The 55,415-nt window shown below is 67.7% G+C and carries 59 protein-coding genes, 2 pseudogenes and 1 riboswitch (1 of these 62 running past the window's edge); of the genes and pseudogenes, 33 read left to right on the top strand and 28 right to left on the bottom strand.

Translation table 11 applies throughout. The annotated features are described in order from the left end of the window. Positions 1-203 carry the 5' portion of a helix-turn-helix domain-containing protein gene (locus ACWEWT_RS23870; protein ID WP_452562088.1) on the bottom strand. Its footprint begins 139 nt before the window's first position, so 203 of the gene's 342 nt are visible here — the first part of the coding sequence; it begins with the start codon at positions 201-203; its stop codon lies off the left edge, out of view. Beyond that, positions 200-514: pseudogene (locus ACWEWT_RS23865) on the bottom strand (type II toxin-antitoxin system RelE/ParE family toxin); the annotation flags it as partial. The pseudogene ACWEWT_RS23865 and the gene ACWEWT_RS23870, both read right to left, overlap by 4 nt. 208 nt (positions 515-722) lie before the next feature. On the opposite strand from ACWEWT_RS23865, the gene ACWEWT_RS23860 reads away from it, so the two are divergent. Next, complete coding sequence (locus ACWEWT_RS23860) at positions 723-1,328, top strand: DUF6069 family protein (protein WP_452562087.1); 606 nt, start codon at positions 723-725, stop codon at positions 1,326-1,328. Positions 1,329-1,403: 75 nt separating this feature from the next. On the opposite strand, the gene ACWEWT_RS23855 is transcribed toward ACWEWT_RS23860, so the two are convergent. Further along, positions 1,404-2,432 carry an NADP-dependent oxidoreductase gene (locus ACWEWT_RS23855; protein WP_452562086.1) on the bottom strand — a complete coding sequence of 343 codons (1,029 nt, stop codon included), beginning with the start codon at positions 2,430-2,432 and terminating at the stop codon, positions 1,404-1,406. 183 nt (positions 2,433-2,615) lie between these two features. On the opposite strand from ACWEWT_RS23855, the gene ACWEWT_RS23850 reads away from it, so the two are divergent. Further along, positions 2,616-3,608, top strand: a complete 993-nt coding sequence (locus ACWEWT_RS23850; RefSeq protein WP_452562085.1) for a sulfite exporter TauE/SafE family protein — start codon at positions 2,616-2,618, stop codon at positions 3,606-3,608. 129 nt (positions 3,609-3,737) lie between these two features. On the opposite strand, the gene ACWEWT_RS23845 is transcribed toward ACWEWT_RS23850, so the two are convergent. Beyond that, the gene (locus tag ACWEWT_RS23845; protein ID WP_452562083.1) at positions 3,738-4,103 is read right to left on the bottom strand and encodes a VOC family protein; all 366 of its coding nucleotides are present in this window, start codon (positions 4,101-4,103) and stop codon (positions 3,738-3,740) included. Between the two features lie 459 nt (positions 4,104-4,562). On the opposite strand from ACWEWT_RS23845, the gene ACWEWT_RS23840 reads away from it, so the two are divergent. Then, positions 4,563-5,300, top strand: a complete 738-nt coding sequence (locus ACWEWT_RS23840; protein WP_452562081.1) for a hydrogenase assembly protein HupF — start codon at positions 4,563-4,565, stop codon at positions 5,298-5,300. Then, complete coding sequence (locus tag ACWEWT_RS23835; RefSeq protein WP_452562079.1) at positions 5,297-5,908, top strand: D-sedoheptulose-7-phosphate isomerase; 612 nt, start codon at positions 5,297-5,299, stop codon at positions 5,906-5,908. Before ACWEWT_RS23840 ends, ACWEWT_RS23835 begins: the two co-directional genes overlap by 4 nt. On the opposite strand, the gene ACWEWT_RS23830 is transcribed toward ACWEWT_RS23835, so the two are convergent. After that, on the bottom strand, positions 5,873-7,423 hold the full coding sequence (locus tag ACWEWT_RS23830; protein ID WP_452562077.1) for an MFS transporter: 1,551 nt from the start codon (positions 7,421-7,423) through the stop codon (positions 5,873-5,875). The two genes, ACWEWT_RS23835 and ACWEWT_RS23830, sit on opposite strands and share 36 nt — an antisense overlap. A 207-nt stretch (positions 7,424-7,630) precedes the next feature. Here ACWEWT_RS23830 and ACWEWT_RS23825 point away from each other — a divergent pair, with 207 nt between their 5' ends. Further along, positions 7,631-8,887, top strand: coding sequence for a serine hydrolase (locus tag ACWEWT_RS23825; RefSeq protein ID WP_452562075.1), 1,257 nt, complete (start codon positions 7,631-7,633; stop codon positions 8,885-8,887). Positions 8,888-8,921: 34 nt separating this feature from the next. Here the strand turns inward: ACWEWT_RS23825 and ACWEWT_RS23820 are convergent, their stop codons facing one another. Continuing rightward, positions 8,922-9,485 (bottom strand): hypothetical protein, encoded by a 564-nt coding sequence (locus ACWEWT_RS23820; RefSeq protein ID WP_452562073.1) that lies wholly within the window; start codon positions 9,483-9,485, stop codon positions 8,922-8,924. A 29-nt stretch (positions 9,486-9,514) separates the two neighbouring features. Continuing rightward, entirely contained in the window at positions 9,515-10,525 is a 1,011-nt protein-coding gene (locus tag ACWEWT_RS23815; protein ID WP_452562072.1) for an SDR family NAD(P)-dependent oxidoreductase, read from the bottom strand. Between the two features lie 135 nt (positions 10,526-10,660). Between ACWEWT_RS23815 and ACWEWT_RS23810 the strand changes: the two genes are divergently transcribed. The 4 genes from ACWEWT_RS23810 to ACWEWT_RS23795 all read left to right on the top strand — a co-directional run bounded on the left by ACWEWT_RS23810 (position 10,661) and on the right by ACWEWT_RS23795 (position 15,919). Next, positions 10,661-11,113 carry a hypothetical protein gene (locus ACWEWT_RS23810; RefSeq protein ID WP_452562070.1) on the top strand — a complete coding sequence of 151 codons (453 nt, stop codon included), beginning with the start codon at positions 10,661-10,663 and terminating at the stop codon, positions 11,111-11,113. Positions 11,114-11,121: 8 nt separating this feature from the next. Beyond that, the gene (locus tag ACWEWT_RS23805) at positions 11,122-14,436 is read left to right on the top strand and encodes an error-prone DNA polymerase (protein WP_452562069.1); all 3,315 of its coding nucleotides are present in this window, start codon (positions 11,122-11,124) and stop codon (positions 14,434-14,436) included. A 73-nt stretch (positions 14,437-14,509) separates the two neighbouring features. Further along, positions 14,510-15,685, top strand: a complete 1,176-nt coding sequence (locus tag ACWEWT_RS23800) for a DUF4349 domain-containing protein (RefSeq protein WP_452562067.1) — start codon at positions 14,510-14,512, stop codon at positions 15,683-15,685. 3 nt (positions 15,686-15,688) lie between these two features. Then, positions 15,689-15,919 (top strand): DUF167 domain-containing protein, encoded by a 231-nt coding sequence (locus tag ACWEWT_RS23795; RefSeq protein WP_452562065.1) that lies wholly within the window; start codon positions 15,689-15,691, stop codon positions 15,917-15,919. Between the two features lie 12 nt (positions 15,920-15,931). Here ACWEWT_RS23795 and ACWEWT_RS23790 read toward each other — a convergent pair whose 3' ends face one another. From ACWEWT_RS23790 to ACWEWT_RS23780, 3 genes are read right to left on the bottom strand one after another with little or no spacing between them, the layout of a single operon-like run. Continuing rightward, positions 15,932-16,396: a tRNA (cytidine(34)-2'-O)-methyltransferase gene (locus ACWEWT_RS23790; protein WP_452562064.1), complete on the bottom strand. Its 465-nt coding sequence runs from the start codon at positions 16,394-16,396 to the stop codon at positions 15,932-15,934. 43 nt (positions 16,397-16,439) lie between these two features. Next, on the bottom strand, positions 16,440-16,853 hold the full coding sequence (locus ACWEWT_RS23785; protein WP_452562063.1) for a type II toxin-antitoxin system VapC family toxin: 414 nt from the start codon (positions 16,851-16,853) through the stop codon (positions 16,440-16,442). Then, positions 16,850-17,089 (bottom strand): hypothetical protein, encoded by a 240-nt coding sequence (locus ACWEWT_RS23780; RefSeq protein ID WP_452562061.1) that lies wholly within the window; start codon positions 17,087-17,089, stop codon positions 16,850-16,852. Before ACWEWT_RS23780 ends, ACWEWT_RS23785 begins: the two co-directional genes overlap by 4 nt. A 367-nt stretch (positions 17,090-17,456) precedes the next feature. Between ACWEWT_RS23780 and cycA the strand changes: the two genes are divergently transcribed. After that, on the top strand, positions 17,457-18,938 hold the full coding sequence (cycA, locus tag ACWEWT_RS23775; RefSeq protein WP_452562060.1) for a D-serine/D-alanine/glycine transporter: 1,482 nt from the start codon (positions 17,457-17,459) through the stop codon (positions 18,936-18,938). Between the two features lie 28 nt (positions 18,939-18,966). Here the strand turns inward: cycA and ACWEWT_RS23770 are convergent, their stop codons facing one another. The 6 genes from ACWEWT_RS23770 to ACWEWT_RS23745 all read right to left on the bottom strand — a co-directional run bounded on the left by ACWEWT_RS23770 (position 18,967) and on the right by ACWEWT_RS23745 (position 25,231). Further along, on the bottom strand, positions 18,967-19,863 hold the full coding sequence (locus tag ACWEWT_RS23770) for an STM4011 family radical SAM protein (protein WP_452562059.1): 897 nt from the start codon (positions 19,861-19,863) through the stop codon (positions 18,967-18,969). Between the two features lie 6 nt (positions 19,864-19,869). After that, positions 19,870-21,210 carry an STM4012 family radical SAM protein gene (locus ACWEWT_RS23765; RefSeq protein ID WP_452562058.1) on the bottom strand — a complete coding sequence of 447 codons (1,341 nt, stop codon included), beginning with the start codon at positions 21,208-21,210 and terminating at the stop codon, positions 19,870-19,872. Next, positions 21,207-22,049 (bottom strand): STM4013/SEN3800 family hydrolase, encoded by an 843-nt coding sequence (locus tag ACWEWT_RS23760; protein WP_452562057.1) that lies wholly within the window; start codon positions 22,047-22,049, stop codon positions 21,207-21,209. Before ACWEWT_RS23760 ends, ACWEWT_RS23765 begins: the two co-directional genes overlap by 4 nt. A 1-nt stretch (position 22,050) precedes the next feature. Continuing rightward, on the bottom strand, positions 22,051-23,196 hold the full coding sequence (locus tag ACWEWT_RS23755; protein ID WP_452562056.1) for an STM4014 family protein: 1,146 nt from the start codon (positions 23,194-23,196) through the stop codon (positions 22,051-22,053). Beyond that, positions 23,193-24,176, bottom strand: a complete 984-nt coding sequence (locus ACWEWT_RS23750; RefSeq protein WP_452562054.1) for an STM4015 family protein — start codon at positions 24,174-24,176, stop codon at positions 23,193-23,195. Before ACWEWT_RS23750 ends, ACWEWT_RS23755 begins: the two co-directional genes overlap by 4 nt. An 86-nt stretch (positions 24,177-24,262) precedes the next feature. Next, positions 24,263-25,231 carry an STM4015 family protein gene (locus tag ACWEWT_RS23745; RefSeq protein ID WP_452562053.1) on the bottom strand — a complete coding sequence of 323 codons (969 nt, stop codon included), beginning with the start codon at positions 25,229-25,231 and terminating at the stop codon, positions 24,263-24,265. 165 nt (positions 25,232-25,396) lie between these two features. Between ACWEWT_RS23745 and ACWEWT_RS23740 the strand changes: the two genes are divergently transcribed. From ACWEWT_RS23740 to ACWEWT_RS23730, 3 genes are all read left to right on the top strand, one after another. Further along, the gene (locus ACWEWT_RS23740; RefSeq protein ID WP_452562051.1) at positions 25,397-25,723 is read left to right on the top strand and encodes a hypothetical protein; all 327 of its coding nucleotides are present in this window, start codon (positions 25,397-25,399) and stop codon (positions 25,721-25,723) included. 44 nt (positions 25,724-25,767) lie between these two features. Continuing rightward, on the top strand, positions 25,768-26,823 hold the full coding sequence (locus tag ACWEWT_RS23735; protein WP_452562050.1) for a DUF6745 domain-containing protein: 1,056 nt from the start codon (positions 25,768-25,770) through the stop codon (positions 26,821-26,823). Between the two features lie 108 nt (positions 26,824-26,931). Next, positions 26,932-27,177, top strand: coding sequence for a DUF3017 domain-containing protein (locus tag ACWEWT_RS23730; protein WP_452562141.1), 246 nt, complete (start codon positions 26,932-26,934; stop codon positions 27,175-27,177). A gap of 36 nt (positions 27,178-27,213) precedes the next feature. Here ACWEWT_RS23730 and metX read toward each other — a convergent pair whose 3' ends face one another. Further along, a complete protein-coding gene (metX, locus tag ACWEWT_RS23725) occupies positions 27,214-28,359 on the bottom strand; it encodes a homoserine O-acetyltransferase MetX (protein ID WP_452562049.1) in 1,146 nt (381 codons plus the stop codon). A 251-nt stretch (positions 28,360-28,610) separates the two neighbouring features. Further along, a riboswitch (SAM riboswitch) is annotated at positions 28,611-28,721 on the bottom strand. Positions 28,722-28,996: 275 nt separating this feature from the next. Here metX and ACWEWT_RS23720 point away from each other — a divergent pair. The 5 genes from ACWEWT_RS23720 (at position 28,997) to ACWEWT_RS23700 (ending at position 34,615) form a co-directional block, all read left to right on the top strand. Beyond that, positions 28,997-30,214: an NADP-dependent isocitrate dehydrogenase gene (locus ACWEWT_RS23720; RefSeq protein ID WP_452562048.1), complete on the top strand. Its 1,218-nt coding sequence runs from the start codon at positions 28,997-28,999 to the stop codon at positions 30,212-30,214. Positions 30,215-30,408: 194 nt separating this feature from the next. Beyond that, positions 30,409-31,656, top strand: a complete 1,248-nt coding sequence (locus tag ACWEWT_RS23715; protein ID WP_452562046.1) for an acyl-CoA dehydrogenase family protein — start codon at positions 30,409-30,411, stop codon at positions 31,654-31,656. A 397-nt stretch (positions 31,657-32,053) separates the two neighbouring features. After that, entirely contained in the window at positions 32,054-32,566 is a 513-nt protein-coding gene (locus tag ACWEWT_RS23710) for a PH domain-containing protein (RefSeq protein WP_452562044.1), read from the top strand. 59 nt (positions 32,567-32,625) lie between these two features. Further along, on the top strand, positions 32,626-33,303 hold the full coding sequence (locus ACWEWT_RS23705; RefSeq protein ID WP_397111202.1) for a response regulator transcription factor: 678 nt from the start codon (positions 32,626-32,628) through the stop codon (positions 33,301-33,303). 1 nt (position 33,304) lies between these two features. Next, positions 33,305-34,615 (top strand): sensor histidine kinase, encoded by a 1,311-nt coding sequence (locus ACWEWT_RS23700; RefSeq protein ID WP_452562042.1) that lies wholly within the window; start codon positions 33,305-33,307, stop codon positions 34,613-34,615. A 10-nt stretch (positions 34,616-34,625) separates the two neighbouring features. On the opposite strand, the gene ACWEWT_RS23695 is transcribed toward ACWEWT_RS23700, so the two are convergent. Then, a complete protein-coding gene (locus ACWEWT_RS23695) occupies positions 34,626-35,177 on the bottom strand; it encodes a GtrA family protein (protein WP_452562040.1) in 552 nt (183 codons plus the stop codon). Between the two features lie 87 nt (positions 35,178-35,264). On the opposite strand from ACWEWT_RS23695, the gene ACWEWT_RS23690 reads away from it, so the two are divergent. The 7 genes from ACWEWT_RS23690 to ACWEWT_RS23660 all read left to right on the top strand — a co-directional run bounded on the left by ACWEWT_RS23690 (position 35,265) and on the right by ACWEWT_RS23660 (position 41,374). Further along, positions 35,265-36,437, top strand: coding sequence for a 5-(carboxyamino)imidazole ribonucleotide synthase (locus tag ACWEWT_RS23690; protein ID WP_452562140.1), 1,173 nt, complete (start codon positions 35,265-35,267; stop codon positions 36,435-36,437). After that, positions 36,430-36,957 (top strand): 5-(carboxyamino)imidazole ribonucleotide mutase, encoded by a 528-nt coding sequence (gene purE, locus ACWEWT_RS23685; protein ID WP_452562039.1) that lies wholly within the window; start codon positions 36,430-36,432, stop codon positions 36,955-36,957. Before ACWEWT_RS23690 ends, purE begins: the two co-directional genes overlap by 8 nt. A 75-nt stretch (positions 36,958-37,032) precedes the next feature. Next, positions 37,033-38,313 carry a hypothetical protein gene (locus ACWEWT_RS23680; protein WP_452562037.1) on the top strand — a complete coding sequence of 427 codons (1,281 nt, stop codon included), beginning with the start codon at positions 37,033-37,035 and terminating at the stop codon, positions 38,311-38,313. Between the two features lie 33 nt (positions 38,314-38,346). After that, positions 38,347-39,054 (top strand): TetR family transcriptional regulator, encoded by a 708-nt coding sequence (locus ACWEWT_RS23675; protein WP_452562035.1) that lies wholly within the window; start codon positions 38,347-38,349, stop codon positions 39,052-39,054. A gap of 114 nt (positions 39,055-39,168) precedes the next feature. Then, positions 39,169-40,329 carry an acyl-CoA dehydrogenase gene (locus ACWEWT_RS23670; protein ID WP_452562034.1) on the top strand — a complete coding sequence of 387 codons (1,161 nt, stop codon included), beginning with the start codon at positions 39,169-39,171 and terminating at the stop codon, positions 40,327-40,329. A gap of 141 nt (positions 40,330-40,470) precedes the next feature. After that, a complete protein-coding gene (locus tag ACWEWT_RS23665) occupies positions 40,471-40,785 on the top strand; it encodes a hypothetical protein (RefSeq protein ID WP_452562032.1) in 315 nt (104 codons plus the stop codon). A 286-nt stretch (positions 40,786-41,071) separates the two neighbouring features. Next, entirely contained in the window at positions 41,072-41,374 is a 303-nt protein-coding gene (locus ACWEWT_RS23660) for a hypothetical protein (RefSeq protein WP_452562030.1), read from the top strand. 667 nt (positions 41,375-42,041) lie between these two features. Here ACWEWT_RS23660 and ACWEWT_RS23655 read toward each other — a convergent pair. After that, on the bottom strand, positions 42,042-42,314 hold the full coding sequence (locus tag ACWEWT_RS23655; RefSeq protein ID WP_452562029.1) for a hypothetical protein: 273 nt from the start codon (positions 42,312-42,314) through the stop codon (positions 42,042-42,044). A gap of 247 nt (positions 42,315-42,561) precedes the next feature. Here ACWEWT_RS23655 and ACWEWT_RS23650 point away from each other — a divergent pair, with 247 nt between their 5' ends. From ACWEWT_RS23650 to ACWEWT_RS23640, 3 genes are all read left to right on the top strand, one after another. Further along, positions 42,562-43,926, top strand: coding sequence for a hypothetical protein (locus tag ACWEWT_RS23650; protein ID WP_452562027.1), 1,365 nt, complete (start codon positions 42,562-42,564; stop codon positions 43,924-43,926). A 146-nt stretch (positions 43,927-44,072) separates the two neighbouring features. Beyond that, positions 44,073-44,777: a helix-turn-helix domain-containing protein gene (locus ACWEWT_RS23645; protein ID WP_452562025.1), complete on the top strand. Its 705-nt coding sequence runs from the start codon at positions 44,073-44,075 to the stop codon at positions 44,775-44,777. Then, positions 44,774-45,196, top strand: a complete 423-nt coding sequence (locus ACWEWT_RS23640; protein WP_452562023.1) for a DNA-binding protein — start codon at positions 44,774-44,776, stop codon at positions 45,194-45,196. The genes ACWEWT_RS23645 and ACWEWT_RS23640 overlap by 4 nt, the downstream gene beginning before the upstream one ends. A gap of 230 nt (positions 45,197-45,426) precedes the next feature. On the opposite strand, the gene ACWEWT_RS23635 is transcribed toward ACWEWT_RS23640, so the two are convergent. Next, positions 45,427-45,717, bottom strand: a complete 291-nt coding sequence (locus ACWEWT_RS23635; protein WP_452562022.1) for a hypothetical protein — start codon at positions 45,715-45,717, stop codon at positions 45,427-45,429. 253 nt (positions 45,718-45,970) lie between these two features. On the opposite strand from ACWEWT_RS23635, the gene ACWEWT_RS23630 reads away from it, so the two are divergent. Beyond that, on the top strand, positions 45,971-47,545 hold the full coding sequence (locus ACWEWT_RS23630) for an alpha/beta hydrolase (protein WP_452562020.1): 1,575 nt from the start codon (positions 45,971-45,973) through the stop codon (positions 47,543-47,545). Between the two features lie 78 nt (positions 47,546-47,623). Here the strand turns inward: ACWEWT_RS23630 and ACWEWT_RS23625 are convergent, their stop codons facing one another. Beyond that, a complete protein-coding gene (locus ACWEWT_RS23625; protein WP_452562018.1) occupies positions 47,624-48,451 on the bottom strand; it encodes an SDR family NAD(P)-dependent oxidoreductase in 828 nt (275 codons plus the stop codon). Between the two features lie 71 nt (positions 48,452-48,522). Here ACWEWT_RS23625 and ACWEWT_RS23620 point away from each other — a divergent pair, with 71 nt between their 5' ends. Both ACWEWT_RS23620 and ACWEWT_RS23615 read left to right on the top strand, forming a co-directional pair. After that, on the top strand, positions 48,523-49,005 hold the full coding sequence (locus ACWEWT_RS23620) for a winged helix-turn-helix transcriptional regulator (protein WP_452562016.1): 483 nt from the start codon (positions 48,523-48,525) through the stop codon (positions 49,003-49,005). 251 nt (positions 49,006-49,256) lie between these two features. Then, positions 49,257-50,132 (top strand): hypothetical protein, encoded by an 876-nt coding sequence (locus ACWEWT_RS23615; RefSeq protein WP_452562014.1) that lies wholly within the window; start codon positions 49,257-49,259, stop codon positions 50,130-50,132. Positions 50,133-50,141: 9 nt separating this feature from the next. Here ACWEWT_RS23615 and ACWEWT_RS23610 read toward each other — a convergent pair whose 3' ends face one another. Both ACWEWT_RS23610 and ACWEWT_RS23605 read right to left on the bottom strand, forming a co-directional pair. Further along, complete coding sequence (locus ACWEWT_RS23610; RefSeq protein WP_452562012.1) at positions 50,142-50,618, bottom strand: hypothetical protein; 477 nt, start codon at positions 50,616-50,618, stop codon at positions 50,142-50,144. Positions 50,619-50,786: 168 nt separating this feature from the next. Further along, complete coding sequence (locus tag ACWEWT_RS23605) at positions 50,787-51,386, bottom strand: TetR/AcrR family transcriptional regulator (protein WP_452562011.1); 600 nt, start codon at positions 51,384-51,386, stop codon at positions 50,787-50,789. Positions 51,387-51,473: 87 nt separating this feature from the next. On the opposite strand from ACWEWT_RS23605, the gene ACWEWT_RS23600 reads away from it, so the two are divergent. Next, positions 51,474-51,905, top strand: coding sequence for a VOC family protein (locus ACWEWT_RS23600; protein ID WP_452562009.1), 432 nt, complete (start codon positions 51,474-51,476; stop codon positions 51,903-51,905). A gap of 3 nt (positions 51,906-51,908) precedes the next feature. Here ACWEWT_RS23600 and ACWEWT_RS23595 read toward each other — a convergent pair whose 3' ends face one another. Both ACWEWT_RS23595 and ACWEWT_RS23590 read right to left on the bottom strand, forming a co-directional pair. After that, positions 51,909-52,340 carry a hypothetical protein gene (locus tag ACWEWT_RS23595; RefSeq protein ID WP_452562008.1) on the bottom strand — a complete coding sequence of 144 codons (432 nt, stop codon included), beginning with the start codon at positions 52,338-52,340 and terminating at the stop codon, positions 51,909-51,911. Positions 52,341-52,490: 150 nt separating this feature from the next. Next, positions 52,491-53,057 carry a Uma2 family endonuclease gene (locus ACWEWT_RS23590; protein WP_452562006.1) on the bottom strand — a complete coding sequence of 189 codons (567 nt, stop codon included), beginning with the start codon at positions 53,055-53,057 and terminating at the stop codon, positions 52,491-52,493. Between the two features lie 163 nt (positions 53,058-53,220). Here ACWEWT_RS23590 and cutA point away from each other — a divergent pair, with 163 nt between their 5' ends. After that, positions 53,221-53,547 carry a divalent-cation tolerance protein CutA gene (gene cutA / locus ACWEWT_RS23585; RefSeq protein WP_452562004.1) on the top strand — a complete coding sequence of 109 codons (327 nt, stop codon included), beginning with the start codon at positions 53,221-53,223 and terminating at the stop codon, positions 53,545-53,547. Between the two features lie 64 nt (positions 53,548-53,611). Here cutA and ACWEWT_RS23580 read toward each other — a convergent pair whose 3' ends face one another. The 3 genes and pseudogenes from ACWEWT_RS23580 to ACWEWT_RS23570 form a co-directional block, all read right to left on the bottom strand. After that, positions 53,612-53,899 (bottom strand): GNAT family N-acetyltransferase, encoded by a 288-nt coding sequence (locus ACWEWT_RS23580; protein WP_452562003.1) that lies wholly within the window; start codon positions 53,897-53,899, stop codon positions 53,612-53,614. Between the two features lie 40 nt (positions 53,900-53,939). Continuing rightward, positions 53,940-55,298 carry an FAD-binding oxidoreductase gene (locus tag ACWEWT_RS23575; RefSeq protein WP_452562002.1) on the bottom strand — a complete coding sequence of 453 codons (1,359 nt, stop codon included), beginning with the start codon at positions 55,296-55,298 and terminating at the stop codon, positions 53,940-53,942. Positions 55,299-55,326: 28 nt separating this feature from the next. Continuing rightward, a pseudogene (locus ACWEWT_RS23570) lies at positions 55,327-55,415 on the bottom strand (carboxymuconolactone decarboxylase family protein); the annotation flags it as partial.

Below are 55,415 nucleotides of genomic sequence, written 5' to 3'. Positions count from 1 at the left end.
CGGGAGATCTTGGCCTGGGTGAGCCCGGATTGCTCCGCGAGTTCGGCTTGCGTGAGTCCGAGTTCGGTGCGACGAACATAGACAGCTTCGGCCAGCGCCATGGAGAGCCGGATCTCGCGGCGGACCTCGGAAACATCGTCGGGCTCGGTGTAGCCCTCGCTGAGTTTACGTTCCTGGAGGGTTTTCCAGTGGGCATGGTTCATCGGTCCAGTTCTCCTTTCTCGATTGTGCGAATGAATTCCTCATGCGCCGGTTCGTGCTGCGCCTGACAAAACTGTTGGGCCAGCTTCGCTCGTTTGACTTCGCTGTCTTCTCGCATCCGGGTCTTGCGGAAGACGGTCAGCAGGATGGCGCGCCGACCAGGTGCGAGCCAATAGGTGATGCGGATATCGGCACCATCCAGCGTCGGGCGTAGTTCGCGCACTCCGTCGCCCAGGTACCGTGCGTACGGCTCACCGAGAGTTTCGGCGCGGTCGGCGAGAAGGCCGACGTATTCGTCGATTTTCAGGAAGTGCCTGGCAGGGAGCGCCTAGAGCCAGTCCCGCACTTCTGGCTCGATCTCGATGGTGAAGAGTTCTCCCACGCCAGGCAGTATATGTCGTTGGCGACATATGGCAAGGGTGCGGATCAGAGCTGCGGCGGATGAACCCGGCCCGTGCCTCGACCGACATGCGCGTCCGATTCGGGTGGGTCACGGAGCTCATGCGGGGTACTTTCCCCCTATGACGGAACCGCCGCACAACTACGGGCGCCAGGACCCTCGCCGCCAGGGTTACCCTCGGACGCAGGCCTATCAGCAGCAGGGCTATCCCCAGCAGGATTATTCGCAGCAGCCGGAATACGGCCACCAGGTCGAATACGGGTACGAATCGGATCAGCCCGAGCGGTCGAACGAGCCGAAGATCAATCTCGGGCGGCTGTGGGCGGGCGGGGTCGGTACCGCGATCGTCGTCGCCCTGGTGATCGTCGTACTGATCATGCTTGTGCGCGGCATCCTCAATATCTCGGTCCTCTCGCCGGAGGGCGCGGGCGCTTACGGAACCGTGTCGACCACGTCGTACGCGGTGGCCGGAGGTGCGGCCGCGATCGCGGCGACCGGGCTGCTCAATCTGCTGCTGGCCCTGATGCCGAGTCCGATGCAGTTCTTCTACTGGATCACCGGGCTGGTCACCGCGCTGGCGACGCTGGTGCCGTTCACACTGGTCGCCGGTGTGGACGCGAAGATCGCGACGGCCGTGATCAACTTGATCGCCGGTCTGTGCATCATATCGCTGCTCGGTGGGGTCGGATCCGGGGCGATCATCCGGCGCCCGCAGTCGCAGTACTGAGACCGCCGGAGCGCGCCCGCCGGGTGACGGGCGGTTCCGGGGGCTCGCGTGCCGAGGCGCGGTGCGTCCGATGGATCAGCCCTCGTCCGGGTGCACCCGGACGAGCTGCTTCCCGAGGTTGTGTCCGTCGAACAGCCGCTGCAGAGCGGACGGAGCCGCGGTGAGACCATCGGCGATATCCTCTGCCCAGCGCAGCTCACCCGCGGCGACCCAGCCCGCGAGCCGGGTCAGTGCGGCGGGGAATTCGGCATGATGGTCGTAGAAGACGAAGCCCTCCATCCGGGCGCGGCGGAAGGCCAGCTGCATGTAATTGGCCGGTCCGCTGCCGTAACCGGCGGCCGTGTACCCGGAGGAGATGGAACCGCAGAGCGCGATCCGGGCGTGCGGGGCCAGGTGATCGAGCGCGTTCTCCAACAGGGCGCCGCCGATATTGTCGAAGACCGCGGTCAGGCCGTCGGGGGCGAACGCGCGTAACGCGGCCGGGATATCGCCGTCGCGGTAGTTCACACAGATATCGAAGCGGGCGGTATCGCGTACCCAGGCCACCTTCTCCGCCGACCCCGCTGTGCCGAGTACGCGGGCGCCGAGCAGGCGCGCGATCTGGCCGGCCAGCGAACCGACGCTGCCGGCGGCACCGGTGACCAGCACCGCGTCCGATTCCGCGACCTCCAGTACCCGAGTGATACCGATATAGGCGGTCAGACCGCTCACCCCGAACACGGTGAGCGTATGGCGAGGATCGATACCCGGGGGCACCGGATTCACACCGAACAGACCGGTGCCGCGGGCCACGGCGTACTCCTGCCAGCCGAGCTCGCCGTAGACCCACCGGCCCTCCGGCAGGTCCGGATTCCGGGAGGCGACCACCCGCCCGACCCCGCTGCCGCGCATCACCTCACCCACGCCGACCGGAGTCGTATAGGTCGTCGCGGGGTTCAGCCAGGTCCGCTGGGTGGCGTCGATACCGAGCCACTCGACCCGTACCAGTGCCTCGCCGCTTTCCAATATCGGGAAGGGACTACGCTTTTCGGCAAAGGTGCCGGTGGTGATCCCGGCGGCCGGTCGTTCGCTCAGAACGATGCGGCGGAAGGTCCGGTCGGTCATAGCGGCCAGTCTTCAGCAGGGACCCGGCCGGTGTCGCGTCCATTTCCGCGCCTCCCGGCGCCGTACCGGCTGCCCTTCGGGGTAGGCCGGCAGTATTGCGTTCACGGTGATCGCAACCCGTGTCAACCGGTGGATCGCGTCATACCCTCGGATCTCCGGTCCAGGTTCGGGGAGCACACCGTCATGATCAAGTTACTGGTTTTCACCCTTGTGGGTCTCGGCGCGCAGATCGTCGACGGCACGCTCGGGATGGCCTTCGGCGTCACCGCTACGACGCTGCTCGTCCTCAGCGGTACGGGTGCAGCGCATGCGAGCGCGGCGGTCCACTTCGCCGAGGTCGCCACCACCCTGGCCTCCGGCGCATCGCACTGGCGGTTCGGCAATATCGACTGGAAGGTCGTGCTACGGCTCGGCGTGCCCGGCGGTGTCGGCGCCTTCCTCGGCGCGACCGTCCTCTCCCGGATCTCCACCGAATCCGCGGCGCCCATCACCGCCGGGATCCTGCTCGCGATCGGTGTCTTCCTGGTCGTCCGGTTCTCGTCGCGGCCACCGGTGGAATTCGCCACCTCGGAGAAGACCGCTCATTCCGCGAAATTCCTGACCCCGCTGGGCCTGTTCGGCGGTTTCATCGACGCCAGCGGTGGCGGCGGCTGGGGCCCGGTCACCACCAGCACCCTGCTCACCACCGGACGCAGCGCCCCGCGTACGGTCATCGGCTCGGTGAGTGCCTCGGAGTTCATCGTCTCCGCGTCGGCCAGCGTCGGCTTCCTGCTGGGGCTCGGCTCGGACTTCTTCGACAATCTGCTGATCATCGCGGGTCTGGCCCTCGGCGGCGTGATCGCCGCGCCGATCGCCGCGTGGCTGGTCAGCCGGATCACCCCCGGCGTGCTCGGGACCGGAGTCGGCGGGTTGCTGGTGCTCACCAATGCGCGCTCGCTGTTCAAGTACTTCGATATCGAAGGCGCGCCCCGCACGATCGGCTACGTACTGATCGTTGTGGTCGCGGTCGGTCTCACCGTCCTCGCGTGGCGGAAGTCCCGGGCGGCCACGGCTGCCGCCGCCTCCGCGGAACCCGCAGGGACCACGGCACCGGATGCTGCCGGTACCGAGTCCGCGGGCGCTGCCGAATCCGCCGGCGAAGGCTCCGCGGACGCGGCGCAGGTACCGGTCGGATAGCCGGCGATCACCCGGTTCTGCCCCGGTGGGCGGTGTAACCGGGGTGAGGGAACAGCGCCCGGTCGCCCGGACCTCGTGTCCGGCCGGCCGGGCGCCCTCGTTCGTACCGCCCGCACGCCCCGATACGGCTCAGTCGATGGGGGCGACCCGGATCAGATTGCCGTCCGGATCCTCGACCACGAACGTGCGTCCGAACACCGCGTCGTGCGGTTCCTGGACCACCTTCACGCCCCGGCCCAGCCACTGCTCGAACTGCTGGTCGATCGCGGCCGGGCCGCCCGGCAGGTTGAGGCACAGCTCGGCGGTGCGAGCACCGGCGAGTTCCAGTTGGCCGGCGTGCCCGCTCCACAGCGCGAGGTCCACACCCGCGCTCAGTTCGAAGGTGACGAAGCGCGGGGATTCGAACTTCGGTGCCGTATCGAACAGGTCGGAGTAGAAACGGGCCGAAGCGGGCGCGTCGGCGACGTACACGATGAACATGTTCGGGGTCGGCATATCGGTTGGCCTTTCGCGTCGGTGCGGACAGGTCGAGAATGCCGCAGCGGTCCCGCGCAGGGGCAGAGGCCGGGTCCGGGTGTCGCCGGACAGCGCAGGTGCGGGCCGCTACGGCGGTATCCGCCGGGCCGGGTAGCGTGACGAGGCCGCGTTACGCACTGCGGCAGTTCTTTCCGCGGGGATGCCAGTAGGCGGGGATGCCAGTAGTCCGGTGGATGCCGTGACGCGATCCGCGGCCGTCGATTCGTATTTCCGTAACAGCTGGGTAGTACCGCACCGATAGGGCTGAACAACGACTGATGGCCGGAAACAGCGGCACGCCATCGTAATTCGGCAATCGCTTCTGTTCGTCGGAGGAGGATTGATGTGGTGGGGCATTCCGGGCCGGATCAGCGGGAGCTCCGGCGACGCCGGCGGGGCCCCGGTCCGGCCGGTGGGTGCGGGCGAACGGGCGGGCTCGTGACGAGCACTCCCGTGGCGGCCACACCTTTCCGGGCCGAACTGGCCGACGATCTGGCGGCGGCGGCGCTGGCGCTGGCCCGCCGATTCAACGCGGGCGCGACTCTGTGGTGCGTGGCCCCGTCCTGGGAACCGCACGCCCAGCACCTCGCTCTCGAATTCGTACATCCGGTGGACGCCGGCGCGCGCGCACTCCCCGCTGCCGCCCTGACCGGGCCGTATCCGGTCGATACCGCGCGAGTTTCGGCGCGCTCCGGCGATATGGTGGTCGCGGTCGCCGCCGCGCACGAAGCCGAGGTGCGATCGCTGTTCGCGCGCAGCCCGGCCTGGGGCGTGCACACCATCTGGATAGGTTCGGGACCGCGGCCGCGGGCGCGGATCGCCGACCACCTGCTCTGGCTGGACGGTCCCGATTCGCGTATGTCGGCCACCGGTGACCTCGTACTGCTCTACCACCTGCTGGGGGAACTCACCCAGCGGTGCTTCGAGCACCCCGGGCTGCTGGTGCCGGAGCGCCGGGCGGGGTTTCGGACAGGATGCCGCGACGAGGCCCGGCTCGGTGAGGTGGTGACGCCGCTCGGGGACGGGACGGCCCGGATCCGGACACCGCTCGGAACCGAAACCGTCACCACGACATTCGTCGAGCCGGTGCGCGCCGGGGACCTGGTACTGGTGCACGCGGGTATCGCGGTGAGCACGGCCGGTGTGGAGGAGGCCGACGTGGGGGAGGATCTGTGACCGCCTACGAAACCGGTGAGCTGCTGGGGGAACTCGCCGCGTGTGCGCGGGCGCGGGCCGCGGAGAGCGCCGGTCTACGGAAACGGACACTCGCGGACAACGCGGAGCAGGTGGCAGCGGCGGCGCGCGAGACGGCGCGCCGGTTCGGTACCGGAGGAAGGCTTTTCACCTTCGGTAACGGTGGTAGCGCGACCGATGCCGCCACGCTGGCGGCCCTGTTCGCGCGGCCGCCCGACGGTATCGCGCTGCCGGCGTGGTCGCTGTCGGCCGACGAGGCGGTACTCACCGCGGTCGGTAACGATATCGGTTTCGAATCGGTGTTCGCCCGCCAACTGGCGGCGCGCGGCCGCGCCGGTGATATCGCGGTCGCGATGTCGACGAGCGGTAGTTCGCCCGATCTGCTGGCGGGTCTGGCGGAGGCGCGCCGTCGCGGGATGTACACGATCGGTTTCGCCGGTTGCGATGGCGGTGCCTTCGCGCGCGGCGGCACGGTGGACCGCTGCCTGGTGGTCGGTTCGCGCAGTGCGCCGCGGATCCAGGAGGCGCAGGCGCTGCTCGGGTACGCGCTGTGGTTATCGGTTCATCAGCACGGGATCTTCGGCGGCTGAGGTGGGAGCGGTGGTCGTCTTGCGCCCGGGTGCCCACGCGCCGAGTACGAAAGCCATCACCACGGTGAGGATGCCCAGCGCGAGGGCGGCCTGTTGCGCGCCGTCTACGAAGGCCTCCTTGGCGAACGCCGCCAAGGGGTCCGCCGCCGGACCCGCCTGCTCGGCGACCTCCAGTGCGGCGGCCAGCGAATCACCGACCGGCCCGCGGGCCGCTTCGGGGAGGCTGGGCAGTGCCGGAGCGATCCGGTCGGCGTAGCCGACGGCGAGGATGCTGCCGGAGATCGCGATACCGATGGCCGCACCCACTTCGCGGGAGGCATCGTTGACCGCGGAGGCCACGCCGTGCTTCTCCGGCGGCGTGCCGTTGATGATGGCGGCGGTCGCGGGGGCGGTGCACAGGCCGAGGCCGGTGCTGAGGATCAGCAGTGGCCAGAGTACGTCGAGGTAGGTGCTGTCCACGGTGGTCCGGGAGACGAGGATGAGCGCGCTGCCGACACACAGCAGACCGATGAAGGTGGGCAGGCGCAGCCCGAACCGTTCGGCCAGCCGCGGCGCGAAAACCGAGATACCGATCAGCGGTGCGATCATCGGTGCCATCGCGACGGCGGACATGAGCGGTGAGTATCCGAAGATCAGCTGCATGTACTGCACGAACAGCAGGAAGTAACCGAAGGCGACCAGGAACTGGACCCCGACGCTCACCGCGCCGCTGCCGAAACCGCGGTCGGCGAACAGCCGTACGTCCAGCAGCGGGTTGGGCACCCGCAGTTCGACGGTCGCGAACCCGACCCCGGCGAGGACTCCCGCACCGAACAGGCCCAGCACCAGCGGATCGGTCCAGCCGCGCACCGGCGCCTCGATGGCGCCGACCACGACGGCGCCGACGGCCACCGAAGCCGTGATACCACCCCAGAAGTCCAGCGGCGGCCGGGTTTCGTCCACGGATTCGGGAACCGTGCAGCCGGCGATCGCGAGTACCGTGCCGGCCACCGTCATCGCGAGGAAGATCGCCTGCCAGGACCAGATCTGCAGCAGCAGTCCGGAGCCGAGAATGCCCAGTACGGCACCGCCGCTGACCACGCCGGCCCACAGTCCCACGGCCACACCGCGTCGCTCCGGCGGGAATCCGCCGGTGAGCAGCGACAGAGTGGACGGCATCACCAGCGCGGCGCCCACCCCGGCGGCGGCCCGGGAGGCGATGATCCAGTGCGGTTCGTCCAGCGCCAGCGGTACCGCCGAGGCGAGCGCGAACACCACCAGACCGAGCACCATCATGATGCGGCGGCCGAACCGGTCGCCCAGCGCGCCGGAGAACAGGACGAGGCAGGCCAGCGCGAGGGTGTACCCGTCGACCACCCAGGTGAGCTGCTGCTGGGTGGCGCCGGTATCGGCGGCGATCTCGGGGAGTGCGGTGTAGAGGGCGGCCATGGCCGCGATGACCAGTGCCACTGCCATCGACGACAGAGTGAGCAGCCAGATATGCGCCCGGGAAAGGCGCGTGTTCACCGATGTCATGGCCACCTCCCGGCAGATGGAAACAAGCGGTTGCTTCCATTGATCAGAGCACAATTCAGCCGGACGGCTGTCCGTGATCTCCGTCACGCTCGCTGCGGGTTGGCGGACAGCCTGGTCACGGGTGGTGTGCGGTGGGCACCCCGGGTATCGGGCCGGCGGTTCGCCGGCGCCCGTCACCACCTCGCCGGCGTGGCTACCCTGGGGCGTGTGAAGGCAGATACCGCGCTCCTGGTCCCGGTCGCCGCCCAACTGGACGACATCACCACTGTCGGCCCGGAGGAGGACGCCGGGGACGGTGGGCCGGCCCGAGCGGAGATCGAAGCGATCTGGGAGTCGGTGCGGGCGTGGTACCGGATGGGCAGCACCCCGGCGATCCAGGTCTGCCTGCGCCGAAACGGCCGGATCGTCCTCAACCGGGCCATCGGCCACGGCTGGGGGAACGCACCGGGGGACGGTCCCGACGCCGAGCGGATCCTGGTGACCACCGAATCCCCCTTCTGCGGATTCTCCACTGCGAAGGGCGTTTCCGCCGCGGTGATGTTCATGCTGATCGAACAGGGCGTGTTCGGCTTCGACGACCCGGTCAGCGACTACATCCCCGAATTCGCCGCCCACGGCAAAGGCGCGATCACCATCGGTCATGTGCTCACCCATACGGCCGGGGTGCCGTTCGTGACCCGCCCCTACCGTGGGCACGAGATGGTGTTCGACGAGGAACTGTGCCTGCGCGGACTGATCGATCTGAAACCCAGCTACCCGGCGGGCCGGTTCCGGGTGTACCACGCGCTGACCAGCGGGCTGATCCAGCGATTGCTGGTCCAGCGGGCCACCGGGAAGCGGCTCCGGGACCATCTCGCCGAGCGGGTGCTGGAACCGCTGGGCTTCCGCTGGACGAACCTGGGTGTCGCGCCCGCGGACGTGGACGCGGTCGTACCGAGCGTGAAGACCGGCCCACCGCCTTCGAAGCTCGCCTCGTTCGTGGCCGGCCGGGCGCTGGGCGGGGGATTCGCCCCCGACGCGGTGAACCGGGATTCGAACCGGTCCTTCCTCACCGCCGAACTGCCGTCCGGCAACCTCGTGACGACCGCCACCGAACTCTCCCGGTTCTACGAGATCCTGGCGCGCGGTGGCGAACTCGACGGTGTCCGGATCATGCGTGCCGAAACTCTGCGCGATGCGATTCGACCCGCGCCCCGGGTCCCCGGAGTGGCGGGACGGGTGAGCCGCGCGGGATACGAATTGGGCGGGCAACGTTCGAAATTCGGGCACGACACCACTGCGCATTTCGGCCGCAGCGGGTTCACCACGCAGTACGGCTGGGCCGATCCGGACCGCGGACTCAGCGGGGCGATCCTGACGAACGGGAAATGCTCGCTGGACGGCGAACGGCCGTGGCAGCTGGTCGCGCAGATCTCGGAGGCGTTCCGGCCGCTACCCCCCGCGCAGCGGATCTTCGAACTCTGAGGATCATCTCGGATCGCCGGGCCGAGCCCGCCGGTCAGGGCACGAGGGAGGCGATGTGGTGGCGCAGCACCAGATCCGCCGTACCGTCACCGGCGCCGTGCGGGTAGGCGAGTTCGAAGGCCAGGCCGCTGATCAGCGCGACCAGCCGCTCCGTTTCGAGTTCGATATCGGCGACCCCGGCCCGGGTGAGCGCGGTGGCCACGATGGTCCGGGTACTGGTCCCCATCCAGCCGGTTTCCGCCTCCATCCCGTTCACCAGCCGGGCATTCGCGACGATCTCGTTGCGTAGCAGCAGGCGCCGCCGGTCGGCCGGATCGAGCAGGAGTGCGCGGGTGACCGCCTCGAGATAGGCCCGCCGGTCGGCCGGTGAATCGCTGTGCGGTCCGGGCCCGACCGCCGCGAGACGGCGATCGCGGTCGAGTTCGAGTTCTTTGGCGGCGCTCATCAGCAATCCGTACTGATCGCCGTATTTGCGGCGCAACGTTTTCCCGTCCACACCGCAGTGATCGGCCACGCGGCGCAGCGTCGTCTCGGCCACGCCGCGGGAGGTCACCAGATCGAGTACGGCGTCGAGTACCGCGTGGTGCTCATCTGTCACGGTCGCCGATCCTTCCGCAGCCGGAGCTGTCACCAGTGTGTGCCCGGAACCCAGCGGGCGGCGCGCCGCAGGACGGTCCCGGTGCCCCGGGCGACCCGTGCTCCCGCGCGGGGGAGCGGGGCGCGCGATCGCGGGGTGGGGCGGTGGGCGGGGGTGGCCCGCCCGGCGGCCGGTCCGGCCGGAAGGGCGGTGACCGCCGGGTCCGCGGACGACTCGTTCTGTTCACCCCGGGCGGCCGGGGAGTCCGGGATCATCCGGTAGTACCGGTGCAGGACCAGATCGCGCAGGCGTGGTGCGAACATCGCGCTGTACTCGCCGAGGGTGCCGATCGGCACGTCGATACGGCGGGGTCGGTCGGTGAGTGCGCGCACAATGGTCGCGGCCGCCCATTCCGGAGATTCGGCACGGCCCTGATCTCCGGACGGAGCGATCATCGGGGTCTGGACCAGCGGCAGGTGGATGGTGGTGAAGGTGACGCCGTCCGACATGGTCTCCACCGCCGCGACCTCGGTGAACTTGTCCAGCGCGGCCTTGCTCGCCAGATACGCGGAGTATCGCGGAGTGGCCACCTGGACGCCCGCGCTGCTGATGTTGACGATATGGCCGAATCGGCGCTCCCGCATCTGTGGGAGCAGTGCCAAGGTGAGCCGGAGCGCGCCGAAGTAGTTGACGGCCATCGTGCGTTCGTAATCGTGCAGCCGGTCGGTGGAGCGGTGGATGGCCCGGCGGATGGACCGGCCGGCATTGTTGACCAGCATATCGACCCGGTCGTGCTCGCCGAGCAACTCGTCCAGGGTCGCCTCGACCGAGGCGGTATCGGTGATATCGCAGGGGTAGCCGTAGGCTCGGCCGCCGGCCGCTCGGATCTCCGCCACGACGGCGGCGAGCTCGTCCTCGCGGCGGGCGAGCAGGAACACTACGGCGTCCTTCTTCGCGACCGCGAGTGCCGCGGCCCGCCCGATTCCCGACGAGGCGCCGGTAATGAGGACATGCCGCCCGGCAAGTGCGTGTTCGGCCTGGTCGGCCCCGGATCCGCTCATGACAGCCCCTTTGCGCAGGTCTTCCGGGGCCGAACTTACTCCAAAGTAAGAAAGTCCGCCAGGGTTGATCCGGCGTTCGAAAACAGGTTCGATTTCATCCGACTCTATTCGAACATATGTGCGATAATTGGGAGTATGACGGACGATCGGATGGCGGATATCTATGCCGCGGTGCGGCTCGGCGGCGTGAATCGGGAGGCGGCACGCCGGACGCTACAACTGCTGTGGGACCAGCTCGAACCGGCCGGGGAACCCCTGTCCCGGAGTGTGGTGGCCCATCATCTGGCGGATGTCCAGGACACGGCCGAGGATGCGCTGCTCTGGGACACCCGGGCGCTCGACTCGGCCTTCGTACCCGGCGTTCCGCTCGGCGAAGGGTTACTGGGATTCCTGCCGTCGCTGTATCTGAGTCTGGCCGACAGTCACCGGCTGGTAGGCGATTTCGATGCGGCGCGAATGCAACTGGCATTGGCGCGCGGACATGCGAACGTCCTCGCCGACGATGCCTACGGGCAGGTGATCCGGGCGGGCGTGGAACATGTGGCGATACTGCTGGAAGCCCAGTCCACCGAACGGGTCGCCTGCTGACACGCGGCATGGGATGGAGTAACGGCCCGCCGAGTTGGGCCGAGATGGAACGGGTACTGTCCGGCCGGCCGAACCCCGGACAGCTACCCGACGGCGGCGACGCCCCGGCCTGGAGCCACAGCCGCGGGGCGTACCTGCCCGAACCGGTGGACCCGCCGACCGGCCCGCTGGTGCCCTACGCGGAACTGCACACGCATTCGGCGTTCAGTTTCCTGGACGGGGCCTCGCAGCCGGAGGAGATGGTCGCCGAAGCCGCGCGACTGGGTCTCTCGGCGATCGCGCTGACCGATCACAACGGCTACTACGGAGTGGTCCGGTTCGCTGAGGCCGCGGCCGAACACGGAATCGCCGCGGTGTACGGAGCCGAACTCACCCTCGTGGAATCCGGTTCCCCGCAGACGGATTCGGCGCCCCGCACCGGCGAACCCGACCCGGACGGTGAACATCTGCTGGTACTGGCGCGTGGGGAGGAGGGGTACCGGCGGTTGTCCCGGCAGCTCGCGGCCGCGCATATGGCCGCCGGGGAGAAGGGGATCCTGCGTTACGACCTCGATACCCTCGCCGCCGCGGCCGGTGGCCACTGGCAGATCCTCACCGGCTGTCGCAAGGGCCGGGTCCGCCGGGCGCTGGACCGGGATCTGCACGCGGGTGGCCGGCCGCTGCGCGCCGAGGCGGCACTGCGGGAACTGTGCGAACGGTTCGGCCCCGACCGGGTGACCGTGGAACTCACCCGGCACGGTCTGCCCGTCGACGACGAATGCAATACCGCGCTGGCCGCCGTCGCCGCAAGGGTCGGGGTGCCGGTGATCGCCACCACCTCAGCACATTTCGCGACCCCCGACCGCAGCCGCCGGGCCGCGGCCCTGGCCGCCATCCGGGCCCGGCGCAGCCTCGACGATATCGCCGGCTGGCTCGCCCCGGCCGGCGGTGGATACCTGCGTTCGGGCGCGGAGATGGCCCGGCTGTTCGCGGAATTCCCGGCCGCCGTACCGAATTCGGTGCGACTGGCTCGTGAATGCGCCTTCGATCTGCGCTTGATCGCACCGAGCCTGCCACCGTTCGACGTCCCGGCCGGGTACGACGAGAACTCCTGGTTGCGTGAACTCACCCGCCGCGGCGCCGCAGACCGCTACGGACCGCCCGCCGCGAACCCGGCCGCCTACCGGCAGCTCGAACACGAACTGGCGATCGTCGCCCGGCTCGGCTTCCCGGGATATTTCCTGGTGGTGCACGATATCGTGCGGTTCTGTCACGAGCACGACATTCTGTGTCAGGGCCGGGGTTCGGCCGCCAATTCCGCGGTCTGCTACGCCATCGGCATCACCAATGTCGACCCTGTCGCGAACAAATTGCTGTTCGAGCGGTTCCTCTCCCCGGAACGCGACGGACCTCCCGATATCGATATCGATATCGAATCCGATCGCCGTGAGGAAGCGATCCAGTACGTCTACCGCCGCTACGGGCGGGAGAACGCGGCGCAGGTGGCGAATGTGATCACCTATCGCGGGAAATCCGCGGTCCGGGACGCGGCGCGCGCGCTCGGTTTCGCCCCCGGCCAGCAGGATGCCTGGAGCAAACAGGTGAGCCGGTGGACCGGTGTCGGATCGGAAACCGGAACCGATATCCCCGAACCGGTACTGGCGCTGGCCGCCGATATCGAAGGGCTGCCCCGGCATCTGGGTATCCACTCCGGTGGCATGGTGATCTGCGATCGGCCCATCGCCGATGTATGCCCGGTGGAATGGGCACGGATGCCCGGTCGCAGCGTGCTGCAATGGGACAAGGACGATTGCGCCGCGGCGGGTCTGGTGAAATTCGATCTGCTGGGCCTGGGCATGCTCTCCGCCCTGCACTACATGATCGACCTGGTTCGTGAACACGTCGGTGTGCGGGTCGAACTGCACGCCCTGGACCTCACCGAACCCGCGGTGTACGAGATGCTGTGCCGCGCCGACTCGGTGGGCGTCTTCCAGGTGGAATCCCGGGCGCAGATGGCGACCCTGCCGCGACTGAAACCGCGCGAATTCTTCGACCTGGTGGTCGAGGTGGCGCTGATCCGCCCCGGCCCGATCCAAGGTGGCTCGGTCCATCCCTATATCCGGCGGAAGAACAAGCTGGAAAAGGTCACCTTCGATCACGAGGCCCTGCGGAATTCACTCGAACGCACCCTCGGGGTCCCGCTCTTCCAGGAACAACTCATGCAGATGGCGGTGGACGTCGCGGGATTCACCGCCGCCGAAGCGGATCAACTGCGGCGTGCCATGGGCTCGAAACGTTCTCCCGAGAAGATGGAACGGTTACGGGGCCGGCTGTATCAGGGCATGCGCGATCTGCACGGGATAACCGGCGAACTGGCCGACCGCATCTACGAGAAACTTCGCGCCTTCGCGAATTTCGGTTTCCCGGAGAGCCATTCGCAGAGTTTCGCCGCCCTGGTGTTCTATTCCGCCTGGTTCAAACTGCACTATCCGGCCGCCTTCTGCGCCGGACTGCTGCGCGCCCAGCCGATGGGTTTCTATTCGCCGCAGTCGCTGGTCGCCGATGCCCGCCGGCACGGGGTCGCGGTGCACGGCCCCGATATCAATGCCAGCGACGCCGAGGCCACGCTGGAGCAGCAGGGGACCGAGGTGCGGCTGGGTCTGGCGGCGGTACGGTCCATCGGCTCGGACCTCGCGGACCGGATAGTCGCGGCCCGGACCGGAAGCGGGCCCTACACCTCCTTCCTCGATCTCACCGGGCGCGTGGAAATGACCGTCCCGCAAGCAGAATCCCTGGCGACCGCGGGGGCGCTCGGTTGCCTGGGGTACTCCCGGCGCGAGGCGCTGTGGGCGGCCGGTGCGGCGGCCGGTGAACGAGCCGGTCGCCTACCCGGGACCGGTGCCTCCACCGCCACACCCGTACTGCCCGGGATGAGCGAGCTCGAGCACGCCGCCGCCGATGTCTGGGCGACCGGTGTCTCGCCGAACAGCTATCCCACCCAGTTCCTGCGCCCCCGCCTCGACGCGCTCGGTGTGATCCCGGCCGCCGGTCTGCTCGCTGTCCCCGACGGCACCCGGGTACTGGTCGGCGGGGCGGTGACCCACCGGCAGCGTCCCGCCACCGCCGGCGGGGTCACCTTCCTGAACCTGGAAGACGAAACCGGCATGGTGAATGTGGTGTGCTCGCCCGGACTGTGGACCCGGTACCGCCGCATCGCGCAAGGTTCCCCGGCGCTGCTGATCCGCGGGCGGATACAGAACGCGGAAGGCGCGGTCAGTATCTACGCCGAACAGCTGAGCCGCCTGGATATGCGCATAAGCTCTCGCTCCAGGGATTTCAGATAGCCCGGCGGCGCCGGAGCGCGCGGGCCTCCAGATCTGGGTATCTGATCCCGGACCCGCCCACTACGCTGCCAGCATGCGAAAGCTCGGGGTGCTGTTGATGGTTGTGTGCGGGTCGGTTCTGCTCGCCGGGTGCGGTGGGGACGACTCCCACTCCGGCGCAGCGGATCACACGATGTCCTTCGAGGGTGGTGTGCCCGCGCCCGCCGGGGCGCCGGGGATCCGGGTGCAGAAGGCACCTGCTCGGGAGCAGGCGCCCGCTCCCACTGCGCCGGATACCGGCGAACTCGCCGCCGACCGCAAAGAGGTCGTCACCGGTACGGTGGATCTCACCGCCGACGACCCCATTGCGACCGCGCAGACCCTCGTGGACCGGGTGGCCGAACTCGACGGGCGGGTCGACCAGCGCACCGAGAATCCGGGTACCGCCGATTCCGATCCGCACGCGAATCTGATCGTCCGGATTCCGGCCACCGATACCGACGCGTTCATCAACGGTCTGCGCGAACTGGGTCAGATCACCGAGGTCAGCACCAATCGCGACGATGTCACGCTGCAGTGGCAGGATCTCGACGCCCGTATCACCGCACTGCGCGCCTCGGTCGATCGGCTGCGCGATCTCATGGCTCGCGCCGCCGACACCGCCGACCTGATCGCCGCGGAGGGGGCGCTCGCCGACCGGCAGGGCGAACTCGACAGCCTCACCGGGCAACGACGCTATCTCGACGATCAGATCTCGCTGTCCACGCTCACCGTGGATATCCGGAGTACGGAAGCGAAGACGGTGGCGGACGGGCCCGCGAATTTCTGGGACGGGATCGTGGACGGCTGGAACTCGCTGCTCGACTGGCTGAAGGGTGCGGTGGTCTTCGTCGGCCAGGTACTGCCGTGGGTGGTCTTCCTCGCGCTGCTCGGTGCGATCGTCGGTGCGATAGCCGGACTGGCCCGCCGGCTGCGCGCACCACGCGGAGCCGGTTCGCCGTCCGGGAACAAGTCGGCGCACGCCGACTCTCCGAAGACCGACTCTCCGAAGGCCGAGCCTGCGAAGACCGAGGCCCCGAAGACCGAGGTCGAATCCGCGAAGACCACGGCCGAATCCGCGAAGACCACGGCCGAACCCGCGAAGACCACGGCCGAACCCGCGAAGACCGCGGATACCCCGGCGAAGCCCACGGGTGAGTCCGCGCCGGCGGACGACGACAGTGCGGGCCCCGTGGCCGGATCGGACAGCCCCGCCGCCGACCGGGACTGACCGGTGCCGACCACGGTCCGCGCCGTGATCACCCCGAACAGCCGGAAGGGCCCGCTGGTCGAAACCCTGACCGACGGCACCCTCCGGCTGTGGGTGCGGGCGCCCGCTGTGGAAGGCAGGGCGAACCGGGCCGCGGCCGAACTACTGGCCGACCATCTCGGTGTCCCGAAGAGCGCGGTCCGGCTCACCGGCGGAGCGACCTCCCGGTACAAGCGGTTCGAAGTCGACGACTGACCGGCCGCCGGATCAGACCGCGCCCGGGAACCCGTGCTGCCGCCACGCCTCGTACACCGCGACCGCGGCCGCATTGGCCAGGTTCATCGACCGCCGGCCGGGCAGCATCGGGATCCGCAATTCGGTGCTGATGTGGTCGTCGGCGAGCACCTGCGGCGGCAGCCCCGAGGGTTCGGCCCCGAAGAGCAGTACATCGCCGGACCGGTAGGTGATCTCGGTGTGCGGGGTGGTGGCACGGGTGGTGAACGCGAACACCCGCTCGGGCCGCAGCCGTTCCCATGCCGTCGCCAGGTCCGGGTGCACCGTCACCGAGGCGAGGTCGTGGTAGTCCAGCCCGGCCCGGCGCAGTTTCGCCTCCGACATATCGAAACCCAGCGGTTCGATCAGATGCAGCTCACTGCCCGTCCCGGCCGCCAGCCGGATGGCGTTGCCGGTATTACCCGGTATGCGAGGTTCGTGGAACATCAATCGGAACACAGCGGACCAGTCAATCAGGTGGGCGGTGCCGGTAGCGAGTCAGTTAGTCCGGTAGAAGTCGAAGCGGCGTCGAGTGTCGAGTACGGACGGCGCGGAAGTGGCGCAGATCCAGGGTTGCGACTTCGGGGACTTCGAGTCGCTCCGCTACAGCTAGGACAGCGCCGTCAACGGCTCCTAGGGGGAAGTCGGCGTACTTCCGCACCAGTTCGGCAGTTCGTCGCAAATCGCTGCTGGTCAGCTCCACGAGCTCGATTTCCCGGTCGGCGACGGATTCCAGAAACGTGGCCTCGGCTTCCGGCCCTACGCGAGTCTCCAAGAAATAGCAGACCTCCGCGAGTACTGGGCTTGGGACGAGAACGGGGCCTGGATGGGTCTCCAACAGGTCGAGGCACCGCCGATGATCCACGTCGTTCTTGTTGAGGACGGCAACGAGCGGGCCTGTGTCACAGACGATCACCCGGCTTGTCTACCACGTTCCTCGCGAAGCAGATCCTCCGATCGCCCTGCGAGGTCGGATTCGGCATCCATTACGCCCGCGAACGAGAAATGCCGTCGCCGCTCGGGGCTCGGCTCCGCTTCGGGTGCCTCGGTGACCACCAGTTGAAGCGCGACTGCACGCAACGCCCACGCCTGGTTCGGCGTAAGCCGGTCGACCAAACGATGGAGGTCTTCATAGTTGTGCGCTGCGGTCATACCGATGAGTTTAGTGGCTTGCCACCTCCAATGCCCGAGGACGGTTCGATGTGTGCTGATACTGCGCGAAGGTCGATTCACGATTCGTGGAACATCAATCGGAACACAGCGGACCAGTCGATCAGGTGGTGGCGCCGGGCGGTCATCGAGCCGGACGATCGAGTGTTGGCCACAACGGTGCCGGACCGATCGCCGGCGCGGCTGTACGGCTGCGATAACGCCCTGAACTGAGTGAATGCGATCACCGACGGGGTGTGGGTACCGCGCACGGCACGGGTTGCGGCAGCGTAGCGTGGTGCCGCCCACTCTGCACGAATCCGTTACCGGTGGTCGAATGGGCTGTCCGATAGGTTCCGGAGGGAGAATTATGGCCGTGCTGCAGGGCCACGGAGGTTCAGGAGACGACGCGAGCGGGGTGAGTGATCCGGGTGGCGGCCCGGAGAAGCTCAGCCGCCAGCTGGCGAATCGACATATCCAGCTGATCGCCATCGGTGGTGCCATCGGTACGGGCCTTTTCATGGGGTCCGGTAAGACCATCTCGCTGGCCGGCCCCTCGGTGATCCTCGTCTACATGGTCATCGGCTTCTTCCTCTTCTTCGTCATGCGGGCGATGGGGGAACTGCTGCTGTCGAACTCCGGCTACAAATCGTTCAGCGATTTCGCCGGTGATCTGCTCGGCCCGTGGGCGGGCTTCTTCACCGGCTGGACCTACTGGTTCTGCTGGGTGGTCACCGGTATCGCCGATGTGGTGGCGATCGCCGGGTACGTCTCGTACTGGTGGGCGGATCTGCCGCTGTGGATACCCGCGCTGGTCTGTATCGCTGTCCTGCTGGTGCTGAACCTGCCGACCGTGCGCGCGTTCGGTGAGACCGAGTTCTGGTTCGCGCTGATCAAGGTGATCGCCATCGGCGCGCTGATCGTGACCGGCCTGGTCATGGTGATCACCGGCTTCACCGGTGACAGCGGCAGTACGGCATCGCTGGCCAACCTGTGGAACGACGGCGGTTTCTTCCCGACCGGCCCCATGGGCTTCGTGGCCGGATTCCAGATCGCGGTATTCGCCTTCGTCGGGATCGAACTGGTGGGCACTACCGCGGCCGAGGCCAAGGATCCCGAACGTACGCTGCCCCGCGCGATCAATTCGATTCCGGTCCGGGTGCTGCTGTTCTACGTCGGCGCGCTGATCGTGATCTGCGCGGTGACCCCGTGGCGGCAGGTCTCGGCCGACGAGAGCCCGTTCGTGGCGATGTTCTCCCTGGCCGGGCTGGGGATCGCGGCCAGTGTGGTGAACTTCGTGGTCCTCACCAGCGCCACCTCCAGTGCGAACTCGGGTATCTACTCGACATCGCGGATGGTGTACGGGCTGGCCGGCGACGGCGACGCCCCGGCGCTCTTCGGCCGGCTGTCCCGGCGCAAGGTCCCGGCCAACGCGCTGCGTTTCTCGTGCGCGTTCCTGCTGATCGGCGTGGTCCTGCTCTACGCCGGCCAGTCCATCGTGGAGGCGTTCACGGTGGTCACCACCATCTCGTCGCTGTGCTTCATGTTCGTCTGGACGATGATCCTGGCCAGCTACCTGGTGTACCGGAAGCGGCGGCCACAGTTGCACGAGGCATCGACGTTCAAGATGCCGGGCGGGGTACCGATGGTGTACGCGGTGCTCGCGTTCTTCGTCTTCATGCTCTGGGCGCTCACCCAGGAGAGCGACACTCTGCAGGCCATGCTGGTGACCCCGATCTGGTTCGTGGTGCTGGCTGTGGCCTACCTGGTGGTGCGCCGCAGTCCGCACCATGCCGCGCTGCGTGAACAGCATCGGGCGAAGGTGCTCGCCGAAACGGAGGCGCTGCGCTGATCCATCTCCCGGACGATGCGGCAGCTGGTTACGCACCGTCCGGGAGCAGCGCCATCGGTGTCGGCAGATCCACCACGCCGGGGCCGGCGGCGGGAATGCGTTCCAGGACTCCGCCCGCGAACACGTCGTAGAGCGGCAGCGATTCCAGATGGACGTAGCCGATATGGCAGTCGCACAGGGTGCGGGGGCACGGGCGCGGTCGCAGTGCCGCCCGATAGGAGCCGTCGTAGAGATTACCGAGCTGTTCCTTCACGAAATGGCAGCGCGCGACGGTACCGTCGCCGTCGACCGACAGCACCGACGATCCGGCCCGGCAGGCCCGGCCGAGCGAACGGTGCGGATCCCGGCTGAACGGGAACAGCGGATCGATCGCGGTCCAGCCGGCCGCTTCGGGGTCGGTGTAGCGGTGGCCTTCGGCGGCATTGATCCACAGATAGACCTGTTCCGGGAGGTCGGCGCGCAGCCGCCGCGCGTGCTCCAGATGCTCGGGCAGGCCCACCACGCCGACACTGAACCGGATACCGGCGTCGTGCAGGGCGCGGGTCTTGTCCAGGAACCGCCGGTAGGGCGTCTGCCCGGGGTGGTAGGTGCACCACAGCGCGACGGTGTCGCGGTCCGCCTCGCTCAGCCAGTCGGTGCGGCAGCTCAGATTGGTCTGGATGGCGACCCGCCGGACATGGGCTTCGTGGGACAGTTCGACCAGTGCCCGGCGGTACCAGGACCGGACCAGCCCCTCACCCCACGGGGTGAACAGCACCGAGATCCGATCGGCGCGCTGCTCGCGCACCCATCCGGTGAACTGCTCGAGCGACGCCCGGTCGGTGCGCAGTTGTTCCCGGCTGTCCCGGCGCTTGGCGAACGGGCAGTAGGGGCAGTCGTAATCGCAGGAGGCCAGCGGGCCGCGGTAGAGCAGGGTGAGATCCACTACCGGTCACCGCAGTTCGTATTCGGCCATGGCCGCGCCGACGGCGGGGGAGAAGAACTCCGGGCCGATGGCGTCGGAATAGGCCAAACCCTCGGGTGAGAGTCGGAGCAGCCCGGGGCCGGTGTCGGCGAGCCAGCCGCGGTCGGCCAGCAGTGCCAGTTCCACCGGGAAATCGGTATGCGGGTCGGTGCCGAATCGCGCGCGGTAATCCGCTACGGGCAGACCGTCGGCCTGCAGGATCGACTGGAGCAGATGGCGGCGCCGGGCCTCGTCCGCATCGATCACCCGGCCGTTGACCGCGTGGCCGAAATCGGTGGTGGCGGTGTAGCTGTCGATGATCGACCGCACCTCCTGTGCCGATACCGCGTAATCGAACGAATAGTGCAGGCCCCTGGTGTAGGAGCGGGCCCCGCAGCCCAGGCCGATCATGCCGTCGGTCTGGCAGGAATAGTCGTCGGGGCCCGGCGCCGGAGCGTCACGGCGCCGGAACATCCGCATGGACCGCTGTTCGTAGCCGTGGGCCAGCAGATGGTCCCGGCCCTCCCGGTACAAACGCAGCCGCTGTTCGTCCCAGGCCAGATCCGCCGCGGCGCGGTCCCGCCGGGACAAACCCGTCAGTGGGCGGACGTACAGCGGGTACAAGTAGATCTCCTCGGGCCGCCAGGTCAGCGCCGCGTCCAGCGAGTACCGCCAGCTCGCCGGAGTCTGGCCGTCGATGCCGTAGATCAGATCGATATTGAGATGGTCGACCGCGGTCTCGCGGATCCGGGCGAGCGCGGCCTCCACATCGGCACGCCGCTGCGGACGTACGGCCGCGCGCGCTTCGTTCTCGTCGAAGCTCTGGACACCGAGGCTTATCCGGGTCGCGCCGCGTTCGGCGAGGACGGCCAGCCGATCGGCCGTGGCGGTGGCGGGTGAGGTCTCGACCGAGAACCCGACGGCCCGCAGATCGGCGCCCATGATGCGCTCGGCGATATCGCAGAGCCGGAGCAGTTCACCGGCCTCGAGGAAGGTGGGGGTGCCGCCGCCGAACGCCGCGTTGGCGAAACGCGGGCGCTCCGCCGTGCCGAGGCCGGCGCGGACGGTTTCGGCCTGGCGGGTGAGCGCGTCCAGGTAGCGGGTCGTGAGATCGCCGGGGGCGCCGACGCGGGTGAACAGATTGCAGAAACCGCAGCGTATCTCGCAGAACGGTATGTGCAGGTAGAGCGAGAGCGGATCGCGTGGCTCGTCCGCCCATACCTCGCGTAGCGCGGGCCGTGGCTCCAGCGGCCGGTAGGCCGTCTTGTGCGGATAGGCGTAGACGTAACTCTGGTAGGGCCGGGGTAATCGGGGGAGAGCACGGGTCATGCTGGGTCCTCGGAGCTTTCGTGCGCGGGGCCGTCCGGGTGCGGTTCCAGGAAGAAATGGGTGTACGGCACGGTCCACACGGACGGATGGCCGAGCCGGTGCCCGGTATATCCGTCCTCGCCGTAGGCGGTGCCGTGATCGGAGCACACGACGGCGAAACAGCGGCCGCGGGCGCGTAACGCGTCGAACAGCGGTGGGATATGGCGGTCGACGTAGCGCAGCGCCGCGGCATGCGTCTCCCGGGTATCGCCGGACTGCCGGGTGGCCCCGGCCAGATGGAACCAGTTGGGCTGGTGCAGCGCCGAGACATTGACGAAGAGGAACAGGCGCCGGTCGGTGGCCGTCTCGGCGATCACCCGGCGCGCACACTCCACCTGCGCTTCGAACGAAGTCGGCGAGGCGACGGAGAAACCCGGCTCCCAGTGGCTCTCGGCGAAGAGCCCGGGCAGGGTGCTGCCCAGAGCACCCTGCTTGTTGAAGAAGCCGACACCGCCGATACAGACGGTGCGGTAGCCGCGGGTGCTCAGCGCGGTGGGCAGATCGGGTTCGTCGAATACGAAGGTCCCGGGGGCGGTCGTCTCGCTCCCGGCGAATCGCGCGGCGAACAGGCGTGGATGCGGGCCGGGCGCCGCGGGAGTGGGCAGGAACCCGGCGAATATCGCCTGATGTGCGGCGTAGGTGAAATTGCCCGGTGCGTGGCGTTCTTCCCACACCCCGCCGGGCAGCGCCGCGGTGAGATTCGGCAGGCGGCCCGCCGCGGACTCCACCACCGCGACGTCGTAACGCAGGGTGTCGAGGGTGAGCAGGAGCAGATCGTCCCGGCCGACCACCTCGTTCATATCAGGCCGGCACATGCTCGTCCTCCGGTGCGAATGCGGTGCGCACCGCACCGTACCAGCGCGGAGCTGCCACTATCTGTGCCGTGTAGGTGTCCTGCCCCGCCGCGGGCGAACCGGGCAGACCGGTTATCCGGGGCAGGAGATCACCGAACGCGTTCACCTCCCCGACCACGAATTCCCGCCAGTGCGCGGTGGGCAGCAGATCCACCCCGACACACAGTGTGCGGGGAAAACACGCCGCTGCCCGCTCCGCGAGTTCCAACGCCCGGGGCCAGTGTTCGCCGGCGGCGGCGCGTACAGCCGCCGGGTCGCCGCGCTCACCGCCGAGATGCAGATTGGTGATGGGCACCGCCGACCGCCGCGCCACCATATGCGTCGCGCGACCGGCGACGACCAGTATCCGCAGATCACACGATCTGCCCTGGAGGGTGGATTTCGGTACCCACCGCTCGATGTGCAGGCCGTCCGGAGCGAGCCGGTCCACGATCGCGGCGATCTCGGATTCGGTGCGATAGCGGCGTACGCGTAGCGAATTGTGCAGGGCGCCGGAGGGCGTCGCCTCGACCGAAGTCGTGGCGCGGATCCGGCCGGAAGGATGTGTTTCCAGGGCCAGCACCCCCGAGGCCGACGATCCGTGCGCGATCTTCACGAACGCGCGCGCCAGCCCGGCCGCCCGCATCCGGGCCCGCAGATCCGCCCAGTCACCGACCGGTACGGCAGTGCCCGACGTCGGTGAATCCGGTACGGCGACCTCCGACGCGGCGAGACGCGCATGGCACAGTCGCTTGTCGAAGAGCACGGCCAGTTCCGCGGGATCGTCGAGCCGGCATCCGCCGTGCAACGCCGCGACCGCCCGGCCGAAACCGGTGTACCAGCGCGCGGTGCCCTCCACCCGGGTCGGATCGGTGATCCCGCGCAGGATGCGGTCCACCTCGGGGTGTTCGCCGGGCGAATCCAGCCGCACCAGTTCGTCCTCGGCGAAGTGGTGTCCGCCGTCGCGCAGCAGGTCGAGCCATTCCACCACCCGCGGTGCGGGCAACCCGGCCGCCACCGCTGCCGCCCGGAACGACCGGACCCGCCGGTTCTCGCCGTTGCCGACCACCACCCACCGGTACTCGGCGGCGCGAGACGCAGCTACCGGATTCATTCGCCGATGGAGACGTAGCGCCACACTTCGCCGTCGTAGGAATGGGTCTCCGCGCCGCCGGCATCCAGATCCAGTTCCACCTTCGGGGACAAGGTGTCGCGCAACCGTTCGCGGATTCCCTCGCTCAGATAGTTGTGGTGCAGGTCCAGACGTTTCAGATGGGTGAGCGGCTGCCCGCCCAGCAGTGCGGTCGCCCCGGTATCGGTGAGGATTCCCAGGGATACGTCCAGACTGTCCAACCGGGCCACCACCGGCGCTGCGGCCAGCGCGGTGCAGACATCGTCCTGGATCTCGCTGTTGCGCAGACCCAGATGCCGGAGCGCGGGCAACCGGTCACCCGACAGGATCGGTGCGAGATCGGCGATCTCGGCGTCGCCGTGATAGTTGGGAGTACCCAGCCACAGTTCGAGATGGGTGAGCGCCGGGAAATCGGCGGCCGCCACGCCGCGCACCACGGTCGCCGGCAGGCCGCCGGCCTGGATCGTCAGTTTCTCCAGCCGCTCGTGCCGGACGGCCGGAAAACTCAGCTCCTCCGAACCCCGGACCGCGAATTCCGTGAGTTCGGGAAACGCCTCCAGCAGATCGGTGACCCGCCCCTGGTAGATCCAGGAGATCTCGTTCTCCTCCTGGGTGATATCGCCGAGGAACAGCGCGCGCAGCGCCGGGAACCGGTCACGGGCGGCGACCAGCCGGTCCAGTACCGCGTCCACCGGTTCGGCGCAGTCCTCCTCGATATCCACCCAGGACCCGACCACGAATGCGCGGATCCGGGTGGTGTCCACGAGTTCGAGGAACCGGTCGAACAGATCGGCCCAGGAGGCGTCCGAATCCCAGCCGATCCGGCCCACCCGCCAGGCCACCGATTCCACCGCGGGGTGATCGAAACCCGTGGCGTCGGCGTGCTCCGGTTCCACGAGGCGTTCGGGGAAGTCGAAGACCGGCAGGCCGGCGAATTCCGTCAGGTGTTCGTCGTTGATCATCGAATATGCCTTTCCGCGGCCGGGTCGCGCCGGTGTCGCGATCGTTCTACCAACACCGGCCGACACGTGCGGACCGGGTGCGCCGCTCACTCACCGCAGGAGACGAAACGCCATACCGATCCGTCGTCCTCGATATCCTCTTCGGCGTCGTCGGACTCCAGATCCAGTTCCACGCCCGCCGGTTCCAGCGAGTTCCGCAGCCGCTCGCGAAGTTCTTCGCTGAGGTAGTTGTAGTGCAGGTCCAGACGTTTCAGATGGGTGAGCGGCTGGCCGCCGAGCAGTGCCGCGGCGCCCTGATCGGTGAGCACACCCATCGACAGATCCAGGGTTTCGAGCCGCGCGACCACCGGTGCCGCGGCCAGGGCGGCGCAGATATCGTCCTGGATCTCGCTGTTGCGCAGGCCGAGATACCGCAGCGCGGGCAGCCGGTCGCCGGACAGTATCGGCGCCAGATCGGCGATCTCACCGTCGCCGCCGTATTCGCTGGTCCCCAGCCATATATCCAAGCTGGACAGGGCGGGAAAATCGCTCGCGGCGATACCCTGCAGCACTTCGCGGGGTGTCCCGCCCGACTGGATCGTGAACGATTCCAGGCAGTGATGGGTCGTCGGCGGGAACACCAGGCGGTCGCTGCCGCGGATACCGAATTCGAGCAGGGTGGGATAGGCACGCAGCAGTTCGGACGCGGGACCGGGGCGGATCCAGGAGATCTCGTTCTGCTCGCAGGTGATATCGCCGTGGAACAGGGCCCGCAACCGCGGCAGCCGGCCCGCCGCCGCGACCACGGCGTCGATCACCGATTCGCCGGCCGTCTGCGGATTCGCGGCATCGGTCAGCCAGTGGCCGATGATCAGCGCGCGAACCCGGGCGCTGTCCACTGTGTCCAGGAACCGGTCGAACACCTCGGCCCAGCTGTGCTTGCTCAGCCAGGAATCCACGCTGATCCGCCAGGCCACCGAATCCGCGGCGGGGAGTCCGGCCGGCGGGTGCTCCGCGTGCGGGAAATCGAAAGCGGGCAGGCCGCCGAGTTCCTCGAGATGCTCTCCGATTGTCATGATGCCCTCCCGGCCCTAGCGATATCGAGAAGGTTCTACCAGCCTCCGGTGACCGGTGCGAAACATCGGTGCCCCGGGCCGCACGGGGCACCCGAACCTGTCGGTACGCGGCGCTATGGTCCCGGCATCACACGGCACGAGAATGCCGTTACGGGAGGAAATCACATGTATCGCCAGGGAGATGTCCTGATCGTTCCGGTCGATCGGGAAGCGGTGGCCGAGGCCGCGGGGACGTGGCAGCCGGCCCGCCGGGATGCCCGGGGACGGATGGTGCTGGCACTGGGTGAGGTCACCGGCCACGCGCATGCCATCGCCGCGCCCGGCACGCTGTACCCCGATCCGCACCGGTCGGACAGCATGGTTCTGCAGCTGCCCGAGGGCGCCCGGCTGGTACACGAGGAACATTCCGTGATCACCCTGCCGAAAGGGTGGTACCGCGTGGTGCGCCAGCGCGAATACGTACCGGGTTCGGTGCGCATCGTCGCCGACTGACCGGCCACCGAAACCGCAGCACGAGAACAGGATCGAGTGACACTGTGACCGAATACGCCGAGTGGCGGGCGCTTTCCGCCGTGACCGGGCCGGGCGACCGGGCAGCCGCCGAACGAGGGGTGCGGCTCGCCTACGAACGGGCCGGTCTGCGCGCACCCGGACGGATCCGCTGGGCCCGTTCGCCGTTGGAGGCCGTGCGCATACTGTCGGAGGCGACGCTGTCGGGGGAGGCCGGTGCCCCGGTCCGGGAACAGGTGCGCAGTGCCCCGTGGGCCGCCGAGCGCGACCGGTTGCACACCGCATCGGGGGCCCGTGAGTTCGCCCGGCACTGGCAGGCCACCGGGGCCGGACTCTGGGAACTGACCGCACCCGTTGTCAATCGGATCCGGGAGGGTGTGGTCGCCGCGGTGGCCCCCGTTGCGGAGGAACCGGCCGACGAACCGGGCCTCGCCCGCCCGGCGGGGCAGGAGGAACTGCGGGCGCGGCTGTTGCTGCTGGACGCGGTGATGGGGCAGCACGACGCGGCTTGGCTGTGCGCCTTCGATACCGGCGCGGGGACCCCGCTGGAGGGGCTGGCCGCGGTGGCGCGGGAGGCCGGCTGGTGGTGGCCGTACGAGAACCTCGTGGTACTCAGCGAACGCCCCACGGCGCTGTACCGGGACGAGGCCGGCCGGTTGGACCGTGGTGACGGTCCGGCGATCGGCTACTCCGACGATTTCGCGCTCTACGCCTGGCGGGGGATGCCGGTCCCCGGCGAATTCATCGCCGAACTCGCGACACTCACCGCCGATCGGATCCGCACCGAGGAGAACGCGGAGCTGCGCCGGGTGATGCTCGAACACTACGGATACGACCGGTACCTGTCGGAATCGGGCGCCGAACCGGTACAGCGCGACGAGACCGGAATCCTCTGGCGGATCCCGCTGACCGGCGACGAGGACGTCGTCATGGTCGAGGTGGTCAATTCGACGCCCGAACCCGACGGCACCAGCCGCACCTATTGGCTCCGGGTGCCGCCGGCCACCCGGACCGCGCGGGAAGGTGTCGCCTGGACCTTCGGTGTCGGCGAGGCGGACTACCGACCGCTCGTGCAGACCTGATCCGCCGGATCTGGAACAATCGCCCTCGTGACCGACGCCGCGACTGGAACCGACGACGATCCCGGCACCGGCAACCGATGGGCCGGTTTTCTCCGCTACCACCTGCCCATGGTCGTGGTGGCGGTGGTGGTGCTCATCGCCGTGGTTTTCGTCGCGCAGGACCGCTGGCGTCGTGGTGCCTTCTTCTTCGGCGGTGCCACGCTCATCGCGGCCGCGTTCCGGCTGTGCCTGCCGACGGTCCGGGTCGGACTGCTGGCAGTGCGCAGCAAACCGTTCGATGTGGGTGCCCTGACTCTGCTGGGCGGTGCCGTGGTCTTCCTCGCCGCGACCATCAATACGCTCGGCGTGGGCTGATCGGCCCGTGGCCGCGGCGCCCGCCCGGACCGGTACTCAGCGTCCGGCGCGGGCCAGGTTCATCGTCTGGACCAGCAGTTTCCCGATGGCCGCGGCCTCGGTGAGGAAGGCATCGTGCCCGTCGCGGGAGGCGATGACCTCGAAATGCCGGCACCCCGGCAGTCCGTCGGCCAGTTCCTGCTGGGTGTGCAGGGGATACAGGCGATCGGAGTCGATACCGCCCACGATGCACGGCACCTCGGTGGTGGCCATGGCGGCCTCGATACCGCCGCGCCCGCGGCCGATATCGTGGCGGTTCATCGCCTCGCTCAACAGCACATAGGTCGCCGGGTCGAACCGCCGGCCCAGCTTCTCGGCCTGGTATTCCAGATAGCTCTGCACCGCGTACCGCCCCCCGTTGCGGGGGTCCTCGCCCTCCTGGGCACTATTGGCGAACCGGCTGTCCAGTTCGATCTCGGTGCGGTAGGTGAGGTGCGCGATCCGCCGGGCGATACCCATCCCGGCCATCGGTGCGCGACCGGTGCCGTGATAATCGCCACCCTGCCAGTCCGGATCACTGGTGATGGCCGCGATCTGGGTGCTCTGGGTGCCGATCTGGTCGGCGGTGGCCCGCGGGCCCACCGCGAGGATCAGCGCGGCGGCCAGTCGTTGCGGGGCCAGCAGCATCCATTCCAGGACGCGCATACCCCCCATCGAGCCACCGACCGCCGCGGCCAGCCGGGGTACACCCAGCAGATCGAACAGTTTCAACTCGGCGGTCACCTGATCCCGGATGGAGATCTCCGGAAATCGCGAACCCCACGGCGAACTGTCCGGCGCCGGCGCGGCCGGGCCGGTGCTGCCCTGACAGCCGCCGAGCACATTGGTCGCCACGACGCACCATTCGTCGGTATCGATCGGTGCTCCGGGACCGACCATCCCGTTCCACCAGCCGGCCTGTGGATGTTCGGCCGTCGGGTCACCCGCGACATGTGAGTCGCCGGTGAGCGCATGTTCGATGAGGACGATGTTGTCCATGGCCGGCGAGAGCTCGCCCCAGCGCTGTACGGCCAGCCGGACCTGAGGTAACTCGGCACCGTTCTCCAGGGCGAGTTCACCGATGTCCACATGGCCGAGGGTGCCGTCGGGCGGGGGTAACTGGGCCACGGGCCGAGCCGTGGTCGATTCGGTGCCCACCTTCACGCGAGGACTTCCGCCGAACCGGCGGCCCGTAGTGATGTCCGGAGCGTATGAATCGCCGCGGTGGACCCGGCGGTGCGGGTGCCGGGGGCACTCGACGCGACCGAAGGGGTCCGGCGGGACGCTCCGGCGGCGGATGCGCCGGGGACGCTGTGATCGGTCATATCGTGCTCCAGAAAATGGGGGATTTCTCGTCGAATCGTGAGATCGCCGCGTTCAACGCGACCAGCACCGGCACAAATCGACAACCTCCTGACGTGCGCTTGCTCCCGGCTCTCGGAAGCCCGGTCATCACCCGGAGCACCCCACCGCAGCAGGAGGGTTGCCGGCCAGCGAGCCGGGGCTTGACGCTGGCGCTCATGACCTGCCGAATATGGTAACCGGGCACCGGTACCGATCGAAATCCGCATACGCGCCCTCCGGGTAATCTTGTGGTGCGATTCACCCATGTGAGATCTCACGACCGGGGCTGGCTGCACCGTGCGACGACCACAAGCAGTACGCTCGTCTTGGTTACACCAGACGTCTCGTGGACAACGCGGGATGTATACGTTGTCTGTTGAACAGCTGGGGTCCGCTCACAAGCGTGTTCGCCTGGCCGTGCAATGAGGGCACCAGTCTTAGGAGGACACGAAGATCCATGTCCAAGATCAAGGTTGAAGGTACCGTCGTAGAACTCGACGGCGACGAGATGACTCGGATCATCTGGCAGTTCATCAAGGACAAGCTGATCCACCCGTACCTCGACGTGAACCTCGAGTATTACGACCTCGGCATCGAGTACCGCGACAAGACCGACGACCAGGTCACCGTGGACGCCGCCAACGCCATCAAACAGCACGGTGTCGGCGTGAAATGCGCGACGATCACCCCCGACGAGGCCCGCGTCGAGGAATTCGGCCTCAAGAAGATGTGGCGCTCGCCCAACGGCACCATCCGCAATATTCTCGGCGGCACCATCTTCCGCGCGCCGATCATCATCTCCAATGTCCCGCGCCTGGTACCCGGCTGGACCAAACCGATCATCATCGGCCGTCACGCCTTCGGTGACCAGTACCGCGCCACCGATTTCAAGGTCTTCCAGTCCGGCACCGTCACCCTCACCTTCACCCCCGAGGACGGCAGCGAGCCCATCGTGCACGAGGTCGTGCAGATGCCGGAAGACGGCGGCGTCGTCATGGGTATGTACAACTTCAAGAAATCCATCGAGGATTTCGCGCGCGCCTCGTTCAACTACGGGCTGCAGCAGAACTACCCGGTCTACATGTCGACCAAGAACACCATCCTCAAGGCCTACGACGGCATGTTCAAGGACACCTTCGAGGAAGTGTTCGAGGCCGAGTTCAAGAGCCAGTTCGAGGCGGCCGGTCTCACCTACGAGCACCGGCTGATCGACGATATGGTCGCCTCCTCCATGAAGTGGGAGGGCGGCTACGTCTGGGCCTGCAAGAACTACGACGGCGATGTGCAGTCCGATACGGTCGCGCAGGGCTTCGGCTCGCTCGGCCTGATGACCTCCGTACTGCTCACCCCGGACGGGCAGACCTGTGAGGCCGAGGCCGCGCACGGCACGGTCACCCGGCACTACCGGCAGCATCAGCAGGGTAAGCCGACGTCGACCAACCCGATCGCGTCGATCTTCGCCTGGACCCGTGGCCTGGAGCACCGGGGCAAACTGGACAACACCCCCGAGGTCATCGGTTTCGCGCAGACTCTCGAGGACGTGGTCATCAAGACCGTCGAGGGTGGGCAGATGACCAAGGATCTCGCCGCGCTGGTCGGCGGGGATCAGGGCTACCTCACCACGGAGGAGTTCCTGGCGGCGCTGGACGCCAACCTGGCCCGCGCGCTGCGGTAGGACACCCGGCCTGTATCGATGCCCCCGCCCGTGATGGGTGGGGGCATCGGCATATCCGGCGGGGTGGGCCGAGATTTCGCGGTTTCGGTGCCGTGGTCGCCGAGAACTGGCAGGCTGTCAACAAGGCGGACGCGACCGATGCGTCCGCCCGGTGGTTTACACCGTAATGCTGCTGGTGATACCGGAGGACGACGATGTTCGAATGGTCCGATACCGACCTGATGGTCCGCGACGCGGTGCGGACGTTCATCGATAAGGAAGTGCGGCCCAATCTGGACGCGCTGGACAGCGGCGAGATGCTGCCCTATCCGATCCTGCGCAAGCTGTACGCGGATTTCGGTATCGGTGCCATGGCCGAGGAGGCCCTCGACAAGCAGCTGGCCGCCCAGCAGGCGGCCGCGGACGGAGCGGAGCAGCCGACCGCGGCGGACAAGGACCGGTCCGGTGGTGGTTTCGATCAGCAGACGATGATGGCCGTGCTGACCAGCGAACTCTCCGGCGCCTGTATGGGTCTGTGCAGTTCGCTCGGAGTGAGTACCGGGCTCGGCGGTGCCACCATCCTGTCCCGGGGCACGCTGGCCCAGCGGAAGCGGTGGGTGCCCGATATTGTCAGCCTCCGCAAGATCGCCTGCTGGGCGATCACCGAACCCGATTCCGGTTCGGACGCGTTCGGTGGGATGAAAACCTCTGTGCGGCGCGACGGCGACGACTACATCCTCAACGGTCAGAAGACCTTCATCACCAACGGGCCCTTCGCCGACACCCTGGTCGTCTACGCGAAACTCGACGAGGGCGACGGCACCCCGTCCCGCGATCGCAAGGTGCTCACCTTTGTGCTCGACGCGGGAATGGAGGGCCTCACCCAGGGCAAACCCTTCAAGAAGATGGGGCTGCACGCTTCGCCCACCGGGGAACTGTTCTTCGACAACGTCCGTCTCGGCCGCGATCGGCTGCTCGGCGAAACCGAGGAACACCGCGGCGGTGACGGCCGCGAGAGCGCCAAATCCAGTTTCGTGGCCGAACGGGTCGGTATCGGGTTCATGGCGCTGGGGGTGATCAACGAATGTCTGCGATTGTGCACCGATTACGCCCGCAACCGGAAACTGTGGGGCCAGGAGATCGGCCGCTTCCAGCTGATCCAGCTCAAGCTGGCGAAGATGGAGGTCGCCCGGATCAATGTGCAGAACATGGTCTTCAACATCATCGAACGCGGGAAAGCCGGTAAACCGCTGAGCCTTTCGGAGGCCTCGGCGGTGAAGCTGTACTCCTCTGAGGTCGCGACCGAGGTGGCGATGGAGGCGGTGCAGCTGTTCGGCGGAAACGGCTACATGTCCGAATACCGGGTGGAGCAGCTGGCCCGCGACGCGAAATCACTGATGATCTACGCGGGCAGCAACGAGATCCAGGTGACCCACGTGGCGAAGGGCCTCCTCGGAAGCTGAGCGCGGACGAAGTCGCCGATCGGTCAGCGAGCCGCCGCCGGCCCTTCGGCGGCCACCGTTGCGGCGCCGAGTTCGGCGAGGCCCACAACGGGGCGAGGCCCGTCCCGCCGTTCAGGCCTCGAAAGCGCATGAGCCGAAGGCTCGAGTCTCGAGGCCTGAACGGCGGGACACCAGGGGGCCTCGAGACTCGCGCTTCGCGCATGCGCTTCGAGGCCTGAACGGCGGGACGGGCCTCAACCCTTTGTGGTGTCTCGTAAGACTCGACTCGGGGGGTTGCGGGGGGCATTGACGGCCCGGTCGGCATGCGGGTTTTTTGTTCAGGTGGCCGGTGGGGGGTTCTGTTTGTGGTGCGGCCTGGATCGGGCATTTCGGGTGGGTTCGGGAGTAGTGTGCGGCCATGGGTTATCCGGAGGATGCGCTGGCGCCCGACGAAGAGTTGATCCTGCACACCCACCCGCATTGGAAGATGCTGTTCTGGCCCATCGCCACCTTGATCGTGGTGACGGCGGTGGCCGGGTTCCTGGGCGGGCTGGTGTGGCGCACTGTCGACGAGTCGTGGCGGTCGATCGCGTTGCTGGCGGTTCTGGTCGTCTGGCTGCTGATCCTGGCGTGGCGCAGTATCGCGCCGATCGTGTCCTGGAAATCGACTCATTTCATCGTGACCGATCGCCGGGTGCTGGTCCGTGAGGGTGTGCTGACCCACACCGGTATCGATATCCCGATGAGCCGTATCTCGAGCGTTCAGTTCCGGCACGGGCTGGTCGATCGCATGTTCGGGACCGGGGAGCTGATCATCGGCTCTTCGTCGGAAGAACCTCTCGAATACAGCGATATCCCGGATGTGGAGCAGGTCCACGCGCTGCTCTACCACCAGGTCTTCGAGGCCGCGCCCCGGTACGGCGGCTTCTGATCCCGGCACCGGTGGGCGTGAGCCGGTGGGTCCCGCCCGGCGGACCGTAATCTTGTCGCATGACCGCCGTATTGCTGGGCGAAGATGACGAGGCCATCGCGGCGCCGCTGTCCCGGGCGCTGGGCCGCGAAGGGTATTCGGTGACCGTGGAGAGCTTCGGTCCCGCGGTGCTGGACCGCGCGCTGGAAGGACACCATGATCTGCTGATCCTCGATCTCGGACTGCCGGGAATGGACGGGCTGGAGGTCTGCCGGCAGGTGCGGGCCCGGGGCGCCGAGATGGCGGTGCTGATGCTCACCGCCCGGACCGACGAGGTGGATTTCGTGGTCGGGCTGGATGCCGGCGCGGACGACTACGTCGGTAAACCGTTCCGGCTGGCCGAACTACTGGCCCGGGTTCGTGCGCTGCTGCGGCGCAGCGGGATCGGCGACGACACGGTGGAGGTCGGCGGGATCCGGCTGGAACCGGCGGCGCGGCGGGTGCTGGTCAACGGAGTGGAAGTCGGGTTGGCGAACAAGGAGTACGAGCTGCTCAAGGTACTGATCGATCGAGCCGGTCAGGTGGTCGCCCGGGAGACGATCCTGCGTGAAGTGTGGGGGGACGCGGAACTGCGCGGGTCCAAGACCCTGGATATGCATATGTCGTGGTTACGTCGCAAGATCGGTGACGAGGGACCGATGGCCGAGCGCCGGATCGTCACCGTGCGCGGTGTCGGTTTCCGGTTGAACACCGACTGACGTGCGCCGCCGGATCCTGCGGTCGATGCTGACCGTGCTGATGCTGACCACGGTCGTGCTCGGTGTGCCGCTCACCTATACCGCGTGGCTGTGGGTGGAGGACATCACCCGCAACGATCTGCGCAGCCGGCTGGAGCTGATCTCCGCGGAGGTCATCGGCCAGGAACACGGGAGCGGGGTGATCAGCGGCGGGCTGGACCTGCACACCGTGCAGCCGCTGGTGCCCGAGGGCGGCCGGCTCACCGTCGTGTATCCGGCGCCGGAGGATACGGCGGTGAAGGTCGAGGTCGGGTCGCAGTCCGTACACGACCCGCTGGTGGAGTCGCTGTCGATGGGTACCGATGTGTCGTTGCGGCTGGAGGTGCCCGCGACGCCGATGGAGGCCCGGCAGCGGCAGGCGGTGGCCGGGGTGGCCCTGGCTGTCGCGATCTCGCTGGCGGCGGCGATCACGGTCGCCATCGTCACCGCGCGCCGGGTCGCCGACCCGATCCGGGATGTGGCCGCGCGGGCGGCCCGGCTCGCGATGGGTGATTTCCGTCCGGATCCGCGCCGCCACGGGATAGCCGAACTGGACCGGGTCTCCGATGTGCTCGATTCGGCGACCGTGGAGATCGCCGGTCGCCTGCAACGGGAGCATGCGCTGGTGGCCGATGTCTCGCACCAGTTGCGCAGCCGTCTGACCGCGGTCCGGCTCCGGCTGGACGAACTGTCCGCGCATACCGATCCGGCGGTGGTGCACGAGGCCGAGGAAGCCATGGCCCAGGTGGACCGGCTCACCGAGGCGATCGACGATCTGGTGCGGGCCTCGCGGGACGAGGACGCCACCGACCGCGATCCGGTACCGGTGATGGACGAACTCCGCGGCATCGTCGCCGAGTGGACCCACCCGTTCCGGGAGGCCGGGCGCACCCTGCGCCTGACCGGTGACGAATCACTGCGCGCCCCGATCTCCGGTTCCCGGTTGCGGGAGGCGGTGACGGTGCTCGTCGACAACGCGTTGATGCACGGCGGCGGGACCTGCACGGTCTCGGTGCGCACCGTGCGCCCGGGGCAGGACCGGGAACCGCTGGTGTGTGTCCAGGTCGCCGACGAAGGCGAGGGGGTCAGCGACGATCTCGCGCCGCATATCTTCGACCGCGGCTTCTCGGGTGCCGGATCCACGGGTGTGGGGCTCGCGCTGGCACGCGCCCTGATCGAGGCGGACGGCGGCCGGCTGGAACTACAACGCCGCCGTCCCGCGCTGTTCGCGGTGTTCCTCGGAAAACCGCTGTCCGCGCGGGTGGAGAACCGGGTGGTGGGAGAACCGCGGTAGCCCGGTCGGATCAGCTGCCGAGGCGGCGCCGGTCGTGTTCCTCTTCGACGTATTCCTCGAGCTTCTCCAGCATCTGGTCCACCTCGTCGGGGAAGACCCAGCGCCGCATCGCCCAGTACCGGAACGCCATCTGCAGCAGGTTGCCGATGATGTAGGCGCTGATGAAATCGGCGATGTTCTCGACCATGAAGCTGACGGTGGGCTGGTGCAGCTGGAAGGCGTAGCGGGAAAGGTAGAGCGGGAGCATGCTGAGCACCACACCCACCCCGCTGACCGCGAAGAACAGCAGTGCCTCGTGGTGGCGTTCCCGGCCACCGCGGTTCTTGAACGACCATTCGCGGTTGAGGATGTAGGACGCGATGACCGCGATCACTCCGGAGATGATCTTCGCGGTGACCGGCTTCTCCTCGAGTACCGTCCACTTCAGCATGTAGAAGATGCCGCCGTCGATCACGAAGGTGGTCGCTCCGACAATGGCGAACTTGATGAGCTCGCGTTGGCGGAAGGCGATCTCCTGGAGGGGCTGCGGGAGGACGCGAACCACGTCGTCGACGAATGACACAAGTCCGGAGCATACCGCCAGCCGGTGTTCGCGCAGGACGTGACAGTATTTACCGACGTGAACGCACGTAGTTTCGACCCTGCCGCGATGCCGACCGTCGCCATGATCGGTGGCGGCCAGCTGGCGCGGATGACGCATCAGGCGGCCATCGAGCTGGGGCAGCGGCTCCGGGTGCTCGCCGAACGGCCGGACGACCCGGCGGCTCAGGTGAGCCCCGATGTGGTGCTCGGCAGCCATTCCGACCTCGGCGCGTTGCGCCGGGCCGCGACCGGCGCGCACGCCCTCACCTTCGATCACGAGCATGTGCCGACCGAACATCTGGAGGCGCTGGTCGCGGAGGGGGTGAACGTACTCCCGCCCCCGCAGGCACTGCGGTTCGCCCAGGACAAGCTGGCCATGCGTACCGAGTTGTCCGCGCGGGGGCTGCCGGTGCCCGCGTTCACCGTGGTGGAATCGGAGGCCGACGCGGTGCGTTTCGGCGACGAACACGGCTGGCCGATCGTGCTGAAGGCGATCCGCGGTGGTTACGACGGTCGCGGTGTGTGGATGCCCGAGGACGGCGACGCGGCGGCGAAGATCACCGCAGAGCAACTCGCCGCGGGGGTGCAGTTGCTGGCCGAGGTCCGGGTCCCGCTGAAACGCGAATTGTCGGCCATGGTCGCGCGCTCCCCGTACGGTCAGGCCGCGACCTGGCCGGTCGTGGAGACGGTGCAGCGGCGCGGTCAGTGTGCCGTGGTGATCGCTCCGGCGCCCGAGCTGGCCGAGGAGCTGGCCGCCGAAGCCGAGGAGCTGGCGCTGCGGCTGGCCGCGGATCTGGGTGTCGTCGGGGCAATGGCGGTCGAACTGTTCGAGACCACCGACGGCACTCTGTTGATCAACGAGCTGGCCATGCGCCCGCACAATTCCGGGCACTGGGGAATGGACGGCGCCCGCACCGGCCAGTTCGAACAGCACCTGCGTGCGGTCCTGGACTATCCGCTCGGGGACACCCGCCCGCTCGCGCCGGTGACCGTGATGGCGAATATCCTCGGTGCGCCCGAGGCGCCCGCCATGTCGATGGACGAGCGGCTGCACCATCTGTTCGCCCGGATGCCGGACGCCAAGGTGCACCTGTACGGCAAGGGCGAACGCCCGGACCGCAAGATCGGGCATGTGAACGTGCTCGGCGACGATGTCGCGGTGGTGCGGGAACGAGCCGAGCGCGCGGCGCACTGGATGTCGCACGCGATATGGACCGATGGATGGGACCCGCATGAGTGACGTGGTGGAAGGCAGTGTTCCGGGCTCCCCGGCGGTCGGGGTGATCATGGGCAGTGATTCGGACTGGCCGACGATGGAGGCGGCCGCCGAGGCGCTGGCCGAGTTCGGGATCCGGTTCGAGGTGGGTGTGGTGTCCGCGCACCGGACTCCGCAGCGCATGCTCGATTACGCCCGCGGTGCCGCGGACCGGGGGATCCAGGTGCTCATCGCGGGTGCCGGTGGTGCCGCGCACCTGCCCGGTATGGTCGCCTCCGCGACGCCGCTGCCGGTGATCGGTGTACCGGTGCCGCTGAAGTACCTCGACGGTATGGATTCGTTGCTCTCGATCGTCCAGATGCCCGCCGGGGTGCCGGTGGCCACCGTCTCGATCGGTGGCGCCCGGAACGCGGGCCTGCTGGCCGCCCGGATCCTCGGTGCGCACAATCCGGCTCTGCGGCAGCGGATGGCGCAGTTCCAGGCGGGGCTGGAAACTATGGTGCTGGAGAAGGACGCGGCGCTGCGCGCTCGTCTGCTGGGCTGAACACTCTCCCGGGGACGTGATTTCCGCTCGGATCCCGGGATGTGCTCGTCACCCGGCCGGTCTACGATTCGGACGGTGTACAGGGTCGGTGGTCGTGTAGCTCCGGTGGCGGGTTTCCCGTTCGCCGAGGTGACCGCGAACGAACTGTTCTTCAGCGAACGGGATGCGCGCTACCGGCGGCTGCACGAATGGCCGCAGCGCTCCTACCGGCACCGGTCGGGTCTTCGGATGATCTGGAAATACGACGACGTCCGCGAGGTGCTGGCGGCCGGGCGACCGGAGATATCCCGGGACAACTCGCTGGAGCCGCTGGTCGGGTACCCGCGGATCGCCGCGACTCCACGGGCCCTGCCCCCGCTGTTCCGGCATCTGATCCCGTTGCCCGCGAAGGCGACCGCCGATCTGGCCGACGAGTCCCTGCACGAGCGGGTGTGGAACACCATGGCCGGTCCGGCCGGTCATTTCACGATCCGGGCCGCCGACCGGCCGCGGCATATCGCGATGCTGACCGAGCATTTCCATGCGGCGCTCGCCGGGATCGCGCCGTCGGGTCCGGTCCTGGACGTGACCGCGCTGTCGATCGCCTACGCCACCCGGGTGACCGGTTCGGCGGTGGGCCTGCCGCCCGGGGAATGGCCGCGGGTCGCGGTGTGGAGCGGTGCTCAGTCGGGGTTGCTCGGCCGTTCGATGCGCGGGCGGGAACTGGCCGGTGCGGTGGCCGCGCTGGGACAGTTGTTCACGGTGAGCGGCCGCGCCATCGATCACGATCTGCGCAGCGGCACGGTCGGTTTCGCGACCCACCTGCGTGATGCGGGAATCCCGCGCCGGGTGGCGGTTTCGGCGGTGGCGAATTCGCTGGCGGCCGGGGTGCACACCGTGAGCGGCAGCATCCAGCAGGGCGTTCAGCGCCTGCTGCACGATCCGGACCGTGCGTGGTGGCACCTGCTGGCCGAACCGCGGACCGCGAGCGATGTGGCGGCGAAGATACTGCAGCTGGATCCGGGACTGGTGGCCTGGAAGCGGCGTATCACGCGCCCGGTCACGCTCGCCGGTGGGACGGAACTGCCGCCGGGCCCGGTACTGGTCATGTTCGCCGCCGCCAATCGCGATCCGGCGGCTTTTCCGGACGATCCGATCTTGCGCCGGGGCGGAAAACTACCGCTGACGTTCGGGTTCGGCGGGCATATCTGTCCCGGTAAACAATCGGCGACGCTCGCCGTGGAGGTATTTCTCCACCAGCTGTACCTGCTGGCCCCGCATACGCGACCCGTCGAGAACGACCCACCGCGGCCGCGCGGTGCGGACCTGCTGTTCAGTGGAGCCGATCTCCGTATCGCACTCGACGGAAGGCGCTGACGCCACCGGCGCGCCGCTCGCTACGGTTGCGCCATGGACAACGAGGAAACCGCCCGCCGAGTCGGCGGCGCCGAGCTCGTCCGTTTCCGGCTCGGTGTCGTGGACGAGGCCTTGCGTCTGTTCGCGGATCAGGGCTACGAGTCGACCTCGGTGGACGAGATCGCCGAGGCCGCCGGGATATCGCGGCGTACGTTCTTCCGGCAGTTCCGGTCCAAGGAGGACGTGATCTTCGCCGATCACGACGCCCAGCTGGCCGCCGCGCAGGAGTATCTGCAACAGGCGCAGATCGATCCGTGGGACGCGGTCTGCGAGGCCGCGGTCGGAGTTTTCGAGCGGTTCACCCGATGGCGCGATATCGCGGACCGGCGCTACCGCGTGGTGCGCCGGGTCCCGGCACTGCGTGACCGGGAGATCGTCACCGTCTTCCGTTACGAGCGTCTGTTCACCGACTACCTGCGGGAGCGGCTGCCCGATTCCCCCGACCTGTCGCGGGTCCAGTTCGCGGCCGCGGTGACCGCCACCCACAACTATCTGCTGCGCCGGATGATCCGCGGCGAATCGGCGGCGGGTCCGGCCGACCTGCGGAGCGCGCTGAGTGAGATACCGCGGGGTGGACACCGGCCCGGCGGCGGCGAGGAGGATCTGGTGCTCGCCGTGTTCCGCCGGGACCTGCCCGCCCGGCATGTCGCCGAACTGTTGCGGCAGCGGCTGGGTAGTTTGGCAGAGACACCCACCGATTGACACTGAGTGCCAAGATGCGGTGGGTGATCGTGGGATCGCTCGCGGTATACTGGGCCAAGGTCTTGACACTGAGTGCCTGATCGGCACCATCCGTACGCAACAGGAGTGAACCCAATGGCGGGAAACCCGGATTTCGATCTGTTCAAGCTGGCGGATTTCCACGATGAGCTGCGTTCGGCCATCCGCGCCCTGTGCGAGAAGGAAATCGCCCCGCACGCCAAGGACGTCGACGAGCACGCCCGTTTCCCCGAGGAAGCCCTCAGCGCGCTCAACGCCGCCGGCTTCAACGCCGTCCACGTCCCCGAGGTCTACGGCGGCCAGGGCGCCGATTCGGTGGCGACCTGCATCGTCATCGAAGAGGTCGCCCGCGTCTGCGGTTCCTCCTCACTGATCCCGGCCGTGAACAAACTCGGCACCATGGGCATGATCCTCAACGGTTCCGAGGAGCTCAAGCAGAAGGTGCTCGCCGATATCGTGAACGGTGAGATGGCCTCCTACGCGCTGTCCGAGCGCGAAGCCGGGTCCGACGCGGGCAGTATGCGCACCCGTGCCCGCCGGGAGGGCGACGACTGGATCCTCAACGGTTCCAAATGCTGGATCACCAACGGCGGCAAATCCTCCTGGTACACCGTGATGGCCGTGACCGACCCCGACAAGGGCGCCAACGGGATCTCGGCGTTCCTGGTGCACAAGGACGACGAGGGCTTCGTGGTGGGCCCGCTCGAACACAAGCTCGGCATCAAGGGTTCCCCGACCGCCGAACTGTACTTCGAGAACTGCAAGGTCCCCGGCGACCGCATCGTCGGCGAACCCGGCACCGGTTTCAAAACCGCTCTGCAGACCCTCGACCACACCCGCCCCACCATCGGCGCACAGGCCGTCGGCCTGGCCCAGGGTGCCCTCGACGCGGCCCTGGCCTACACCAAGGACCGCAAGCAGTTCGGCAGATCCATCGCCGATTTCCAGAACACCCAGTTCATGCTGGCCGATATGGCGATGAAGATCGAAGCCGCCCGCCTCATGGTCTACACCTCGGCCGCCCGCGCCGAACGCGGCGAACCCAACCTCGGCTTCATCTCCGCGGCCGCGAAATGCTTCGCCTCCGATGTGGCCATGGAGGTCACCACGAACGCGGTGCAGCTGTTCGGCGGGGCGGGCTACACCACCGATTTCCCGGTGGAACGGATGATGCGCGACGCCAAGATCACCCAGATCTACGAGGGCACCAACCAGATCCAGCGGGTCGTCATGTCCCGCGCTCTCCTCAAGGGGTAATTCTCCGGATCGCACTGTGCGATGGGCGGCCCGGGAATCACTCTCGGGCCGCCCATCGGCCCAGGTGCCGGCGGCCGGTCGAAACTTCCCGCCGACGTTCACATCGCGGGCGCGAAAGATCTCATCGGTACCCTCGTGGGTATGGGTGGGGACTTGTTACTGCTGGTCGTCATTATCGGCCCGTTGGTGCTTTTCGGGTGGGCGGCTCTGCGGGCGAAGCACCGAGGCCTCGGGGGATCGTTCGCCGGCCCGTTCCAGGAGATGTTCGATCCCGGTGCGGCGCGCGCACAGATCGTCATCGAGGAGCGGGCGGAGCTCCCGGACCCCGCGGACTCCGGCGATCCGGATGACGACGATGCGCCGAACACGGCGGTTTACCGGGGTGGGCGGTTCTACATCAACCCTGATCGGCCTCGGCGGCGCGGAGGCGGCGGTACCACCGGGCGAGCTCGGTGAGCACCTGCCCGGCCACTCCGAGGACCACCTCCGACCACGACACATCTTGTGCAGCCGGAGGTGTCGGCCGTTCCGCGTTGCATTTTCGTTCCCGATGCGGGCAGCTGTCCACCCGCGAAAGGCAGGCCCTATGGGGCAGGTGGGAAGCCGACCCACCTATGCGCAGACCACCACCCAGCAGGGACAACGGCGGCCAGGTATCAGAGGAGTAGCCGACCGCTCGTACCAGGAGAACCACCGATAGCGTCGGCCCAGGACGAACCGGTTTCATGCAGCGATGCGGCTGATGCGCAAGCATGACCCACAACTGCAAGAGGACGGATTCTCGCTGCTTGTCCCGCTGGCGGCCGACCATATCGCCGAACTGATCGGAGAATTCGAGTGCGAACACGATCACGGCCTCCGCTGCCGGCTTCTCGAACTCATCGGTGAGGCCAGGTCCCTCGCCGCTCTGCCACTTCTCGCGGCTCAACTCCACGGGGACGACGAAGTGTTACGCGACTGGGCGGTCACTGGCCTGCAGAAACTCGATATCCGCGAAGCTCGCGCTCTGCTCTGGAAGGCACGAACCAACGGAACAATTCCATAGCACGACAGGACCACAACTCGGAGATTCCAGGATGGCACTACAGCCAGGCCGTCTCCAGGCCGTGACGGTCTCGGAACGCCGGAGAACTGGGCAGAAATGCAAAGATGTTCTTGCCCAGCTCAGCGTCGTATTCGGTTGTGTTCGCCCAGGAGAATCGAGCGGGGTCGGTCGGTGCGGGTTCATGATCTGTGTGCTGGAGGAAACAGTGGCGGCGGCAAACCTATTGGGATGAGCCGGGTCCCAGACCACGGGCACAGGGTACGGCTGTCACGCAGATGTTCCTCGAGACGGCCGTCTGCCACCGCAACCAGGCGACATGGGCACCACCCCGGACACCTGACGCTCACCAGCGGACCTGTCAGGTTCCGGCGAGTGCAGATTCGTATGTATTGCAGATTGATCCATGGTCCGCGTCCGCACCTGCACGTGGGCTCATCGGTGACCCTCATACCCACCCAGGGGCATTCGCCCGGTACGTTTCGCCAATGATCCGCCACCCGGCCGTCGTGCAGGCGGGTGCCGTGGAGACAGTGTTGTTTCTCTGGGCAGTAGTAGAGCCCCGGAGACGGCTTGGGGGTGAGCATGCCGATGTGAATCCAGGGGGCCGTTCGGCACCTGCACTCCGAAGTGCCTTGCATCGGCACGTGTCCTTCTTCGTGAGGCACGCTCACCGGTCGTCGCTGTCCGACAGAGACCGGTGCCGGTAGATAGGTGGTGGATGACCGTGGCCGATGTTCTTCTTGTCGGACTGCCCACGAATGCCATCGATCTCTCCGCGCGGCATCTGCGTACCTGCCTCGCTCGGTTCGCGCAAGGCCGTCGCAATGCGCTGAAGTGTTGTCAGGTCGGTGCATCCGTAGTCCTGCCACAGGCGAAGAGTTGCGGCGATTGCGCGGTTCGTTGCCGGCCGCTTCGGCAGGGGAGGACGACGATCCTGCACCGTGTTCTTATGTAGAGCGGGTCGTCGGTGAGGTTCGGTCGGACTGTCCCCCGTCCATACCGGCCATTGCGGTTCGATGACCCGGTTGTCTGCTGTTTCACTCGTGCAGACAGCAGAACTCGGATACCTCGGGCGACGGACCATGCGAACCACCGTGTGAATTCGCGGGGCCACGAGCGCGCCCGTGTGCAGTGACCTGTCGGCGTATCATCGCGTTCGACCTGGTAGTAAACCCGGCGAGGAATGGGTGACTGAAGTGGCCGAACCCAATACAGTCCTCGGCGACCTGATCGACGAGGCCGGGATGTCGTGGGCAGGGCTCGCGAAACGCGTGAATACTCTGGGCGCGGACGAAGGGGAGGCCCTTCGCTACGACTACACCGCCGTAGGCCGTTGGGTGAAGCAGGGGCAGAAGCCCCGTGGCATAGCCGCGCACCTGATTTCTCGTGCTCTGAGCGAGAAGTTGGGGCGGCAGGTGCGACCGGCCGAGATCGGTATGGAAGCTGCGGAATCCATTGCATTCCGCAGCCTGAGCTATTCACCGGACCCTCTGGACACCCTCGACACCTTGCGGGACCTCGGGCACGCGCACACCGCCGGTGGGTTCGCCGCACCATTCATCTTGGCAGCGCTCGCCGCGCCGAGCCGGGACTGGCTGCTCGCTACCTTCGAAGAAGTCGGCTCCGAGCGAGGTCCTCGAACCATCGGCATGCACCAGGTCGCAGGTATCCGGGAGATGTTCAGCCTGTTCCAGGAAATGGACGTCATGCGCGGTGGAGGTCACGCGCGCTCCGCTCTGGTCAGCTATATGAACACCACGGTCATTCCGCTCATCCGCAATCAGCATCAGCCCGACGTGCAGGCCGCGCTCTACGATGCGGCGGCCGAACAGGCGTACCTCATCGGCTGGATGGCCTACGACGACGGTGAGCACGGGCTCGCGCAGCGCTATCTCATCCAGGCGTTGCGGCTTTCCCAGGCGGCCGGGAACAAAATATTGGGCGCTCATGTGCTCGCCGGTATGTCGGATCAGGCCAATCTGCTCGGGCACTCACATGAAGCCGTTGCGCTGGCACGTGCGGGGATGCGCGGGATAGCAACGGTCGATTCCCCGGCCTGCCAGGCGGACCTGGGCGTCCTCGAGGCACGCGCGCTGGCTCGCCTGCAGGACGCGCGGGGCTGCGCCCAGGCGATCACCCGTGCCGAATCACATTTCGAAGCCATCGACCCCGCGAACGAACCCGAATGGGCACGCTTCATCGATCGTGCCTACTTCTACGGAGAAGCCGCCTACTGCTTCCGCGATCTGGGTGACTCCGCCGAAATCGAAAGATTCGCCGAGCTATCGATCCGGGAATGCCGTACGCAGGGCCGTGCTCGGCGAGGCAGCCTCAGCCAGGCGGCGCTGGCAGCGGCGTGTATGCAGCGTAACGACATAGAGGCCGCAGCCCATCATGCGAGCATCGTTGTCAGGCTGACTGCGACGGTCAATTCCGCACGATCGCTGCATGCCGTCCGAAATCTTCGGCAATCACTCGAACCGCATTCCGCCTTGCCGGTTGTTCGCGAGTTCAATCGGCAAGCGAATCAGCTCGTCGGATCGGCTGCGTGATCAGCAGTCTCTATTGAGCGTGTGCACGTCTGCCGGCAATTGCTGAAACGGTGATCTCCAATGCGAAGTTGCCCGCAACGAGTGGAGCATTCCAGGCTGAAGATCTGCCGACTCCAGCACTGTGACTGTGCGGGCATCATGGCGATATGCACATGGGCAAGCTCATCCGCGACCTGCGCCAGGCTCGCGGGTGGTCCCAAGGGCGCCTTGCCGACGAACTGGCCGAACACTCGGGCACGTCGATAAGCCGCGAGTACATCTCTCGGCGTTGGGAGTCCTGTAAATCGGTGCCATCCCCGTTCTGGTTGCGGCACTTGGCCGCTGTTCTCGATGTGCCACTGGCAGTAATGGAGTCCGACGTGAACCGCAGACGGTTTCTATCCAGCGTGGCCGCGACCGCAGTTGCACCGGGGGTCGCATCCGATCTGCTGGTGGAGGGATTCTCCGCGCGGCTCAAAGGAGCCGGTCCATCGGCCGAGGCGTGGGCCGATACCTTGACCACGTATGGTGCCGATTACATGACCCTGGGTGCTGCCGAGATCCAGAAGCGGCTGGCCATCGATCTGGCTGTCATCCAGCAACAGTGCGACACTCCGCAGATGTGGGCGCATGTGTCCCGGCTGATGACTCTGTACGCCAAAACCTTTCCGGGATCGGACGGTAACAGGGCAGTGGCCTGGTACCGGATGGCAGCCGAATCGGCAGATCGTTCCGGAGACGCTGGCACACGGGTCTGGGTACGCGGGCGCGCCGCCATTGCTCTCGGATATGAGGGTGCGTCGTTGCCGATCGCGACGATGTTCGCCGACCAGGCACTGGCCATCGATGAAAGGCTTCGCTGGGTCGGTTGAATGCGATCTACGGGAAGGCGCATGCCGCAGCGATCGCCGGTGATGTCGATGCGGCACGCGCTCTGGACACCGAAGCCCGCCGAGTCTTCGACCGGGCCGGTTCGGGAGACCAGGAGGCCTCCGACTACGCGGTTCCGTATTGGCGGCTCGGTGGTTTCCGCTCGCTGCTCCGAGCTCGGCTCGGTGACGAATCGGACGCGGTGGCAGCCCAGGACGAAGCGCGTCGGCTGCTACCTCCGACCCTTCCCCGGTTTGCCACCCACCTCGAGATGCATCGTGGGCTCATGCTGGTTCGCGCTGGTGACCGGGAAGGTGGAATCTCCTGTGCATCGGCAGCACTGGATGCGCTACCGCCGGAGAAGCACTCGCTCACCCTCCGCATGCTGATGGCGGAGATCACGGGTTCGCCATATGAATAAGTGATTCTCTCGAACGCGGCGGGCAGATTCGACACTGTGATTCCGATGGTGTCTCGTCGGTAAGGACCGGATTACGTTCCGGCGCTGCACATGATCCTCTCGGTGGTGCCGACCGCGAACATGAAGCGGGCGAGAGTAGAACGACGCACCGTTCGACGACAACGTCGATTCGGGTAGCGGAGCGGGAACTCCTGGAGGTCCGCGATGTCGGACCCACGGATCGGTCTACATCAGGCGCGGCGCATGAACGCCACCAATGTGCACTCTTTGGTTGCGCTGCTGTCGACGCTCCGTTCGATCACGCTCACCAGCTCCCAGCCCTGGGTTTCGAGGAGTTCGATGCCGTTGAGCAGATGGACGACCGGCTCGAAGAGGACGGATACGTTGCTTCCTGCCCTGCGGAACTCTCTTCGCGGAGGCGAGCTCAGCGCCAGGTTCCGGCGCGGGTAGGAGCGTAGGTCGACGACGCCGTTCAGTACGGCCATCACGTCGAATACAGGTCCGGGTGCGGGAGCGTCCATGTTCCTATCATCCTGAACGCGTGCCCTTCTCGCCGCCGCCGGCCAGATCACCGGGGGCGGGCGACACCGGCGGCGGCGCTACTCGCGGCGTGATGGGCGGATGTGTCGAATATTCGCAGCCGGCCTGTCCGGCATCCGAAGTCGGCCCGAGTGTGAGCCTGCGGCACCGGGTCGACTCGACCCTGCGGTAGCGGTGAGCAGGCGGGGTCCGCGGTAGGACCTTGACTGTGCCGTTACGGCACGGTGTGGGGTGGTGGTCGGCAGAGTCGATCTGCCGGACCACGTCGGGAAGTTGGGGCATATGGACCGGAAATGGAATCTTCGTCGCGGGGCGTCGCTGGTCGTGGTGCTCTGTCTCGCCGGAGTGCTGGCCGGGGTGTCCCCGGTGGCGGCCGAAGAGGGTGGCGCGCCCGCCGCGCGGCTGCAGTGGGGTGCGTGCCCTGAGGATGTCCCGGCCGAACCGCCGCGGTTGCAGTGCGCGACCGTGCCCGTACCGCTGGACTACAGCGATCCCGGGGGCGCGCAGATCGAATTGATGATCTCCCGGTTGGCCAGTACGAAACCGGATGCGCGGCGCGGCGTATTGCTGCTGAACCCGGGCGGTCCGGGTGGGTCCGGATTGGGGCTGTCCCATCTGCTGGTCACCCAGGGCGCCCCGGCCGAGCTCCTGGACAGCTACGACCTGATCGGGATGGATACCCGCGGGGTCGGGCATTCGTCGCCGGTGAGCTGCGGTTTCACCATCGGCAGTCCGTATTACGCCAATGTCCCGCCGTACGCGGCCGACGCGGCGGCGGTCGCCGCGCAGGCGACGGTCGCCCGGGGCGTCGCCGAACAGTGCGCGGCGAACGATCACGAGGGGCGGCTGCCGCATCTGACGACGGCGAACAATGCCCGCGATCTGGACCGGATCCGGGCCGCGCTCGGTGCGGAGACGGCGAGTTTCCTCGGTTATTCCTACGGGTCCGCGGTCGGGGCGGCGTACGCGTCGATGTTCCCGGAGCGGGCCGACCGTATCGTGCTCGACAGCAATATCGGCGACACCTTCCTCGACCGGGACGGGATGCGCAGGTACAGCCGGGGCGTGGAGGAGACGTTCCCGGATTTCGCGCGCTGGGCCGCCGACCGGCACGACGAGTACGGTCTGGGCCGGACGCCGGAGGAGGTGCGCGCGACCTATTTCGTCCTCGCCGACGGGCTCGACAAGAAACCGGTCGACCAGATCGACGGCGGATTCTTCCGGTTCAGTGTGTTCGCCGCGCTCTTCAACCCGCAGTCCTACGACAAGATGGCGCGGACCTGGCAGACACAGCTCGCTGCCGTGCGGGCCGGATCCCCGGGTGACGCGGCCGCCGATCCGTCCATCGATCTCGACGCGCTGTCGCCGGGCGATAACAGCCTGACGGTATTCCTCGCGACGACCTGCAACGATGTCGAATGGCCCGAGGATATCGGGGCCTATCAGCGGGCCGTCGCCGCAGACCGCGAGCAGTACCCGCTCTTCGGCGCGGCCACCGCCAATATCCTGCCGTGCGCCTACTGGAAGTGGGCGCCGGTCGAGCCGGCGGTGCGGATCGACAGCGGCGGACCGGCCGATGTGCTGATCCTGCAGAACCGGCGCGATCCGGTCACCCCGCTGCGCGGCGGCGAACTGCTGGACGAGAAGTTCGGTGAGCGGTCCCGGCTGGTGACCGTCGACGGGAGTGGGCACGGCGTGTATGTCCTCGGAAAGAACCCCTGCGCGTCGGATATCGCCACCGGTTACCTGGTCGACGGCACCATGCCCGAGAAGGATGTGGCCTGTGCGAGCAGCCCGGCCGGCCGGTGACCCGGACCGGCGGATGAGGCACCGACGGGTGGGGGAGCCGCGAACCGCCCTTGCCCGGGCCGAACTCCGCATATCGGTTCAGGCCCGCGCGGCCAGCAGATCCGCGGTGAGCCGGGCGAGACGGCGGGCGTTGCCGGGATCGAGTGAGGGGAGCGAAAGGCTCAGGGCGCGGCCGCGGTCCACGGCGGTGAGTGGTTCCGCGGGTGGGTTGTCGATGAAATCGTGCAGCGGACGGATGGATTCGCGGACGGGGCGCGCGGCGACCGCGGCGAGGGAACGGATCGCGGTCCGGGTGAGGAAACCGAGCGGGGTCAGATCGCCGCTCCTGGTGAAACCAGGGTGGTAGAGCACGACTTTGATCTTGTCGCCGTGCTCCTCGGCGAACGCCACACCCAGGAGGTCGTTGGCTCGCCCGGCCTGTAGCTGGGCACCGACCATGCTGTAGCCGCGGGTGAGCTGGGGATCGTCCCAGTGGACCGTGCCTTTCTGCACACCGACACCCGCGATACTGACGATCACCGGTCGCGCGGTGCGGGTCAGCAGTGGAACCAGTTCGTGCGACAGCAGATACCGGCTGAGGTAGTACAGCGCGAACGTGTGCTCGAAGCCCTCGGCGGTCTGGACGCGTTTCGGCGTCGTCCGGTTCGCGAAGAGCAGTAGCGCGTCGACGGCGTCGTAGGCCGCGCCGATCTCGCCGACCACCCGGCGCACCTCCGCGACCGAACTCAGGTCGGCGCGCACGAATCGGAGCCGATCCGCGTCCGCCCCGGCCGCGGCCGTGAGTTGTTCGCCTTTGGCCGGGTTGCTGCCGATCGCCACGACCCGGTCGCCCCGGGTGAGGCGTTGGAGCGCGATCGCGCGACCCATACCGTCCGTGCCGCCGCTGATAAGAATGGTTTTGGACATCACACCTCCGTGGATCCGACTGCTGTACTCATCCTCGGCAGTGGCCACCGGACGCGAAAGAAGGCACTTTTATGTCCAGTACGCACACGGATGTGCCCTCCATCGCCGCCGCCGAACTGCCCGTGCCGGTGCCGGTGGCCGAGCATCAGATCTGTCCGGTATCGGGACTGATGAGCCGGATCGGCGATAAATGGAGCTTGCTGGTGATCGCGCTGCTGGCCCGGCGCCGCTACCGCTACAACGACCTGCACCGCTCGATCGAGGGCATCAGCCAGCGCATGCTGACCCGGACTCTGCGCGCGCTCGAGGAGGACGGGCTGGTCGACCGCGTGGTGTACCCGACGGTTCCGCCGGCCGTCGAATACGGGCTCACCCCGCTCGGTGAAACGCTGCTGGTCCCGCTGTCGGCGCTGGCGGATTGGGCGGTGGACCATTTCGGTGCCGCCACCACCGCGGGTTCGGATCGCACCGGCGGCGGTACCGCCGGTGCGGTCGGAAACGGTGATCGAGAGACCCCGCCGGCCACACCCGTGCTCGAGACGCCCGGGCGGTGATCGCCTGCTGTCCGCGAGATCGCGCCGGCCGTCGATCGGCAGGGTTCGCCGCGCCGTAGATCGGCGGGTCCGCGACCGCGGTAGCGGGTATTCGCCGTGGTGGTGAGCCCGCGCGGACCGGGTGCCGACCGGGTGCGGCCCGGCCCGCGGGCTCGGTCTTCGCGCCGCTCGGGTCCGGATTGCGCTGCGTAGGAGCAGTTCTGCGGATATCGTGACCCGATGAGGGGCTCAGTGGGTGAAGCGGGGGCCTGATGGCCGGCGGCGTCGCACGGGCGCTGCAACAGGTGCTCGTCGGAACGAAGAATTTCATTGCCGGGAACGGGGACGTGCGGATATCGGCACTCCGCGGACACGCCGGGAAATCCCGTGCGGCCGCGGACTGGTTCGAAGGCCTCGATCCGCGTCTCGCCGACGGGATCCGCAGCCCCGATCCCCACGGTGGAGGCGATGGTCCCACCGGCGAGTACCCGTTGCCCAGGCGTGTGGATCCGCCGCGGTTCGAGAGGACCGGGCTCGGTCACGAGGTCGACCGATTGGCTTCGCTGTCGCCGACCTTTCAGCGGCTGCTCCGGGAAACGAAGGCGGACGGGTGGACGGTCGCGTACGGCGATATCGGTGGCGGGGCGCATACCACGCGCAGTAACAGAAGAATTACCGTGGACAGCGGTATCCGTGATCAGCCGGAAAAGGTTCTCGGCGCGTTGGCCCACGAAATCGGGCACGCCTACGGCTCGGCGTACCAGCCGCAGTCTGTTCCCTATCGCGGGCAGGGTCGCACCCGCTGGGTGCGTTCGAGTGCCTTCGAACATCTGCGGGACGAAGGTGAGGCCGCGCTGGTGGAAACACAGATCCTGAGAGAGATCGCCGCGGCGGGTGGACCCCGGCTACGTCCTTCCGGCCGCTTCGGTGCCGAATACGAGAGGAACTACGACCAGTATCGGCGCGGCGAATCGACCCGGGAAGAAGCGCGAGACGAGAACGCGCATCATTACATGCGGGAATTCCGCAGTGGTAGCGATGAATCCGGGACTCCGGAGACCTATCTGGCCCATTACGAGGATATCTACCGCGATATCTTCGACAACGACGAGACGTTGCAGATCGCGCGGATGATGTATCCCGAGTGAACCGGGACATCACTCTCGCGGACTCTCCCGTAATGAACCGGAGGAAGTATGGCGGTGCAGTGCGACGGTGGTCAGCGTTCTCGACTTCGCCGTGAGATCGAGGAACAGCACCGTATCCCCGATCTCCTCCCGGAACGATACGACTCCCTCCGGCGGCACATGCGGTTCGAGGGCCATACCGTGCCTGGACAGGGCGAAGTACGCGCGTAGCTCCTCCTGCCGCACGATCACGCCCGGCCGGACCGTCAATGCCGTCAGGTGTAACGAAGCCGGTGAACCGGGACGTGGAATCCGCAGGGTCACGGTTTCGAACGGGCCCGTTTCCGGGTGGCCGACGAATTCCTGCATGAAGGAGTTCGAGCAGGGGATCTCGCTTAACTCGGCCGTACAGGCGGCGGCGACTGTGGCTACGGTGAACGGAACGGATATGGTGAGCAGCCGATCGACCGTCGCTCGAATCGCGTACGCCTGTGGCGGATCGGCCATCGGATATCCCCTCGGAAGTGCGGAAAGCGAGCCGGTATCAGCATCACCTATGCCGGTGCGGGTCGCTACCGCGAAATTCTCGGGGCCGCGGAATCCGGATCCGCGAGTTCGCGTCGCCATTCGGGCAGTTCGACGGTTCTATCCGAATCGTCTCCGCCGAGCCCGGTTTCAGCGGGCCGGTGCGGCGCGGAGCCCGTCGAGTATTCGGCGCAGGCCGGCCAGGGTGTCGGCGAGGGCATCGGGGCCGGAGGTGGTGGTGAGCCAGAGCGCGGCTTCGTTCATGGCGCCGGACAGCAGGTGGGCGAGCGGCGGTATGGGCTGGGGCGGAATGACACCTTCGGCGGCCAGGGCGGTGAGGGCTTCCGCGAGATGGCGGGCGGAGGTGGATTCGTCCATGGCCCGCCACTGCTGCCAGCCGAGAACCGCCGGGCCGTCGATCAGCATGATGCGCTGGATCTCGGGGGAGGCGCAGGTGGTCAGGAATGTTTCGCAGCCGGTGACGAGCTGGGTCCACGGGTCGGATTCGGCATCCGCGGCGGCGGCGACACGGTCGCCGACCTCGCTTTGGACGTCCTGCAGGACTGCGCGGAACAGGGCGAGTTTGCTGTCGAAGTGGTGGTAGAGCGCGCCCTTGGTGACGCCGGCGGTGTCGACGATCTCCGAAAGGCCCACGGCGGCATAGCCCTTGACGGCGAAGAGCTGTCTGCTCGTGCGCAGCAGGGTGCGGCGGGTCTGTTCCCGCTGCTGGGTGCGGAGCGAACCGGCCATCGCGAACCTTCCATTGACATACCGACGGTATGCGACCTAGTGTAGTTCGCATACCGTTGGTATGTGAAATATGGCGAAAGAGACCCCATGGCAATCAGCAGCTTCTACCCGGTCGTCGGTACCACTCGGATCGCGCAGGCACGCGATTTCTACACTCGCTGGTTCGGTTTCGAGGTCGTCTTCGCGGCCGACTGGTACGTCAGTCTCCGGCGGGTGGAGGGTGAACGGCAGGACGAGCTGGCCCTGCTCGACCCCACCCATCCGACGATTCCCGAGGGATATCGCAAACCGGTCCAGGGCCTGCTGCTGAACTTCGAGGTCGACGATGTCGACGCCGAATGGGAGCGGCTGGTCGTACAGGGCGGGCTGCGGGCCGAACTCGCTATCCGCTCCGAGGATTTCGGGCAGCGGCATTTCATCGTCGCGGACCCGAGCGGTGTACTGATCGACATCATCACCGAGATACCGCCCACCGGCGAGTACGCCGAGCAGTTCACCACCGGTTCCGCGGCGGTGTGATGCTCAGTCGACGTTACGGACCTCCTCGCGCGGCCCGGCGGAATCGGACCTGCGCAGGAGCAGCGGCGGAGGAAAGTCCCTGGAAATGATCCGCGTACCCGACCACGGGCATACGGTTCGGCTGTCGCGCAGATGTTCGCTGACGCGTCCGGCCACAATGGTGACATTGCGGACCGGGCACAATCCCGGGCAGCCGATGGTGGTGATCGACCCGGCACGATCGCGATGGACCCCGCTGCGCAGTTGACGTGAGCTGATCCAGGGCCGATGCCCGGCCGGGCAGACGGTGTGGCCGGTGACTCTGATTCCCACCCAGGGGCATTCACCGGGCACATTGCGCCAGTGTTCGGCCACTCTGCTGTCCACCACGGTCGTCCCGTGTAGGCAGTGCAGTGTTTCCGGGCAGCGGTAGCGGCCGGATGCGGAGGTGGTCACGAGCATCCCGAGGTGGATCCAGGGCTCGCTCCGGCAATCGCAGTCAGAACCATCTGGCTGAGGCATGCGGGGTAGTTCGGTGTGCCGGCGTTGCCGGATGGGTGGCATGGTGTTCCGGTCGTGCGGTGTACCTCCGCACCGGAGTACGGGTCAGATCCGGCCGAGATCGATGGTTACGGTGAACGGCGCGGAAACCTCGACGACCCCGGTGAACATCTCTCCGGTCCGATACGACCCGGTCGCCGGATCGAGGATGTGGGTGTAGATGAGCGGAACGCCGGCCGCGGCCTGCTCGATCCGCCAGTAGAACGCGATACCGGCCCTGGCGTACTGCTCCACCTTCACTATCCGGTCGGTGGTCTCGGAGCCGGGCGAGACTACTTCGGCGACCAGCAGGACATGCTCGGGGCGGGTCGGCGCGATATCGATCGTATCCGCGCGATACACCACGACATCCGTGTGTCGGTTGTTGAACGGTACGTCCTGGAGCCGGACATCGAAGTCCGTATCAGCGTTCCAGTCGGGCCCACCGGCGGCATCAAGCGCATTCGCCAGGACCCGCGCCACCCGGTTGTGCCGCTCGGACGCGCTGGGGCTCACGACGACCATCCCGTCCACGATCTCGATCCCCGCACACTGCTCCTCCGACCAGGAGTCGTACTCCTCGCTCGTGATCTGCTCGTGCATCCACGCGGGGGCTATCGTCTCGGTCGTCATGACGCTCATCCCGCATCGCCCTTCATCCGACAGTGCGGCAGGCGGCGCGGCTGTCGTCCGGACCGCTGCCATCGGGACGGCAGCGGAAGACGGCCCGGGACGTCGGCGTACCGAGCGCGGGCCGACTCCGCCCGGTCCGCCGACCTCGTGGATCATGTACGCCGTGAGCGATACCGATCTTGTGGACGTGACCATCAGTGGACCCGACGAGGAATGGCTGGCGGAGTTCACCCACCGGCTCGTCACGGACCGGTTGGCGGCGTGCGGGAACATCTTCCCCGAGGTGCGATCGATCTACCGCTGGGAAGGCGCGGTCGAGGATGCCTCCGAGGCCGTCGTCGTATTGCACACCCGGGCGTCGCTGGTATCGGCGATCGTCGAACGCGCCAACTCCGAGCATCCCGACGAGGTTCCGCAGGTCGTGGCGGTACCGGTGGCGGATGTGAACCCCGCCTACGGTCAGTGGATCCTGGACGAGACCGCGAACTGATCGCGCCGGTCGCCGTGGCCGGGCCGGCGGCGTGATCCCCGGTCGGCCCCGCGGAGGATTCCGCTCAGCGGTGGACCAGGTCGGCGTACTCCGGATGGGCGCCGATGTAGTCGTCGACGTACCAGCAGGTCGCCGCGACCTCGAAACCGGCGGCGCGGGTTTCGTCCAGCGCGTACTTCACCACCTGACCGGCCACACCCCGCCCCCGGAATTCCGGGAAGGTGATGGTGTGGTGGAAATTGCGGACCCTGGGCGATTCGGTCTCCGCGTAGTCGGCGTAGCCCGCGAGGCTTCCGTCGAGGTAGATCTCGAAGCGGGTGTCGTCGGCGTTGTGCCGGAGTTCGGTACTCACCTCCGTTGGAACCGCGGTCCGGGTGCGGTTTGTTCCGGTGTCAGAGGACGGCGCCGGGGTTGAGGATGCCGTGCGGGTCCAGCGCGTTCTTGATCCGCCTGGTCAGATCCATGACCTCGGGTCCCAGCTGATCCGGCAGCCATGCCTTCTTGAGACGGCCGACACCGTGTTCTCCGGTGATGGTGCCGCCGAGCGCGATGGCCAGGTCCATGATCTCGCCGAAGGCGCGGTGCGCGCGTTCGGTCTCGCCGGGGTCGGTGGGGTCGTGCACGATCAGTGGGTGGGTGTTGCCGTCACCGGCGTGCGCGATCACCGAGACGGTGACATCGTTGCGCCGGGCGATCTCGGCGATACCGGTGACCAGGTCGCCCAGGCGGGGGAGCGGTACTCCGACGTCTTCGAGCAGGAGCGGGCCGAGCCGTTCGACCGCGGGGATCGCGTAGCGGCGGGCCGCGGTGAACGCTTCGCCTTCTTCCGGATCGGCGGTGTGGAACGCCTCGGTGGCTCCGGCGGCGCGGCAGGCGTCCAGCATGATCCGGGCCTCCTGCGCGGCGTGCTCCCCGGGTGCGTCGGACCGGGCGACCAGTAGTGCGGCGGCGTCGCGGTCCAGGCCCATCCGCAATTCGTCCTCCACGGCGTTGATGGCGACACTGTCCATGAACTCCAGCATCGCCGGGCGCAGTGCGCCGGTGACCGCGAGGATCGCCTCGATGGCGGCGGTGAGGGTCCCGAACGAGGCGACCACGGTGCTCTGCACGGGCTGCGCGGGGAGCAGCCGCAGGGTGAGTTCGGTGATGACACCGAGGGTGCCCTCGCTGCCGACGAACATCTTGGTCAGCGACAGCCCGGCCGAATCCTTCAGCCGCGGGCCGCCCAGCCGGACCGCGGTGCCGTCGGCCAGGACGACCTCCATCCCGAGGACGTAGTCGGTGGTCACGCCGTATTTCACACAGCACAGGCCACCCGCGTTGGTGGCGGCGTTACCGCCGATCGAGCAGATCTCGAACGACGAGGGGTCCGGCGGATACCAGAGTCCGTGCTCGGCGACCGTCCGTTTGACCTCGGCGTTCAGCAACCCCGGGCCGACCACGGCGGTCCGGGTGACCGGATCGACGCTGATATCGCGCATCCGCTCGGTACTCAGCACGAGACCGCCGTCCACCGCGGTCGCCCCGCCGGAGAGCCCGGACCCCGCGCCGCGCGGTACCACCGGGACCCGGTGCTCACCGGCCCAGCGCAGTGTCGCGGAGACATCGGCGGTCCCGGTCGCGCGGACCACGGCAACCGGTTGCCCGGCCGCCGGGTCCTTGGCCCAGTCCTGCCGGTATCCGGCCAGCACGTCCGGGTCGGTGAGCACCGCGCCGGCGGATAGTCGATCGATCAGTTCACGCAGGTCCACGCCTCAACGCTATCTGTTGCAGGCGGCCCCGGGGTCCCGCCTCGGTGAGTTCGAGCGCGGCGCGTTCGGCTTCGGTGAACACCGTCGCCTCCCGCCACGCGGCGACCAGGTTGATCC

This window comes from Nocardia sp. NPDC003963, assembly GCF_053605105.1.
The sequence above is the reverse complement of the archived record's forward strand: the minus strand, read 5'-3'. Positions and strand labels throughout refer to the sequence as shown.

Bases quoted from the DNA above. Each gene is read 5' to 3' on its own strand.
- ACWEWT_RS23860 (WP_452562087.1), top strand. From the start codon at position 723: ATGACGGAACCGCCGCACAACTACGGGCGCCAGGACCCTCGCCGCCAG.
- ACWEWT_RS23855 (WP_452562086.1), bottom strand. From the start codon at position 2,432: ATGACCGACCGGACCTTCCGCCGCATCGTTCTGAGCGAACGACCGGCC.
- ACWEWT_RS23850 (WP_452562085.1), top strand. From the start codon at position 2,616: ATGATCAAGTTACTGGTTTTCACCCTTGTGGGTCTCGGCGCGCAGATC.
- ACWEWT_RS23845 (WP_452562083.1), bottom strand. From the start codon at position 4,103: ATGCCGACCCCGAACATGTTCATCGTGTACGTCGCCGACGCGCCCGCT.
- ACWEWT_RS23830 (WP_452562077.1), bottom strand. From the start codon at position 7,423: ATGACATCGGTGAACACGCGCCTTTCCCGGGCGCATATCTGGCTGCTC.
- ACWEWT_RS23815 (WP_452562072.1), bottom strand. From the start codon at position 10,525: ATGAGCGGATCCGGGGCCGACCAGGCCGAACACGCACTTGCCGGGCGG.
- ACWEWT_RS23810 (WP_452562070.1), top strand. From the start codon at position 10,661: ATGACGGACGATCGGATGGCGGATATCTATGCCGCGGTGCGGCTCGGC.
- ACWEWT_RS23805 (WP_452562069.1), top strand. From the start codon at position 11,122: ATGGGATGGAGTAACGGCCCGCCGAGTTGGGCCGAGATGGAACGGGTA.
- ACWEWT_RS23800 (WP_452562067.1), top strand. From the start codon at position 14,510: ATGCGAAAGCTCGGGGTGCTGTTGATGGTTGTGTGCGGGTCGGTTCTG.
- ACWEWT_RS23780 (WP_452562061.1), bottom strand. From the start codon at position 17,089: ATGACCGCAGCGCACAACTATGAAGACCTCCATCGTTTGGTCGACCGG.
- cycA (WP_452562060.1), top strand. From the start codon at position 17,457: ATGGCCGTGCTGCAGGGCCACGGAGGTTCAGGAGACGACGCGAGCGGG.
- ACWEWT_RS23765 (WP_452562058.1), bottom strand. From the start codon at position 21,210: ATGACCCGTGCTCTCCCCCGATTACCCCGGCCCTACCAGAGTTACGTC.
- ACWEWT_RS23760 (WP_452562057.1), bottom strand. From the start codon at position 22,049: ATGAACGAGGTGGTCGGCCGGGACGATCTGCTCCTGCTCACCCTCGAC.
- ACWEWT_RS23755 (WP_452562056.1), bottom strand. From the start codon at position 23,196: ATGAATCCGGTAGCTGCGTCTCGCGCCGCCGAGTACCGGTGGGTGGTG.
- ACWEWT_RS23750 (WP_452562054.1), bottom strand. From the start codon at position 24,176: ATGATCAACGACGAACACCTGACGGAATTCGCCGGCCTGCCGGTCTTC.
- ACWEWT_RS23745 (WP_452562053.1), bottom strand. From the start codon at position 25,231: ATGACAATCGGAGAGCATCTCGAGGAACTCGGCGGCCTGCCCGCTTTC.
- ACWEWT_RS23740 (WP_452562051.1), top strand. From the start codon at position 25,397: ATGTATCGCCAGGGAGATGTCCTGATCGTTCCGGTCGATCGGGAAGCG.
- ACWEWT_RS23730 (WP_452562141.1), top strand. From the start codon at position 26,932: ATGGTCGTGGTGGCGGTGGTGGTGCTCATCGCCGTGGTTTTCGTCGCG.
- ACWEWT_RS23720 (WP_452562048.1), top strand. From the start codon at position 28,997: ATGTCCAAGATCAAGGTTGAAGGTACCGTCGTAGAACTCGACGGCGAC.
- ACWEWT_RS23715 (WP_452562046.1), top strand. From the start codon at position 30,409: ATGTTCGAATGGTCCGATACCGACCTGATGGTCCGCGACGCGGTGCGG.
- ACWEWT_RS23710 (WP_452562044.1), top strand. From the start codon at position 32,054: ATGGGTTATCCGGAGGATGCGCTGGCGCCCGACGAAGAGTTGATCCTG.
- ACWEWT_RS23705 (WP_397111202.1), top strand. From the start codon at position 32,626: ATGACCGCCGTATTGCTGGGCGAAGATGACGAGGCCATCGCGGCGCCG.
- ACWEWT_RS23690 (WP_452562140.1), top strand. From the start codon at position 35,265: ATGCCGACCGTCGCCATGATCGGTGGCGGCCAGCTGGCGCGGATGACG.
- purE (WP_452562039.1), top strand. From the start codon at position 36,430: ATGAGTGACGTGGTGGAAGGCAGTGTTCCGGGCTCCCCGGCGGTCGGG.
- ACWEWT_RS23675 (WP_452562035.1), top strand. From the start codon at position 38,347: ATGGACAACGAGGAAACCGCCCGCCGAGTCGGCGGCGCCGAGCTCGTC.
- ACWEWT_RS23670 (WP_452562034.1), top strand. From the start codon at position 39,169: ATGGCGGGAAACCCGGATTTCGATCTGTTCAAGCTGGCGGATTTCCAC.
- ACWEWT_RS23665 (WP_452562032.1), top strand. From the start codon at position 40,471: ATGGGTGGGGACTTGTTACTGCTGGTCGTCATTATCGGCCCGTTGGTG.
- ACWEWT_RS23660 (WP_452562030.1), top strand. From the start codon at position 41,072: ATGCGCAAGCATGACCCACAACTGCAAGAGGACGGATTCTCGCTGCTT.
- ACWEWT_RS23645 (WP_452562025.1), top strand. From the start codon at position 44,073: ATGCACATGGGCAAGCTCATCCGCGACCTGCGCCAGGCTCGCGGGTGG.
- ACWEWT_RS23635 (WP_452562022.1), bottom strand. From the start codon at position 45,717: ATGGACGCTCCCGCACCCGGACCTGTATTCGACGTGATGGCCGTACTG.
- ACWEWT_RS23625 (WP_452562018.1), bottom strand. From the start codon at position 48,451: ATGTCCAAAACCATTCTTATCAGCGGCGGCACGGACGGTATGGGTCGC.
- ACWEWT_RS23620 (WP_452562016.1), top strand. From the start codon at position 48,523: ATGTCCAGTACGCACACGGATGTGCCCTCCATCGCCGCCGCCGAACTG.
- ACWEWT_RS23615 (WP_452562014.1), top strand. From the start codon at position 49,257: ATGGCCGGCGGCGTCGCACGGGCGCTGCAACAGGTGCTCGTCGGAACG.
- ACWEWT_RS23610 (WP_452562012.1), bottom strand. From the start codon at position 50,618: ATGGCCGATCCGCCACAGGCGTACGCGATTCGAGCGACGGTCGATCGG.
- ACWEWT_RS23605 (WP_452562011.1), bottom strand. From the start codon at position 51,386: ATGGCCGGTTCGCTCCGCACCCAGCAGCGGGAACAGACCCGCCGCACC.
- ACWEWT_RS23600 (WP_452562009.1), top strand. From the start codon at position 51,474: ATGGCAATCAGCAGCTTCTACCCGGTCGTCGGTACCACTCGGATCGCG.
- ACWEWT_RS23590 (WP_452562006.1), bottom strand. From the start codon at position 53,057: ATGACGACCGAGACGATAGCCCCCGCGTGGATGCACGAGCAGATCACG.